The sequence below is a fragment of the Paraburkholderia fungorum genome, from assembly GCF_046027605.1.
Lineage (GTDB): Bacteria > Pseudomonadota > Gammaproteobacteria > Burkholderiales > Burkholderiaceae > Paraburkholderia > Paraburkholderia fungorum_F.
Genome location: NZ_JAQQEF010000036.1, coordinates 1 through 57,671, shown reverse-complemented (window position 1 = coordinate 57,671; position 57,671 = coordinate 1). Strand labels below are relative to the sequence as shown.

The window sequence follows — 57,671 nt, the reverse complement described above, 5'->3', positions numbered from 1 at the left end:
CGCGGAAATCGTCCTCGGTGGTTTGTTCGAACGGCGCGAGGTGGCCGAAGCCCGCGTTGTTGACCACCACATCGAGCCGGCCGAATGCGTCCACAGCGGCTTGCACCGCGTGACGCGCCGCCGCCGGATCCGTGACATCCAGCGCGACCGCCCGAACCTGCTCGCCATAGCGCGTGACCAGCTCCGTCAACTGACGCGGATCGCGCGCCGTAGCCACCACACGCTCGCCGGCGCGCAACGCCACTTCAACAATTTCACGCCCAAGCCCACGGGCACTCCCGGTAACCAACCAGACTTTCGACATAATGCGCTCCTTGCATTTAAATGAGCAAGCAATCACTCATTAATTAGACAAAAAATTTAGTTCTGGGCAATCGCGTGCCAGAACGCTTCAAAGCCGGCCTTGCGGTAACGGTCGGCGGCGGCCGGTTCGCGAGCGATGAAATCCATGGTGGTTTCGGCCAGCGCCGCCATGATCGCCGACAGAAAAGCCGGCGGATGATCACGCAACGCGCCGCTCGCCACGCTTGCCTGAATCATTGCGTTGATGTCCGCGAAGGACTCCATGCCCGTCGCGCGCGTGCAGTCAGACAGCCGCTCCGACACGGACAGTTGAGCCATTGCCCGGCGCTTTTGCGGCTGGGCGACACCCCAATCGACAAACTTGTTCCACACGTGCTGGACGCGCTCACGCACGCTGGCTTGCTTCGGATAAGTGGTCATCATCACTTCGCGCAATTCCGCCTTGATATTCAGGTAGAGCTCGTTTAGCAACTCGTCCTTGTTGTCGAAGTAGGTGAATAACGTTCCTTCGGCCACGCCCGCGAGTTTGGCGATGCGCGCGGTGGGCGCGCCCAGGCCCTGCTCCGCAATAATCTCTGCGGCAGCTGCAAGGATGGCGTTGCGTTTGTCTTCGCTTTTCGGACGGGCCATACGACGGTTGCTTTTACGACAGCCAATAAATGAGTGATTGCTCAATCATATCCACGCACGTCCGCTTATTCAAGCTATTTTTGTCGCCGGCCGCCCAGCGATGGTTATTCGCTCGATATCCGCCATGAAGTGAAAAAGAATTCTTTCACCATGTGACTAAATTTATTCAAAACCACAGGAAAAGCGGCGTTCTTCGCGCATCGCACGCAAGCTTGGTAGAGAAATACCCGAGCTTGCTTAAGTACGTGAGCCTTCAGTCCGATAACCGGTAATGGGATACCCATTTGTTGCCCGACGTTCGACGCGCTTTCCGCACTGCGTCTGATAGAAGGCACGAAGGGCAAACCGCGCGGGGGCTGCTGTGATGAACGGCAGCCAGATAGACGCTCCCATGCCCGGACCTGAGAGTCCATTGCGAACGCTTTAACGTTTCGTTATTGGAGAAAAAATCGTGACACTCAAGCATTTCACCATCAAGACCAAACTCATTGCTGGCTTCGGCATGTTGTCTTTCATTGTCGTCGTGGTTTCCTGCCTGTCCTTGAAAGCGCTGAGCGATTCGACCGATGGTTTTTCCAACTTTGTACACGGCATCAACGCGCGCGCCGACATGGCGGTCCAAGTTCGAACCGCTGTGGACCGCAGGGCGATCGCGGCGCGCAATCTCGTGCTCGTGACCAAACCGCAGGATCTAGAAGTAGAGAAAGCTGACGTGACGCTCGCGCATGAAGACGTACAAACCGACCTGAAAAAGCTCAACGACATGATCGCGACCGCGACCGACACGTCGGAGAAAGCGCGCAGTCTCGTCGCCGAAATCAATCGGGTGGAGTCCGCTTATGGGCCGGTTGCGCTCAACATCGTCAATCTGGCGCTCGCCAACAAGCGCGACGAAGCAATCGTCGAGATGGACGATCACTGCCGGCCGCTGCTCGCCGCGCTGATTCGGGCGACCAACGCGTATGCCGACTACACGCATGGGCGTCAAGAACAGATCGTCAATGAATACACGGCTCATTATGAGAGCCAGCGCAATCTGCTGATCGCGATTTGCCTTATTGCGTTAGGGCTCGCCGTCAGTGCGTGCGTGGTGATCACGCGCGCGGTGACCGGACCGCTACGCCTTGCGATCGACGTTGCGCGCACCGTGTCGGAAGGCGATCTGCGCACGCGGATCACCGTCGAAGGCAACGACGAAACCAGCAAGCTGCTGGGCGCCTTACGTGAGATGAACGAACGGCTGACGGCAATCGTCGGACGGGTGCGCGACAGCAGCACCAGCATCGCTGGCGCGGCGCGTCAGATCGCGGCGGGCAATATGGACCTGAGCCAGCGCACGGAGGAGCAGGCGGCGTCGTTGCAGGAAACCGCTTCCAGCATGGAGGAACTCACTTCCACGGTTAAGCAGAACGCCGATAACGCGCAGCAAGGCAGCATGCTGGCCGCCAATGCATCGACAGTGGCGCAAAAGGGGAGCAAGGTCGTCGATCAGGTGGTGAACACGATGCATGACATCAGCGATAGTTCGACCAGGATCGCGGACATCACGGGCATCATCGAAGGCATTGCATTCCAGACGAACATCCTCGCGTTGAACGCGGCCGTCGAAGCCGCGCGGGCAGGCGAACAAGGTCGGGGTTTCGCGGTGGTGGCGAGCGAAGTCAGAAGCCTGGCTCAACGTTCTTCGAGCGCGGCCAAGGAGATCAAGGATCTGATCGCCAACTCTGTCGACAAGATTCGCGACGGCTCCGCGCTTGCCGGTGAGGCGGGCAAGACAATGGCCGAAGTGACTCAGGCGGTCGCGCGAGTGACGGACATCATGTCGGAGATCGCGGCGGCATCGACGGAACAAAGCCGTGGCATCGAGCAGGTCAATCTTGCGATTACCCAAATGGACAACGTCACGCAGCAGAATGCGGCTTTGGTGGAAGAGGCAGCGGCGGCTTCGCGATCGATGGAGGACCAGGGCGAACAATTGAATGAGGCTGTGGCGTTTTTTCAGGTGAAGGATGCTGCGCGTGCGGTAGTGGCCGCGCCTGCCCGGCGTGAGGTGCCGCGGCGCGATGTTGCGGTGGCTGTTCCTGCTCGGCGGGTTGTGCGGGCTACTGCTGTGGCACCGGTTGCTGCGCTTGCTACCGTGGCTGCGGGTGTGGGTGCGGCTGCGGCTGCGGCTGACGGGTGGGATAAGTTCTGAGCGGCGTTTTACTGATGACGTGTCGCCTATGGGCGGCCGACGCCCAGCTTGGCAAGCGAAAGAGACCGCTAAGTCAACGCGTAAAAAAACCGATGCCAGAAATACAAAAACCGGCGCGTAGCCGGTTTTTGTGTTGAAACAGAATCCTCTTGGTGGAGAGGAGGAGGATCGAACTCCCGACCTTCGCATTGCGAATGTAAAAACCTCTCTACACTAGCCAGTATCTCTGGCCCGATCTGCGGTTATTTGCCACAATATTGCCACACTCCCCGAAATAGAGGCGACATCGATGGCAACTCTCCGCAAACGCGGCCCCTATCAGTGGGAAGCGCAAATACGCCGGCGCGGTTATCCCCCGCAAAGCAAAACGTTCGAAACCAAAGCCGAGGCTGAAGCTTGGGCTAACATGATCGAATCGGAAATGTCGCGAGGCGTATGGGTCAGTCGTGGGGAAGCGGAGGCGACGACGCTCTACGAAGCCTTGATCCGATACGAGGCTGAAGTGGTACCGGTCAAGAAAGGCGCTGCGCAGGAGCGATCGGTATTGCGGGCCTGCAAGTCAGAAGAGATAGCCACGCGGCCGCTCGCGGCGATCCGCAGCGCAGATGTGGCACGGTTACGAGATCAGTGGCTAAAGGACTATAAGGCGGCGACTGTATTACGTCGCTTGGCTGTTCTGTCTCACGTGTTCAGCATTGCACGCAAAGAGTGGGGCATGGAGAGCCTCTCTAACCCCGTGGAGCTTGTGCGTAAGCCTCAGCTCGACAACGCTCGGACGAGACGTATTGCCGCGGACACTCCTGTCCCGAATGGGCCCAACGTAGTAGACATCAACTGTCCGGACCATGCCATGCGAGCCGGCGAAATCGAACGGGTAGTTGCGGCCAGCGGCTCGACAATGCTCCCTTCTGTTATATGTTTAGCCGTCGAAACGGCCATGCGCCGGGGTGAAATCATATCGCTACAGTGGGAGCATGTAGACGTCCAACGCCGCGTTGCGCATCTCCCATCGACAAAGAATGGAACAGCGCGCGATGTGCCGTTGTCATCGCGCGCCGTCGCTGCTCTTGAAGCGATGAGAGAAGCTCGGGATAAGGCGATGCACACGGTTCAAAATCGCGAGGATTCAGTCGATTTGGGCCGCGTGTTCAGAATTCGTAGCGATGCCGTTACGCGGGCCTTCGAGCGCGCCGTTGCGCGTGCGCGCAAGCTCTATCTTGAGGAAAGTAGAGAGGCCGGACGACGGGCGGATCCAAAGTTTCTAACAAACCTTCGCTTCCATGACCTTAGGCACGAAGCGACATCGCGCTTGGCATCGATATTCCCAATGCACGAACTAACGAAAATTACGGGCCATAGAGACCCGCGAATGCTGATGCGCTACTACCATCCACACGCGGAAGAACTGGCGAAAAAGTTGGGATGACATAACGTGCGGATTGTAGTTCGGCGTGTGACGCAGTAAATCATTGAAATTTAAGCTGATTTATCTATAACCCAAGTGAAACAGAAAGTTGTTTCGCATCAGTAGTTTAGCGTAATGTCCCCTATGATCGAGAAACTGAGCCCTGAACTGCTGGTGTGCGGAAAACCGTGGGACGGATGGTGTACTTGACCGTGACCAATGCAAAGAATTGCACTACCCGGGGCGTTCGACGCGGTGGAGAGCCTGACAACTCGGAGCCCGGCTTCGGTCAAAGTTGACATTCCTGCAACACCCGAAGCCGTCATTCCAACGGCCGATTCAGCTCCAAAACCCGCCGGATACCCTGTGGACCCATCTCGGGCTCGGCAGAGATGCGCCGCCAGATCGGCGAATCTGTGCGCTCATGCTGAAATCGGACAGGACGCATCCTGAGACGCTCAAATAAACGCGCTGGCCGTGATCGGCCATGCCCCCTGGGAGGTTGACTTTGAATAAAAGCCATCAAAGGGTACGGTGACTTCTCGCTAATCTAGGTGAGGAAAGAGCATAAAAAAGTCCTTTTTCTGAGCGCAGAGGACTTTGTCGCTTTTTTATAGTTCCCGGGCGCATCAGGACAGGCTCGACCGGGATCAATTGGGCTGCAGTCCAATTGCCACATCCCGGAAAGACGCCAACGCAGCTTCCAAATGCTCAATGATTTCATGTTGCAGCACATCCGGCGGCGGCAGGTCATCCAAGTTGTCCAGGCTGTTGTCCCGGAGCCAGAATATATCCAGGTTCGCCTTGTCTCGGGCGATCAACTCGTCATACCGGTAGAACTTGAAACGCTCGGTCTCTTTCCGATCGTGGCGGTTCTCGGGGTGGTAGCAAGTGATGAAGTCCTGCAGATCATCCAGCTTGAGCGTGCGCGTCTTCAGCGTGAAGTGCTTGTTGGTACGCATGTCGTAGAACCACACACCTTTGGTGTGCACGCGGCCATCCTTGGGCGCGTTGTCGAAGAACACCACGTTCGCCTTAACGCCCTGCGCGTAGAAGATGCCGGTGGGCAGACGCAGAATGGTGTGCACATTGCAGGTCTCCAGCAACTTTCGGCGGATCTTTTCGCCGGCGCCGCCTTCGAACAGCACATTGTCGGGCAGCACCACGGCCGCCTTGCCGTCGACCTTGAGCATGCTCACGATGTGTTGCAGAAAGTTGAGCTGCTTGTTCGACGTGGTTTCCCAGAAGTCTTGGCGCTCGTAGGTGAGTGCGTCGCGGTCTTCCTCGCCTTCCTCATTGGTGATTGTCATGCTGCTCTTCCTGCCGAAGGGCGGGTTGGCAAGCACATAGTCCACCTTCACCTTGGGCTCGGTGATTAGTGCGTCTGAACGATCAATCGAAGGCTCTCCGTCCAATTCGCCGATGTTATGCAGGAATAGGTTCATCAGGCACAAGCGGCGCGTGTTGGGCACGATTTCGTTGCCGTGGAAGGTGGCATCGCGTAGGGACTCCTTTTGCCGCTTGTTCAGCTTGGCACCGGGGCGGGTTAGCCAATTGTAAGCGCCCAGGAAGAAGCCGCCTGTGCCGCAGGCCGGGTCGGCAATGGTCTTGCCGGGCGCGGGGCGCAGGCACTCCACCATTGCTTGGATAATGGGACGCGGCGTGAAGTATTGGCCAGCACCGCTTTTGGTGTCTTCCGCATTCTTCTGCAGCAGGCCTTCATAGAGATCGCCCTTGGTGTCGGCGTCCATACCCACCCAGCTTTGCTCGTCGATCATCTGAACCAGCCGCGAAAGCTTGGCCGGGTCTTGAATCTTGTTCTGGGCTTTGAAGAAGATGGCGCCCAGCATGCCTGTCCCCTGTCCCAGCTTGTGCAGCGTGGCAAGGTAGTGCGCTTCCAGCGGCTCGCCGGTCTTGCTGCGCAGGCTAGCCCAATCGTGGCCTTTCGGGATGCGCGTGTTGCGGTTGTAGGGCTCCGCCGCATACTCGTGCGCCATCTTCAGAAACAGCAGGTAAGTGAGCTGCTCCAGATAGTCGCCATAACCTACGCCGTCGTCGCGCAGCGTGTGGCAGAAGTTCCAAACTTTTTGGATGAGGGTTGATGTGTTCATAGAAGTGCCTCCACCCAAGCCTTGTCACGATGTGTGCCGATGGCAGATCGGAAAAAGCTTGAGTATTCGTGGTCCGTAGACAAGTGTTCTTGCAAATGCGCGACGACTGCAGGCTGATGTCCAGCAAGTCGAATCAGATCATCCAGCAGACGCCAAGAGTTCTTTTTTGTCTCCGGCGTGTTCCAGTCATTGAAGCCAAGCCGGTCAATCGTGTACCGCGCGCGTTCGTTATCCCAAGTGCCAGTTGAGGCGAGAGGTTTGACCTCTCCATCAATACCGTGTGCTAACAACTGACAGTCGGCTGGGTCGCACGGGTCTAGGAGCCTTGGCTCCTCGGCCGTCAGAAGTGCTGCCGGCAGTGTGCATCGATGTGCTTCATCTCGAATCGGAAACTCGTTCGCCTTGCCGTGCAAGACGTCGGCTTCATCCTTTTCGGGTCGATTGCACCTTTGGCAGGAAAGGCGGAAATTCCACCACTCATAAGCCAACCAATAATATCCATCGAGTCCTGCGAGCTCAACGCCGTCGACCGTGATTCCCAACTTAGGCCGAAAGTGATCAACGTCAAACGGCGCTCGATCACTTTTTGCTTCACAGTACCAGCACTTGTAACGACTGACCTGGCAAAGCCACCTTTTCAGCCGTCCCCAACTGGTGTGCTTCTTGATATAGGTCGACCGAAGATCATGTGTAGGACATGCGCCGACGCCCGCGATCCTAGTGGCAGAAATTGTGAGCCACCGTTTTGGCAGTTGGGACGGCAGCGGAAGCTGGATGAATCTCAATTTTGGCCCCCCTGCAATCCGCGGAGCAGGCTTTGCACCAAAGCGTCGAGAGCTTTCTGCTTGTTCTCGGGAGTGACGATGGCGCCCCCAATCGCACCATCCGCAGCCAGATCAAATCTGGCGCGTAAATACTCTTGCTCCAGCCGATCTCGCGAGGCGAAGTTGAAGTCCAAACCTTCGAGACGCTGTCGGATTTCGACCAGTCTGTCGCGATCAACCGGGCTGAGAGGCTGCGGCTGCGTGGAGAGTTGATGCAAGGCGATCAAGTCTTCGTTCGTGGCCTTGTCCAAGCTAGAACCCAAGCCGAACATCTCGCTGGTCACGATGCCGGCGAAGCCCATGCCCTTAGGGTCCACAGCTGGGTTCTCGGCACGCACTGTATGGGTACCTGCTTGCCGATACAAGATCTGCACCTGCTCCTTCACCAGCTCCGCAATGGCCAAGGGGTTGTGGGTCGTCAGAACGATGTGGCTGTTGTCCTGGGCATCACTGTTCTGTCCGACAAATGATTTGAGGTAGTTCAAGTACTTCACACACCATCGTGGGTTTAAGTGCGTGTCAGGTTCATCTAACAAGAACAAGCTTTCTTCCTCGGCAGTAAAGCGCAGCAGTCCCAACACAGTGAGGAGTTGCTGTTCGCCCTCGCTGAGTTCACGGAAGATCACGCTGCCATCGTTTTTCTTCAAACGCACGCGGATGCGGATTTCTTCGATCAGCTCGGAGACGTAGGTACTTTCCAAGTCGCGAAAAAATTCGTTTGCAGGTTGGCTGCCTACAAATGTCCTGAGCGACTCTACATCCTTGACGTACAAATACTTGTACTCATGCGCCGATTGATTCTTGTTCCAGATTGACGTCTTCAACCTTCTCCTGATCGTGATCGGCGCCAGCGACGCCGTCATGAGACGATCTAGGAATCGCTGAACCAGACCTCTCGCGTACCAGAATCTGGGGTCCCCATCTTTCGAGTTCCAAGGCGGCTCTCGCAGGACAAAGAGAACAGACTCGATTCCACTATCAGGGTCAATGCCCAGCTCTTGTTCCAGGAACTCCTTTACCTTTTGGTCTGTTTGAATCAAAAACGCCAGAAGTACGAACTGACTGTGAACCGGCAATGCATAGAAGAGTCGCTTTGGCGCTGGGTCAACCATCGACGTCACAAGGTTCTGGTAGTAGTCCTTTAGGTAGGGCTCGAATACCTCTTGCATGCGCGGGCTCTCCCCTGAGTAGTAGCTGAACACATAGCGCGGCAGATACTCGGTCTCGCCATTTAGGAAGGCCGTGAGCCTGATCGGCTCGCCCTGCGGTTTCTTGTGCGCGTCGTCGCCAAAGTTCAGAACTCTATGGAGCCGGTCGTTTTGCGCGATTTGCTCGGCATCAGCGACGTAGATGAGAAACACTTCCTTTTCACGATCTGGATCGGCGTCGATGTGGATGCGGCGCAAGTTTTCTCCCGCGCCCATGCGGTACGAAAGCTTGAATGCGAATTGAGGGATCCCCTTTCGTTTCTCCGCCGACATATCTTTGTAGGTAATCAGGTCGCGGAAGATGATGGCCAGCGCCTCCAGCACATTGGACTTACCGGTGCCGTTCCAGCCGATGATCACCGTGACCCAATGGTCTTGATCGAAGTCGACGGTGACGTTCTTCAGGTTCTTGAACTGGTGAGTCGGGCTGTTCTTGGCGCTGCCGATGGTGAGCTTCTCCAGACGCATGCTCAATCCGCCAGCAGTTTTAGCTTGTCGTAGAGCTTTCGGCCTTGCGCATCGGTCACGGCCTCGACGGCCAAGCGGCCAGCCTTGTCCAGCGCGCGCAACTCGGTATAGAGCGCTTCGATCTGCTTGGTTAGCGCACCGTCGGCCACGCCACAGCGGCGAAACGCTTCTTGCGCCGACACCCAGTCGCCCGCTTCTGCGAGCACGTCGATCAGTTGACTCGCCACGGCGGCGATCTCCTTTTTTTGTTTGGTCTTGCGGGCCTTGGGCTGTTTGGAGCGTTCTGCCCTGTCGGCCCGGATGCGTTCCAGCAGCACACTGGCCGGCTCGTCATTCGGGTCTTGCGGCACCAGCTGGCCGGAGAAAGCGGCACGCAGGATGTTTTGGCGCTGGGCAACGGATTGCCTGAGGGAAAGGTCGATTGCGGAGAGTTGCTCTTCAATCGAAAGCTGAGCTTTCTGAAGTGTCGTCTCAATCGCAACTTGCTCGTCACTGGGTGCCAATGCTATTGGAACTGCGCGGACATGACCCAGATTGATGCGAGGACGACCGATGCCCTTTACAAACTTCATCACGGCATCACGAACCGGTTTCGAGTTGAGCTGAGCCACAACAATGGCCGGACGTATCAATTGAGGATTCAACCGAACGCGGGCGCAGTCAGCTTTCACAATGGCGGGGGCGACGCCATCTGGAATGCCGCATGCGCGGGGTAACACTTCGCCAAGCATGGCTACAACCACATCACCTGTCTCGACGGCGTGCTTAGACAGATTGGCAAAGTGCGCTTCTGAGATGTGTGCATACGCATCGACAAAAATCCCATCGCCGATGTTTTGCAATCGTATAACACGTGGGCCGCTGTCTTGGTAATGCTCAGACTTCAGATTTGAACCAAATGGGCCGTCAGTGATCGCGTTCTCATCAAACGAACATTGATCAACACTGGCCCACGCCCACCCCTCCGGCAAACCAGGCAAGTTGGTGATATCCGGTTGAACCGGCTCGGGGTATTTCTTTTGCCAGTCTGTTGGGGGAGCTTTGCCCTGCTTCTTGAATTTGGCGAGTTGCTTGGCTTCCCAGCGGGCGCAACGCTCGGTGAGGATGCGTTGCAGCAGCTGAGCGCCTGTCTCGGCGGGGGGGGCGAGCTTGTACTGCGCTTCGCGCCAGGGGGCAGTCAGCGCGCCTTCGACGGCGGCCTTGAGCAGCGACTGGCGGCATTGCTGGAGCTTCTTCTGCGCGGCGTTCAGCTCCGCCACTCCAGCGTTGAGATCAGACAGCAGTTCTTCGAGTTTGGCGACAACGTGAGCTTGTTGTGTTGGTGTCTCGAACGCAAAGGTGTATGCAGCAATGTCTTTCGGCCGTACAGCGGGATACAACGCACCTTGCACGAGGGCAGACATCGCGTCGACAAAACGTTGCGACCGGACCAGGCCAAGCAAAAACTCAGGGCGCAGCCATCGGGATCGTAGAACATGAAATCCGGTCGAGCCAATCGCACCATCCAGATGCTCGGGAACCAATGCCACAGCATTCAGGTTCGGTCGTGTCATGGAGACCAAAACATCGCCAGCTCTCAAAACTTGCTTAGCGCGACTCGGTGCCTCCGATAGAGGCAATACCTTCGGATTGACGATCCTCTTTGTCTCTCGGTCAATGCTGCCGATATCAACATAGATAAAATCACCTGTTGGCCCTGACTGCTCGACCGGTTCGTCCGCAAGCTCTCCCAACACAGCAAACGACTGCGGAATATACGCTCTCACGCCACCAGCTCCTCATTCATCTCATTCATCAGCGTATCCAGCTCCTTGCCGAACAAACCCCAAGCCTTCTGCAGACCACCTTTGTCAGCGAGTTCGGCGAAATCAAAATCCTCGCGCGCGATAGAGCAGGAGCTCGCGATGTGGTCCTTCATCAGTCGCAACCACTCGGTCTGCTCCGATGTGAACGACGTGCCACGTTGCGCGTTGTGGCGGAAGATCCAGGTCTGGAAGCGGCGGTCCACCTCGTCGGCAAAGGGTTTGAGTTCCGCGCCATCGCCATCGAGCCCCAGCGCGAAACGCAGCAGGCTGACCAGGTCGGTGAGCTGACGGCGGCTCGTCGTGCCTTTCACCTGACTCGCTTGCACACGGGCATAGGCGCTCCACACGCGCTCGGTGGTGAGCATCAGGGGCGGTCGGCTCAGATGCTCGTGCAGCTCTTCCATCATCTCGAAGGTGAGCGCGCGGCGCTGGTAGGGCTGCTGGTAGAAAAAGCCTAAAGCCGCGATCTCGTCCTTGTGTTGACGGATGTAGTTCGCAAAGGACTGGATTACAGCCTTGGCTTGAGCTTCGGCTTGTTCGGAGAAGCCCGCGAAGGTGACCTGATCGAGATTGATGTGGTCGATGAGCTGCTCGCGATCGCGGCGGGCACTTTCGATTTCATCGCGCAGCTCGGCTTTGTCGAATGGCGCGCAGGCGGCGGCCACGCGGCTGGCGCGGGCGGCTTCGATTTCTTCCGGCAGCAGCGTGTCCTCGCTGCGAGTGATGCCGTTGGCCTTAGTGATGGCGAGGGCAGTTTGCACGATGGCGTCCGGATCCAGCGCGGCGATGAGCGTCTTACCCAACTCGCCGACGGGGATGCCGCCGCTGAGCTTTTCGATGCGCGCTTTCGCCTTGTCGTCGAGCTGCTTGTTCAGGCGCACGAGGCGGTTTGCCAGAGAGAGCACGGTGTCGTCGTCGTGGCTTCCCATAGCCACGCCTTGCAGCAGGTCCTTGAGCGCGATGCCAGGCTTTTTTTCCAGAGGACGGCTTTCGGTCTTGCAGGATTTTTCAACGCCCACGGCATCGATAAGCACAAAGCGCGTCTTCGCGCCTTCGGCGCTCTTGCTCACCCGCTTGAGGCTGTCGGCATCGAGGCTGCGCACGCCGCGGCCTTTCATCTGCTCATAGTAGCCCTTACTGCGGACGTCGCGCATGAAGAGTAACACCTCCAGAGGCTTTACGTCGGTGCCAGTGGCGATCATGTCCACCGTGACGGCAATGCGGGGGTTGTAGTCGTTGCGGAAGCTGCTGAGGATGCTGTCGGCGTCTTCCACGGCGCGGTAGGTGACCTTCTTGCAGAAGGCGTTGCCTTGACCGTAGACCTCACGGACGATGTTGATGATGTCGTCGGCGTGGCTGTCCGTCTTGGCAAAGATCAGGGTCTTGGGCGTTTCCTTGCGCGCAGGGAAGATCTGCGTCTCCACCGCCGTTTTCATGGCTTGAATGACTTGGCGGATCTGGCTGGTGTTGACCACTGAGCGGTCCAGCTCCTTGCCGGTGTAAAAGCTGTCTTCTTCCGTTTCGCCCCAGCGTTTTTTGCGCGTCTGGCGATCGCGGTGGTCCACCCACTCTTGAGCCTTGAGTTCAGCGCCTTTCTGTGTGATTTCGGTGACGATCTCGAACACATCATAGCCAACGTTGACACCGTCGGCCACCGAGTTTTCATAGCTATACTCGGCGACAATGTTTTCATTGAAGAAGCCGAAGGTGCGCTTGTCGGGTGTGGCGGTGAGGCCAATCAGAGACGCGTCGAAGTAGTCCAGAACCTGCTTCCACAGGTTGTAGATGCTGCGGTGGCACTCGTCGATGATGATGAAGTCGAACTCCTCGACCGGGATGGCCGCGTTGTAGCGGACGAGCTTCTCCTGTTTGGCAGTTTGCTGAACTTCGTTGAGCGAGACGTCTTCGGCGGACTCATCGATGGGCACACCGGACAAGACAGAGTACATGCGTTGGATGGTGCTGATACACACCTGCGCATGTGGGTCAATGCTGGCGGAAGCCAGCCGCTGCACGTTGTACAGCTCGGTGAACTTTCGGCCGTCGTCGGGCGGCGTGTAGGCCATGAATTCCTGGTGCGCCTGCTTGCCGAGGTTGCGCGTGTCAACGAGGAAGAGGATGCGCTTGGCACCTCCGAACTTGAGCAGACGGTAGACAGCGGTAATGGCGGTGAAAGTCTTGCCTGCTCCCGTGGCCATGTGGATCAGAGCGCGCGGCTTGTTTTGCGCCAGCGACTTCTCCAGGCCGGTGACAGCGCCGATCTGGCAGTCGCGCAAATTGTGCTCGGACAGCACCGGCATACTGTCGACAAGGCGGCGGCGCAGGGTGTCAGACTGCGCAAGCCATCCGGCGAGCTGCTCGGGCCTGAAGAAGTGGAAGAGCTCGCGCGAGCGCGGTACGGGATCTACGTTATCGGTGAACCGGATGATCTGGCCAGTGGCTTCAAAAAGGAAGCGCAGCGGGGTGTTGCCCTTGCGCCATTTGAGGTCGGCAGTGGCGTAGCGTTCGCTTTGTGTCTCTGTAACGGTGAGGTTTTTACCGGCATTATCCTCTTTCGCTTCGATCACTCCGCAGGCGGTGCGGTTGATGAACAGCACGTAGTCGGCTGGACCAGTATCGGTGGGGAATTCGCGCACGGCTACGCCGACACCCGCCGACAAGTCGAGCTGCTTCATGTCTTGAATGACCCAGCCGGCTTGTTCGAGCTTTTGGTCGATCTGTTGACGAGCCTTGGTTTCCGGCGTCATGACTATCCCCTTGTTCTAAATGCTCAGGTTGGCCAGTGACTTGCCAGATCGAACGAAAGCTGTCGGTGGTGGCGGATCGAGAGCAGATACACCGCGCCTTTAATCTGCGCATACACAAGCAGGTAGTGCGTCATCCCGTATTCGCACAGTTCGCTGCCGTCGGCAATGGCGTTCAATTGTTCGGTCAGACGAGCAATGCCGTTGCTCGTTTCCACAGAGCGGGTAGGGCGTTCGAGGAAAGACCGACCCATAGCCGAAAAGCGCTCCAAATTGGGGATAACGGTATCGGTCAGCTCGTCCAGCAGCACATTGAAGGACCACGAGGCTTCGGCATCTCGCAGGAACGCTTCCATCTCATCGAGATTGCGTTCGAAGTTGGCAGTAAGCTTGACGGTGTGGCGGGCTGTCACGGCGCAAATCGGCCCTTCATCCGGATGTTTTGGTGCCGCGGCGCAGCTTGAGGGCTGAGAGGGTACTACGGGCCTCTTTGACCTTGCCGGCAGCCACATCAGCCAAACCATTGCCGGCATCTGCCATCAACAGTAAGTGGATACGTTCCCGCTCCAGCTGATGATAGTAATCCAGCCGCTGCGCATCGATGATGGCAACGTAACTTTCGCCGTTCTTTGTGATGATCTTTTCGGCCCCGGCCTTTACCTGATCGGCCAATTCGGACAGATTGGCTCTAGCTTGGGACAGTGGGATCACATCGCTGGCTGAGATGGACATGGTTTATTCTCTAGGCTGCCAATTTGTACAGAATTGCGTACATGATACCGTAATTCGTCCGGTGCCGCGATGGTCATGGCGACGTCCGAACCGGGAGCGCATGGAGGGGGCCAACATGTATAGGCTAGATGAGGTGCTTGCAGGTAATTCAGCCGTCCGCAATATCCAATCTATGGCCCGTTCCGATCTCTCGCATGGCGACGGGCCGATGTGCGCGCCGCATGTGCGGATTGCGAATCGCCGACGCGTAGAATTCGAGAAAGCGCAGATCTGTGGGCAGAAATCAGCGTTAAGGCACCAATGTCCGACGCGGAACCAGTATCCAGCTCGCGGATTAAGGCCATGTCGCGCTTTACCAAGCATCTCTTTCAGCAGACAGAGCGGGCTACATATGCAAGATCTTGCCGACCGTCTCATTAAATTCGCGGGTAGCGTTCTCGACAACCCTGTCGCCCTCGTCGCCCTGATTGTCTGAGTTCGCTTCGAAAACTCGTTGAAGCGTCAGGTACGCTGAAATGATCCTATCTTGCTCTTGGGCTGCAGCAGCGGCATAAACGGCCTCCCCCAGTGCTTCCATGAAATAGCTCCGTTGTCCGCCGACCAAACGATCAGCGTCGTCTTCAAGGTCTTCCGCCTTGAACACTTCAATATCTGCCATGCTTTTCCTCCGAAAGGTCTATGGAGCGTCGTTGAATGTTACGCGCGAACCCCGGCTAACGGAGTGTCGTGACTGTTCCTGTTAGCCAACTCTCCAAACGGAGCCCGTCTGCCGTGAACATGCGCCAAGCGAGTGAGATCAGTCATGCTTTCCGCGGGCGTCCACGCGGAGAGTTTATTGAGCCGAACTGCGCTCTCCGTATTTTGCGGTCCAGTCTCCTTACCTGTTTCTCTAGCGCTTCAATCTTTTCAAGATAGGGATATAGCTCATCCATTACGCGGTCCTCCCGCTCCTGAAGTTGCGTGACCACAAACGTGTATTCCCGTTCGTATCTTTGTCTAGCAACCCGCGCGTCAGACCACGCACGGTTAAGCGGCTCGCTTTCCTTTCGAAGCTTGCGCAACTCGCGTATAGCGGCCTTCAGTTCTGCCTCGGCAGTCAATTCGGCATTCATCATAGGCGTCCGGGCGCAGTGCCCGGTTATTTGGTGGAGGGAGAACCGCCCCTTGAGACAGGTGCTTTGACGCCGCGCCCTCGGAACGAGCGCGGCCTCAGTTATTCATCGTTTCATCAATCATGGTGTCACACAATCGCTGCCTGCCCCGCTACACTGAGCGCTGTACGCCAGACCGTCACAGGCACGCCATGAGCACCAAAGCGACTCTCGCACATCATCATTCCGAGACTGGTGAACCATCCTGGCACTTCTATGAAGAAGTGTTCGAAGCGGGCGTGGTGTATCTGGAACTGCAGGGTGTCAGCGTTGAACTCCGCACGCGGGAGCAAGGTGGCGCTGATGTCGTGCTGCGCCTGCCCGTCGCAACGGCGAAGCAGCTCGGGCTGCATACCAGGGTGTCACACGACCGGTGGGCGAGCGCATGCGACGACAAGTGATAGAGGCGCCCATGATCGAGCGCAAGGTGATCCACCTGGCGACCGCCATGGGGGCGGCCTTGTGGCTCGTGCGCATCGTCTTTTCAAGATCGGAACGCCGCAAGCTCGATGCGGCAATGCAAGCGCTTGACAGCGTGACGGCTTCCCGATGACACACAGAAAAATCGAACAGGACGACGTGTTCGCGCAAGGCGATCCGACCGTGCCCTCTGCCGGCGAAGGGTGCCCCGCTGTGCAACCGCTCGGGCCGGAATCCGACGCTCCCGCGAGTCCTGCTGACAGGCCACTCGAGAAACTGCGTAGTTCGGTCCTTCGTTACGACAACCCGACCGACCCCGTCTGGCCCATTGAGACGGAATCTGACTGAACGCGAAGTGCGGGAACAATCTCGTCCAGCGTCCGGATGGTCGCGGCGAGCTTGGGGCGCGCCTCTCCCCGTCGATCTAGATGCAGTGCGTTTAGGCCACTTGCCAATGCGCCGGCATAGTCATCGGCGAACGTGTCCCCCACCATCAACGCTTCATGCGGAGCAAGATTGAGACGTTCACAGGCCCACGCGAAAATGCGAGGATCCGGCTTCAGGTGACCGACCTCAAAGGACCACGCTCGGGCATCCGGCTCGAACTGCAGCAAGCGTAACAGGGGTTCGGCATACGGTGCGGCCAGATTCGATACTATGCCGATCCTGAACCCCTGCCCGCGCAAAGTTTCAAGCACCTCGGGCACCTCCGGGTACAGGCGGATACTGGCCAGCTCAGTGGCAAGCTCCTCCTCTAGCACGGCCAGATCAACGTCCTGCACCTGCAGTTCGCGCGCAGCATCGCGCAGCGAGAGCGCCCGGGTCATGATCAATTCGCGCGCGCGTCGACGATCGGGATGAAACCGGGCCAGCTGCGCAAACGGCCGACGTTTGATGCCGATGTCGCAGAGGGTGCCGAAGGCATCGAAGAAAACGGCGTTGACTGTCATGGTATGCAGACCCCATCAATGGCCCTGCCGACTGACCCGGCCTGCCGACTACCGCGGCGGGCCGGTCGCGCATTATGCGTCGTTTCCGTCCTCGCCTGCCAGCGCATCGTCGACTTGTCCAGCAAACACTGCCCGGCGCTTCCGGCCCACAAATTCCTTCGCGAACGATTCAAGGAATCCCGTATACCGGCGTGAGCCAACGATGGCCGCCGCTTCTTTGTCAAAGATCTCAGGGGTAGCCTGAAACATGAAGCGGATAAGTTGATCGACCTGGGCGATCACCAGCTGGACATCATCGCCGACGTGAGTCGTTTCCTTCAGCGTACGAATCATCGTGGCGGCCAGACGTTCTTCCATTTCGCGTAGCTCTTCAATGATCGACTCATCGGCTAGGTATCGCTCGATCGCTAACGCCATCACGGCCGAGATCGATGTTGATCTTGCAGCTGCGGCCGCTTTCAGACGCGCCTTCAGCTCCGTATCAAGACGCGCAGTCAGGTGTTCTTTCATGCGTTCCCCCTGTGTCACGAAAATCACGAATAGCGTGTAAATGTAACACATCAAAACCACCGCTGCTCTTGCTTTCACGAGAGATAACTGCGCACTATGTAACACACTCTTTATGTTCCACTAGCCTTTGCTTTTCGGGTTTAAGTGAGGGTTCCGGGTACACAACGGGTACAAAACGAGTACAAAACGAGCACTGCGCCGGCGAACGAGTACAAAACGTGTACATGCCGAGGACAAAAAGGGGACGATATTGCGAAAAAGTCTGCCGACCAAGCTATTGCCACATCGAAGTTGGACGGCACGAGGGCACGCCGTGTGCGTTTCGAGGGCAGAACGTGTGCATACCGAATGACCGTGTGCAATCGGTGTGCGCTGCGTGCGGCTGGCGTGTGCACGCGGTGTGCAAGTGCTGAATCACACAAAAATGTCGAACAACGAATACGGACGTCGAAAGACCCCCGTTTGGCGTCCGAGCAACTCTTCTATCAGAGCAGTTCGATAGCGAGCAAAGCAGTCCAGAAGCCGCGCTTGGGGACGCGTTGGATCGGCTGACGTTTGCGCATCAGCGATAGCGGCGACCAGAAGCGCGGGGCCCGCGCAAATTTCCCCGTCCCGCCCCCACTCCTCGTCATACATGGCGTTCAAGAGACTTCCAACGAGGATGCCCAACCATTCGTCCGATAGATTTCGAGGCAGCGCCGCTTCGGGGCCTTGCGACAGGACTTCGCGCTCTAGGGCATCGAGAAGTGCATCGGTATCCGCAGGTGGCGCAGACGGAGGGTGCTGTGGTGCGAAAAGGGATGCATAGAGATCGATCCTGACGGCTGTGGTCGTGCTTGCATGCTATCGCGCCCATACGGTCATGCAAAGGATGTCGGATGCAGTCGTTGGAACCGGCGATCCGGTTGCTTCGGACGGGCAACTCGGATGCCCCAAAAAGGAATTGCCCATCCCAGCGCTAAGAATTGCTGTATGCATTCAGCCCACGTCTATCGAAGTCACATCGATAGAATGGAGTCCGGCCACAGCGACCGTCGACCTCACCGACTGACGCCTGTCTGTGGTATGCACCGCGCTCTGACGTCATGGCGGCAACTTTGCGCTTAGATAGAGGCTGCGGGGCGTGTTCGCGGTGAGCTTCCTTGCGTTTGACGGGTGTAGATGACCGACTGCTGCCGGACGGGGTAAACTTTTTGACAAACAAGTTCGGCTTTAACAACTACGGGGCAGCCTCCTCACATGCCAATTGATATTCGGAAATCTTCGACGGAAGAGAAGCGGCGGGACTGTATCAGGACAGTCGTTCTGATGCATGAGCTTATGAGAAGGACAGGCTCGGCAAATCCGAATCAGTTCGCACAGTGGTTTGATGATGCAACTGCGTCATGGACATGCGAGGACTCGCAAGGACGCAGGCCGAACCAAAAGATCAAACAGGTCACAGCAACAAAGGATCAAAAAAAATGGTATCGAATCGCAAGAGGACAGCAAGCGCTTTCTGAAAGAGCACTAGGGCAGTTGGCAAGGCTGTTTCCTGACGCGCGACAATATTTCCTCGAAGGACCGGACCAATTGTGGGAAGCACTCTGGGGGCCTGTTCATCGTCTTTGGGACGTCTGCGCCTGTGTTGCTTACGATACCCCTTTCGTGCCAAATTCGGAGAGCGAGGACGGTGTGACGGTGATCGGGACGACATACGCCGGCCCCGATTTGAAGCTCGACGAGTCTTTATATGACTTCGAATGCGGCTTACTTCAGTGGAAAGATCATCCCCACGATCGAGAGTTTCGACTGGTTGATTTATCTAATTCGATCGCGTTCTACAGACTACATCAAGCGGTCAACGCGTTAGCCCAGACCGACGGTGTCGGCGCATATAGGTGTGTTCGCATGTGCATGGACGGACCGGAACTATGGGATCAGTTTGTCGCCTTCAACACCTACAGCTCGTTTTGCGTGTATGCGGCAATCAACGGCGAACTCACTGAGATAGAAATTCGCCGCCTGAAGAATGAGCCTTCGTATCGCAAATCAGTCGGCATCGACATAGATGACATTGAAGAGTATGCGAAGTGGCCGAGCACCTTTTGCACCAACCAACAGAGAATGGAGAACTTGCGAATCGCCCCGTGGTCACCGTTTCACCCATTGCAAACCTGAAGGATCACGCCGCGAAATCTGTCATCCAGCGCTCCGAGATTCACACGGCTGCCGGGAAGTTTCCATCAGACGACGCCGGATCGGCGATTCGATTGTTCACACCCTGTGAAGCCTTGACGCGTTAAAGATTATAAAAGTTAAAAAAACGCGCGCGCGCGTTACAGGCCAGCACATTGCCCTGAACACCCCGCGCAGCGGCAGTCAGTGACACTGACCGGTGGGCGAAAACACGAAACCCCGGTGGGCGAAAACACGTGCCTATCCACGGAAAAACGTGTGTGATAACACGTCTCTTGGTAGGACTCATCCCAACTTAGTGGGTGAAACCACGATAGTCGGAACCCCCACATGCGTCGGAACGGCACGGGTTAATTTCCGGTGATCCTTCGTGTACATCGTGACTGTGTCGTTTTGGCCTAACAACAGCCGGTATTCCGGCAACGAGTCAGCAACCATCACATTACGAACCATCCGCCTAAACTCCTTCAGGGTCGCCTTGCTACCGGTTTTCTGCCGAAGCAGATCCAAGCCGATCAGTGCGGTCGGCTGACGCCCGCAATGCTTTCGCGCGAGTTCGTATAGGCGGCGCTCGACGGGCCTTCTCAGGCGAAAGTAGTCCTTGTGCAGCGTGAACACCTCAAACGAGCGGATAGCGTTGAACAGCCAGACCGACAACGTGATCTCCACGGCTGTCATCATTCCTGGCCGCTCCTGACTGGCTATAGTCCTCCAACCATCGATGAGGCCGAATCCCTCGTCGATCTGAACTCCCCCGGTTGAGATGTTGGTTGTTATGGCGGTGCCCTGCAACCGCCTCAACGACTGCTTGAGCGCCCTGTACTCGGCACCGCTGGTCCCACGGCCAGTACTCTTGAAAAAATCGTATGCCATGAAACGAACTGTCCGATATTTCGCGTCTGGCAGCCTAAGGTCCGCTGCCGCGATAAGCTTCGAAGTCACGTAGATGAGGACATCTTTGTCAAATTGCGTCGCGCGCCCAAGTACACTCGGCGTGACCGTTACTTGACGCTTGCCGTCTTGACTGGTCCACCGTTCTATTGAGAGGTCCGGGCGTGTAGATAACGAGAAAATCGGAACTTCCATGCTTGTCGCGTCGGCTTTTAGCGCAAATCCAAGCAGATCGGCATGAAAGAAGTCACCATGGCAGCGAGGCCTCGTTAGCCGATCGCTGCGATCGACTTCGTCTTGGGGTTTGCCCAAACTTTAGGCCCTCGCTGCGGGCTGCGAATCAGTCGGCTTCGCCTCGGAAAGCCGCTTCTTTCTTGCGAGTTCCTCTGCCTTGGTGGGGCGACCGCGCCGCGCAGCCTCAACCGGCGGCTGCGCCTTATGCGATGCGCCGTCGACTATGACATGACTCGCCAGCCACTGCTCGACATCTTCGACTCGCCATAAAAGCCGCTTCGTTCCTGGAATTCGGCATATTGGAGGGAGTGCCGCTGGATTGCGGGTTGCATCGCTACGAATGCTGGCAACACTTTTTCGCAGGTATTCAGATAGCTGATCGACGGTTAGAAGGGCTTGCATGTTGGCCGGGGTGGGCCAAGGTGAATCATGCACTTGGCCGCAATGGGTTGCGAATGCATGCAAGGTTCGTCGGTTCGACCGTTGCGATCACGGTGTTTTCAGAACAAATTTTTTCCACCTCGTCCTCGCGTCGTGCAGAACGATGTGGCCGCCACAAATTTGCCACACCAAGTGTGCAAAAACCTGCGCCAGAATGCAAAACAACGCACTACATCGCAAGATGTAGTGCGTTGTTTCTAAAGAAAAACTTGGTGGAGAGGAGGAGGATCGAACTCCCGACCTTCGCATTGCGAACGCGACGCTCTCCCAGCTGAGCTACCCCCCCAACGTGCGAACAATTCTAGCACAAGCATTTTCTGTTTTGCCAAGCCACGCGGCGGCAAAACCCAACGTCAAAACATCACCTGGACGGCGCACCAGCCAGCACCCAATCGACCACCGTGCGGATGTCCGCGTCGCTCATCGATTGATGCGCCGGCATCGGAATCATGCCCCACACGCCGGAGCCGCCGTCCTTCACCTTGCGCGCCAATTTTGCCGGCGCTTGCGCATCGCCCTTGTATCTGGCGGCAATCTGCTGAAACGACGGACCGACCAGTTTGCGGTCCACCGCATGACATCCCATGCAGGCATTCGAGCTAGCAACGATCTGACCGCGCGGCGCATCGGCCGCACGCGCGGAAGATGCAAACACACCCGCCCACGCGCCGACCGTCAACATCGCGGCAACGAAAGCAACGCCCCGCTTCATGGCGCCGTCGCCTTCGGATTACCCGGATGCACCGAGTTCGAATTGGTCACCGGCGCCGGCGGCTGCTGTTCGAGCGGACGCGAACTCACCGACGAATCGGGAATCGCACCGACGGTCGGCGCGCTCGCGTCCGGCTGCGAAGCGGCAACCGGTGGGGTCGCGGCGGCCGCGGCAGCCGCCGCCGCTTCCTGCGGCTGGATGTACTGGAACACCTTCACGACTTGCACCACACCCGGCACACGGCTCGCGACGTCGGCGCCGCGATTGCCTTCGTCCATCGTGACGAGGCCCATCAGATACACCGAGCCACGCTCGGCCACGACCTTGAAGTTGTTCGCCGAAATGTTCTTCTCGGCGATCAACGCGGTCTTCACGCGCGTCTCGAGGTAAGTGTCATTCGTGCGCGACGAGAACGAGCTGGCCGGCATGATCGCCAGTTCGTTGACGATCGTGTTGACGTTGTTCAAACCACGCACGATGCTCTCCGCGCGCTGCTTCGACACGTCACCCGCCACTTCGCCGGTCAACAGCACGCGGCGATTGAACACCGCGACGTTGACGTGCGCGTTGTCGGGCAAGTTCTGGCTGATCTGCGACAACGCCTTAACCTGCAACTCGCGATCCTCGGTCTGCGCGCCGAGCGTGCGCCGGTCGGTCGCCACCAGCGCGCCGCCGCCCGCCGCGCCGGCAACGGCGAGAAAGCAACCCTGCAATGTCGCGGACAGTCCCGCCGCGAACCCGACCACCAGCACGGTTCTCACCAGTGTCTTCTTGACGCGGAATACGCTCATCAACTAGCTCTCCTTCGGAATCAGTCTCAGTCTTCGCCCAGCAACATGGCATCGATGCCGTCGCACAGACAATGGATGGTCAGCAAATGCACTTCCTGAATACGCGCAGTACGGTCGGACGGCACGCAAATGTGGATATCGGTATCGCTCAGTACGTCCTGCATGCGGCCGCCGCCCTTGCCGCTCAGCGCGACCACGATCATTTCGCGCTCATGCGCGGCTTCGACCGCGGCCAGCACATTGGCGGAGTTGCCCGACGTGGTGATGGCGAGCAGCACATCGCCCGGCTGACCGAGGGCCCACACCTGCTTTGAAAATATCTGCTCGAACGAGTAGTCGTTGGCGATGGCGGTGAGCACGGACGTGTCGGTGGTCAGCGCGATCGCCGGCAAACCCGGGCGCTCACGCTCGAAGCGGCCGATCAGTTCGGCCGCGAAATGTTGCGCGTCGCCTGCTGAGCCGCCATTGCCACACGCCAGAATGCGACTGCCGTTGGCGAGCGCAGCGAACATCGTGTCGATCGCGGCGGCGATCGGCATCGACAGGGTTTCGAGGGCTTCGAGTTTGACTGCCGCGCTGTCGCGGAAGTGTTGTTGAATGCGTTCGACTGACATCGAGTCTCTATTTTCTACCGCGAATGAACCGCAGTGCGCGGCCGTGTTGTGAAGACGTATTGCAAGGTCGTGCCGCTCCGATGAACCCTGCCGGCAACGCAGTGCGAGCGCGCAAAATACATCGCGAAATGCGCTGCTTGCTTACTGCATCCTGTATGCCGGCGTGGTTCACGAGGCCCGCACGCGAGCGCAAGTTTATCGCACTCATGCCTGTTCTCCGCGCATCGCCTCAGACTTCGTCGGCGCGAAATGCATCACGCAGCCACACCAGTCGGCCCGCTTCGAACGCGATCACGTCGAAACGGCACGCAGGCTCATCATGCGACTGCCTGCTGCGGGTTGCCAGATAATGCCGCGCGGCCCGCACGATGCGCTGCTTCTTCTGCCAGCCGATGCTCGCTGCCGCGCCGCCATAACACTTGTGTGCACGCGCCCGCACTTCCACGAACACCAGCGCGCCGTCGCGCTCGCGCATCACCAGATCGATCTCACCGCCCCGGCACAGCACATTGCGCGCGACGAAGCGCAAACGCTGCCGCTGCAAAAACTCCATCGCACGCGCCTCGAAAGCCGCGCCGACGAGTTTGGACCCGGTTGCTCCTGAAAAGTTGTGCGGCAGGGCGGGCGACCGCATCCCACCCGGTTCGCGTGGCACTGCGTGGCACAATGGCGGCCTCGTTCTGTCTGTCTGCGTCTTCTGCCTCATGACTCCTCTCTCCGAACTCGCGCAAGGGCAGCAGTACCCTGCCGCCGCGCTGTATGTGGTAGCCACGCCAATCGGCAACATCGCCGACGTGACGCTGCGCGCGTTGCATGTGCTCGGACTGGTGGACCGGATCGCCGCCGAAGACACGCGCAACACAGGTCAATTGCTCGCGCGCTATGGCATCTCGAAGCCGCTCGTCGCAGTGCATCAACACAACGAGCGGGCTGCGGCGCTGCGTCTGATCGAACATCTGCAGGCGGGCGAACGCGTGGCCTACGTCTCCGATGCGGGCACGCCCGGCATCTCGGACCCCGGCGCGAAACTCGTCGACGCGGTACGCGAGGCCGGTTTTCCGGTCATTCCACTGCCCGGTGCCAGCGCGCTCGTGACAGCGTTGAGCGCAGCCGGCGACTGGGTCGCGACGTTCTCGTTCCTCGGCTTCCTGCCGCCGAAGGCAAAAGCACGCGCCGCGGCATTGCAGCCGCTCGCGAGCCATCCGCACGCGATGGTGTTCTACGAAGCGCCACACCGGATCGTCGAAACGGTGCAGGCATTGGCCGACGCATTCGGCGGCGAGCGCAAACTGCTGATCGCACGCGAATTGACGAAGTTACATGAAGCATTGCACCGCGGCACCCTGGCCGAAGGGCCAACGTGGCTCGCCGCCGATCCGAACCGGCAACGCGGTGAATTCGTACTGGTGGTGGAAGGCGCCCAGCCGGCGGCTGTCGGCGAACACGATCACGACGCGTTGCTGGGCATCCTGCTGGAAGAGTTGACGGTGAGCAGCGCGGCAAAAGTTGCGGCCACTCTCACGGGCGCTTCGCGCAACGCGTTGTATACGCGCGCTTTGGCGCTCAAAAAAGACGAGGAATGAAGCGGTCGGCGGTAAAGGCTGCGTCCAACCGCCGCGGATGAGCAAAAGAAAAGGGCCGCGCCATGAAAAACACCCCGAGGGCTGGATCGATATCCAGCTTTTGGGGTGCAGTTCACGACACGGCCCTTCATCGTTCAGCGGACACGGTATACGTTGCCTCCGTGCAGCCCGGCGTCACGTACGCACCTGAAGCGCGCCCGTGGCCGTTACATTACTTCTCTGCGGTCGAACCTGAGTTCGATGCAAGCGTTTCGTTAAGCTCCGCGCGCGCTTCCTGCGGCGACAATCCTTCGATTGTCACGCGTGCAGTACCGGCATGGCGCATGTCGAGCGCGCTTGCAGCGGCCATGGAGAGGTCGATCACGCGGCCGCGCGCATACGGGCCACGGTCGTTGATGCGCACGATAACCGAGCGCGACGTGGCCGGATTGGTCACGCGCACATACGAGCCGAGCGGCAACGTACGATGCGCCGCTGTCAGCGCGTGCATGTCGTAGCGCTCGCCATTGGCGGTGCGGCGGCCATGGAAACCGCGGCCGTACCATGAGGCGCGGCCGGTCTGCTGAAAGTCCGAAATGCCCGAACCTTCGTCAGTGAGCGGCTTGGCGTCGGCCAGCGGCGTACTTGTGGCGGCTGCGTCGGAGGCCGGCGCGCTACCAAAAGCTTGTGGGCCGAAGGAGCCTGCCTGCGCATTTTTCGTGCTCAGTGGCACGTCGCTCGCGGAGGTGTTACCAGCCCCCGGAGGCGTGGCGCAACCGGCCAGCATAAAAAAGGCAAAAAGAGTCCCCAGACCACGGGATAACCGAGTTTTCATAAGACGTGCAATCAAATTGTCGAGCCGCATCACGCGAAAAGTTGAGCGTGTTGCCTGCGACTCCGGCGGCAATGGACGACAACGCGCCACGCAGACGAGCGCAGTACGTCAAAGCCCGGACGCGGCTCACCCAGCCGCTACCGCACGGTTAATTTTCACGTCTGGCGCAACCTGTCCCCGGCAGCCTGACCAGACCCCACATGCCGCCATCGAACGTGGCAAACACGTTCTTGCGCGCGAAACTCAGCGCACAGGAACAGCGGCGTAGGCCCCACCCAGCGTCACGGCATTTAAGTCCGTTGCAGGCGCGCGGCGCCTGGCTGGGTAAGACGTGTGCATCGAATGCATCGATACCTGATGGCCGCCCACAACTGCGACAGCCCATACTTGAGTGGCGATCCGCGTGCCCATTTTTGATGGGGACGCACCGCCGTGTGGCATGCACAATTCCTTGTGCATGGAGTGCATTATACCCAAAAGAAATTTTTGGGATGACAAGCGACTGAAAACCTTGATGAATTTTCACGCCTGCTGCAAAAATGGGCGGCTGAAAGCTCGCTGGGGCGGGGGTTCAGCGCCCTCAACGAGGGTCGACGAGACGCCGGTACAATCAACGTTTTTCCAGCGGCGCCCTCAGCCATGAAAGTCACCTTGATCCCCGTCACGCCGTTCAAGCAAAACAGCTCGCTGCTTGTTTGCGAGGCCACTGGACGCGCGGCCGTCGTCGATCCGGGCGGCGACCTGGATGTGATCCAGGGCGAAATCGCGCGCCAGAACGTGACGGTCGAAAAAGTGTTCCTCACGCATGGCCACGTCGATCACTGTGCCGGCGCAAAGACGCTCGCCACGCATTACGGCGTGCCGATCGAAGGTCCGCATACCGAGGAGCGCTTCTGGCTTGACAAGCTGCCGGACCAAAGCACCCGCTTCGGCTTTCCTGCCGCCGAGGCGTTTGAACCGGACCGCTGGCTGCAAGACGGCGAGACCGTGAAGTTCGGCGACGAAACGCTCGAGGTCTATCACTGCCCCGGCCATACGCCGGGTCATGTGGTGTTCTTCAGCCGCGCGCATCGGCTGGCACTGGTGGGCGACGTGCTGTTCGCCGGCTCGATTGGACGCACGGATTTTCCGCGCGGCAATCACGCCGACCTCGTACGCGCGATTCGCGAAAAACTCTGGCCGCTCGGCGACGACGTCACCTTCGTTCCCGGTCACGGTCCCACCTCGACGTTCGGTGCCGAACGTCGCACCAATCCGTATGTCGCCGATGGGGTAGAAGCATGAGCAGCGAAATCTATGTGAGCACCGATGTCGAAGCAGACGGTCCGATTCCCGGTCCGCATTCGATGCTCAGTTTCGCCTCCGCCGCCTACACGGAAGACAAGCAGCTGATCGCCACCTTCTCCGCGAATCTCGAATTGCTCGACGGTGCCAGGCCGCATCCCGTGCAGGAAGCGTGGTGGAAGACGCAGCCGGAAGCATGGGAAGCCTGCCGCAAGGACTTGCAGGATCCGCAAGCCGCGTTGACAGCCTATGTCGAATGGGTCGAGGCATTGCCTGGCAAGCCGGTGTTCGTGGCGATGCCGGCGGGTTTCGACTTCACCTATATGTTCTGGTACATGATGCGGTTTGTCGGCCGCTGCCCGTTTTCGTGGTCAGCGCTCGATATCAAGACGCTGGCCTTCGCACTGACCGGCCTGCCGTACCGCAAGAACATCAAGCCACGCTTCCCGAAGCACTGGTTCGACGAACATCCGCATACGCATGTCGCGCTGGACGACGCGATCGAACAGGGCGCGCTTTTCTGCAACATGCTCAAGGACCTGCGCGCCGTGCAGGCGGCCACGCTGGCGGCCGGTAAAGATGGGGACGGCTCAGGACAAAACACCACTGAGGAACCGGCAAATTAGGTAATCTCCCTCCTCGGAGCCGTTTTACATTGCGTTTCGTTTTCGCGCCCTCTACCATGCGTTGATAAGGCGACGCCAACGGAGGCGCAGTTGACACTCGATACGTTCTCTCAAAAAATCCTGCGCCTGCTGCAGCTGGACGCACGCCGGTCCGTGCAAGAGATTTCCGACCAGGTCGGCCTGTCGAGCACCCCATGTTGGCGCCGCATCAAAGATATGGAGCAATCCGGGGTAATCCAGCGCTACACGGCATTGCTGGATCGCGAAAAGCTGGGGCTGCATGTCTGCGCGCTCGCGCATATCCACCTCACGCGCCATACCGAGGGCGGAGTCGAACAGTTCGAGCGGGAGATCGCCACCTGCCCGGAGGTCACCGAGTGCTACAGCACGACCGGCGAATCCGACTACATCCTCAAGATCGTCGCACCGGACATCAAGGCGTACGACAGCTTTCTGCACGAACGCATCTTCAAGATTCCCGCCGTCGCACAAGTGCGCACGAGCGTGGTGCTGCGCGAAATCAAGTTCGACACGCAATTGCCGCTGTGAGGCTGTGAGGCCGCGGGCATTGAAGTCGGGGGCTTTAATGCCGGGATGGATTGCCTTGACGCCGGGACGCGGCGACACCGGGAAGCAGTGACGCCCCCGGTGCAATGATGTCGAGACTTCGCGATAGGTCAACGGACGCCTGTTGCGGGTTCGCGGCGCAGGAGGGTCGGTCAACCAGCGCTCTGCCGTCCCAACCGAACACTCAGCCCATGCGCACCACAACATACCGACACCAACCACAATCAGCAGCGCCCTTAAAATAATGAAGCAACTGTTTCATAGTGGCTACGTCCGCAATTATGATCCGCATCGGGCTTGGCGCCGCTATGCCGATTAGCGATTAGCACGACAAAATCGGAAATCAGATCGGCTAACGAATGGATACCGCCGGCGATCAACACCTGCGAATGGGCAAACATGCCGATGAAGATTTGGAGTGCCATCAGCACCGTATTGAGCGCAATACTGACAAAGGTACTTTTGCGCCGCGACGCGATGTTTCTCGGCGAACTGGACGGCAGCGGCGGAAGGCACCGCTGAGAAAACGAAGTGAATAGTTCAATGCTTGCATTCTACCCATTGCATCTTGATATACGCTGAGCAGGTCACAAAAAATCCTTTTAAATCATCCCCTTATCTAAACAAAGCATTCGCGTTCCAGTTTCATGGAGCGCGTGCGACAAAGCGTCACTGCAATTTGCATAGACAATAAAAAACCGCGCCCTGGAAGGTACGCGGCTTTTTCTGGCACCAGCGGGCGCTATCAGCGCCCCTGATTGGCCCTATTGGTATTACTTCTGGATCAGAAACTTCTCGCGATCCAGACCTGCAATCCAGCGCGGCGGCTTGCCGCGGCCCGACCACGTGCTGCCACTATCCGGGTCACGATACTTCGGCGCGACGCCTGCACGCGGACGACCGGCCTTAGCAGCCTTGGCGCCACGGCCACCGCCGAGTTCAGTCAGCGAAATGCCGTAATCGGCCATTTTCTGCTTGATCTCATTCAACACTTCTGCGTATTCGCGCGACTTTGCTTCTTCGATCTGCTTTTCGAGCTTCTCGCGCTGAGCGAGTAGTTCCTTGTAGGACGACATAGGTTCCCTTTGTGGTTTAGATAAATGACTGCCAGTCTTAAGCCAGCTTGCCCTTTGAAGGTGTTCATGCCTCGGAATTTGATGGCGAGATTAACACAAAATAGAAAGACTACAAAAGCGCTCTCGTAAAATTAATCTCAATTCGTTTCAGAAAATTTCAGGCAGGCACGATGTTACGTCGAACCCCTTTCAACGAATAATTTCGTATTTTGCTGAAAAACGTGGTCGTGGATCGGTAATTGCAAGATTAACTATCAAAAAATGAAAATTAAGATAGAAAGCCGGCTCCAACATTTCATCCCATGAAAGCTTCAAGATGAAACCTCGGAACATATTAGGACACCCGCTCTCACTGTTATTGCGGCATGAGTGTTTTCCCGAAACAGCAATCCAAACTCAATTAGCGTGACGCTGGATGCAATCCTCGAGCGCCGCGCGCAAGGTTTCGGTATTGAGTTGGGCGTCATCGAAGGCGAAACGGGTGCGCGCGCCGTCCACCTTCAGGTCGGCACCATATCGATCGACGCCGAGCAGTTCCAGTCCTCCGGTGCCGGAGGAAGATGCGGCGAAGTGTCCAAGCAACGCGTTTTCTTCTTCGACGCCGAGTGACGGCAGTGGATCGAGTTCGGCGCCGGTAAGCCAGCCCATCGCGCCGAAGCCGCCGATGTAACGCAACCGCTCGAGTCTCATCGTCCAGAAGGTGAAATCGCCGAGCACCAGGTATCGTTCCGCGTCCGGGTGATAGCGCAGATAGCGTTGCACGACGTCGGGACTCGAGTCGACCGGTTCGAACGTGCCGAGCAAGGTAGCGCGCTGGCCGCTCAATACATCGCCATCCGGTGCGTCGACTACCAGAAAGCCGGCGCGTGGGTCGGCGTGCAGATTGTGCGTGTGCTCGGCGAGCCGGCTTACGAGGATCGTCGGGCTATGCTGCGGGTCCGGTGCAAACGGCAGCACCGAAGGATAAGGAAAACCTTCTGGCTGACGCGCGTGGGTTGCGAGCGTACCGATAGCGGCACTATGAAGCAGATGCAGCGGAGCGTGAGCGGGAATATTCAAGTGCGCGTTCCTCGATGAATGAGCGGCGGATGCCGGGCTGCAATTGGCAATGCAAACATCTAAGGCAAGACAGGCCACAAACCCGCGGCTGAATCAGCCACGCCGCGGCGACTGCGCGGCACACGGCCGCCGAGCCGCCCAGCCTCTTTCACGTGCAGCCGAACAATCGTAGGCGTTGGACCCATTCGCGCCAAGCATAAGACAGCGCGCTTCGTTAGAATCGGAAATTCCGCTTTCAACGCGCTTTCTCCCGCGTTCTCTCTCCCACGAGATCTCCGTGTCCGACCGTTCCCCCGAATTCGCCACCCTTCCTGCGGCTCATCGCGATCTCTCCGACACCGCACGGCAGCGGGCCCGCATCGCCACGATGGCGGTGTTCTTCATCGCCGGCATGATGTACGCGTCGTGGGGAGTGCATGTGCCGACCGTGCGCGACCGCTTTCACCTGAATGCTGCGCTGCTGTCGTTCGCGCTGCTGGCCGTGGCGGGTGGCTCGATCGGCGCCATGGCGGCGAATGCTTCGTGGATTGCGCGGGTCGGCACGCGCCGCGCCTGTCTGACAGGCGGTCTGGTCATGACAGTGTGTGCGGCGCTGATCCTGATCGTGCCGGCTTACTGGATGCTGCTGATCGTACTGGCCGTCTTCGGCGCGGGCATGGCTACGCTCGACGTCGCGATGAACGCGGAAGCCAGCGCTGTCGAGAAGGCGCTCGGCAAACCGATCATGTCGTCACTGCACGGCATGTTCAGCGTCGGCGGCATGTTCGGCGCGGCGGTGGGCGGCGCTTTGCTGGCGCGCGGCATGGCGCCGGCGCTGCATCTCGCATTGGCTGCGGCAGTCAGCGCGCTGGTGCTGATCGCGGCCTGTCCTGCCGTGCTGCCTCACGTGCCGCATGCCGATCATCCCGACGCGGCCACGCCCCGCGCCAACCGCTGGCGATCGCCTGCCTTGTGGGCGCTCGGCGCAATGGCACTTGTCGCGCTGATCGCCGAAGGCGCGATGTACGACTGGGCCACCGTCTATATGCGCGACGTCGTGCTGTCCACACCTGCCCTCGCGAGCGCGGCCTACGCGGCGTTTTCGGGCGGCATGGCGGCGGCACGTTTTGCCGGCGACGCCGTGCGTGCCCGCTTCGGCGCACCGCAACTGGTGATGGCAAGCGCGTCGCTTGCCTGCGCGGGAATGGTCGGCGCACTGTTGCTGCCGCATCCCGTCACCGCGTTGATCGGCTTCACGCTCATGGGTCTCGGGCTCGCGAACATGATGCCGGTGCTGTTCGCGGCAGCGGCGAGCGTCAAGGGTATTCACGCAGCCGAAGGGCTCGCGCATGTCGCCGGGCTGGCGTACTTCGGGCTGCTGCTTGGGCCGGTGATCATCGGCGCGGTGACGCAGGTGACCAGTTTGCCGATCGGCTTGTCCGTGGTGGCCGTGTGCGCGGCAGCGATCGCGATCGCGGGTCCGAAGGTGCTGAGGCGTTTGAAGATCTGACGCAGACGCACAGTGCCGCTGTATCGGCGGGCGCCCTGCCATACGAAAAACCCGCAACCTTACGTTACGTTACGCGAGGTCTGCACGCTGGTGTGTTCCTCGCCACATCGGCGGGATCAATCCTTGCACCGCATCGGGATATGCCCATAAACCATTGATTAATAACTATTTATTCGGCGTTTTTCCATGCAAACACACATGGCATAGGCCTTGCAATTAGCTCCCCAGCAATTTCTAAATTACGGGGGAGCGGACCATGAAGCGCAATTTCAAACTGTCGGCGATCGCCATGTGCGTGTCGTCGATGATCTTACTGACCGGGTGCGGAAGCACGTTGACGAGACCTGGTCTCGGTAGCGGCGGAGGTGGCGGCACGCCAACGCCAACGCCAACGCCAACGCCTACCCCAACACCGACTCCTAGTCCGACACCCACGCCGACGCCTACTCCAACACCCACGCCGACACCGACGCCCACGCCGACCAGCGCTAATCCGATCGGTGTGGTCGTCCAGAACACCGGCAATGTGATCACCGCAGCCGGCCAAACGGTCTCCGCGGTCGGCAGCCAGATCGGTCTCACGCCGATTCCCGGCGCGAACCCGGCCACCACCACCGCGCTCGGCAACGTCGTCTCGAATCTCGGTGCAGGCGTCACGGCAATCGGTACAGGTGCGGCGAACGGCCTCGGCCAGCTCGGCAATTCCAAAGATCCACTCGGCACGACGCTGGCGAGCAGCGGCAACCTGGTTTCTGACGCAGGTCAGGCAGTCAACAGCGCCAGCCAACTGGTGACGAGTCTCGGCAGCGGCCCGACCGCGCCGCTCAGTCCGCTGACCACGCCGCTCGGCAGCGCAGTCGCGACGGTCGGCAATGCAGTCAGCGGCCTTGGCACGCAACTAAGCTCGCAACTGACGAACGGCCCCATCCAGCAAGTCACGCAAACTGTCAGCACCGCGATCACGCCGATCACAAGCACGCTCGCCCAAACGACCCAAACCGTCGGCGACACGACTGGTCTCGGTGCACCGCTAAATGGTCTGCTGTCGACCATCGGTCATGGCCTCGACAGCGCGGGCAGCAAGGTCGGCAGCGCGACCGGCAATCCAATCGGCCAGAACCTCGGTAATGTCGTGACCAGGCTCGGCGACACCGTCACCTCCGCCGGCGGCCTGCTGACTGCGGGTGGTTCGAGCAGCGGCAACCCGCTCGGCGGCCTCACGGGCATTCTGAATCCGGGCGGCAGCGGCTCGGGCAGTCCGCTTGCACCGCTGACAGGCGTCCTCAGCACGGTGACCGGCGGCTTGGGTGGTATCGGGGGCGGTAGCAGTTCGGGCAACCCGCTTGCACCATTCACTGGCGTCCTCAGCACGGTGACCGGCAGTCTCGGTGGTATCGCCGGTAGTGGCGGCTCGGGCAACCCGCTTGCACCACTCACCGGCGTCCTCAGCACGGTGACCGGCAGTCTCGGTGGTATCGCCGGCAGTGGCGGCTCGGGCAACCCGCTTGCACCACTCACCGGCGTCCTCAGCACGGTGACCGGCAGTCTCGGCGGTATCGCCGGCAGTGGCGGCTCGGGCAACCCGCTTGCACCGCTGACGTCGGCGGTATCGTCGCTGACAGGCGCGCTCGGGTCGGCTACCGGTTCGGGTGGCACCAGCGGTGCCAGCAGCCCGCTTGCGCCGATCACCGGCCTGCTGGGCACCGTCACCGGCGCATTGACGAGTACGGCGAGCTCCGCAGGCGGCTCGACAGGCGGCGGCCTGCTCGGCGGTCTGGGCGGTCTGGCGGCGAAAAAGTGACGAAGACGAATAACGACAGCAAATAACGGCGCTGCAAACAAGCGCCGAAGGGGGTGGCGAGCCGGGTCAACCGGCTCGCCGTTTTTTGATCGCCGCAACGAGAGACGGGATTGAAAACGCCCGCGCATCGATCGGCTTATTAAAGCTCGTGATACGTGACGTAATTGCGCGAGAAGTCGTTGCGCTGAAGAAAATTGGTGTGCGTCATCGTCACCGATGCATCGAGTCCTTCCACGTAGTGCCACCAGCCGATCGGCAGAAACAGCAATTCACCGGGTGCGAGCGTGCATTCGATCAAATGCGCATCGCGCATCGACGGGAAACGTTCGTAGTCGATCGCACTGCCGTCCACCTGCGAAAAGCAATGCAGATAGTTCGCCATATGAGGCGTATCGAACAATGGCACCATCTTGATCTGCTTGCGGCCGATGACCTGCGCCATGAAGTTATTGGTCAGATCATGGTGAAACGGCGTCTTCGTTCCGGCAGGCCCCATCCAGAAAAAGCCGGTGTCGGGCGATCGCGCGTCGAGATATTCGCCGATAGTCGGCACATCGGGCCATAGCGCGGCGAGTGCCGCGCGGTTGTGCGAGGTGTTATTAGCGGTCATGTAGAAATCGTTTGTCGGGCCGCTGCGCTCGACGAGATCGACATAATCGGCAAAGCGCATCATCCGTTTGAGCTTCGGTTGATTGATTTCATAATTCGCATCCGACTCGCGGCCGAACTGCACCTCCACTTCGCAGTCGCCGCAACGCTCGCGAAAGTAGTCGAAACGCCACTGCGTGCGCGCCGGCCAGAAATCGAACGCACCGGTGATGATGACCGGCCGGTTCTGAAAGTAGTACTGCTCAAAGAACTCGTCACGCGAAAGACGCCCGCGCCTTTCGATCGCGCCGCTTTGCGCACGCATGTGATTGAGCGTGCCGTACACCGACAATATCCATTCACGCTTGCGCAAACGATTGCGCAAGCGCGCTGCACCCTCAAAGTAAGGACTCGCGAGCGCCGCCTCGATTTCGCGCACGGCCTCGGCAGGGTCGAAACCATGGCCGACCAGCGCACCATGCACTGCGGGCGGCGGTGCGTCGAGCAGCAGATTCTCGGCAATCCAGCGGCGCCAACCGTTATCGATCGAACGGATCTCAGTGGTCACGGCGTTCTCCAGACGAAGTTCTCAAACCCGCAAGCCTCGCACGCAAATGCGCAAAAAAAAAGGCACGCGAGCCTTGCGGCGCGCGTGCCTTTTAACTGCTTGATCGAAGACAAACAAAGCTGTCTTCGGTCATGCGGTTTTTACATCTTCACTACGTCGAGCAGCGTCTTCTTGCCGCCCTTGTAGTTGTACAGCGAGATCACGCCATGCTGAAGGTCGCCCTTCGAGTCGAACGTGGTTTCGCCGATCACACCCTTGTAGTCGGTCGCCGGCATGGCTGCCAGGATCTTCGCCGGGTCGGTCGAGTTCGAACGCTTCATAGCGTCGACGATGATGTACACAGCGTCATACGTGAACGGAGCGTAGATCTGGATCGGCTGACCGAAACGCTTCTGATACTTGGCGAGGAACGCCGGGCCGCCAGCCATCTTCTCGAGCGCCATACCGGCTTCCGAGCAGACGATGTTGTCGGTTGCGTCGCCTGCCAGATCCGACAGCTTATCCGTACACACGCCGTCGCCAGCCAGCACCTTCGCGCGCAGGCCGAGTTGCTTGGCTTGCTTGGCGAACGGGCCGCCGGTGGCGTCCATGCCGCCGTACATGATCGCGTCCGGGTTTTCGCCCTTGATCTTCGTCAGAATCGCGCGGAAGTCGACAGCCTTGTCGTTCGTCGCGTCATGCGACATCACGTTCAGGCCCAGCGACTTGGCGGTCTTTTCGAATTCGTTGGCAAGGCCCTGACCGTATGCAGTCGAGTCGTCGACGATCGCGACGCTCTTCATCTTCATGGTCTTGGCTGCGTAGTTAGCCAGTGCCGGACCTTGTTGCGCATCGGTCGCCACGACGCGGTACGTCGTCTTGAAACCTTGTTGCGTGTACGCCGGGTTCGTTGCTGACGGCGAAATCTGCACGATGCCAGCATCGCTATAGATCTTCGAAGCCGGAATCGAGGTGCCCGAGTTCAAGTGGCCGACTACGGCGACAACCTTGTCGTCGACCAGCTTTTGCGCGACTTGAGTTGCCGTGCGCGGGTCAGCTGCATCGTCTTGTGCGTCGAGTTGCAGCGTGACTTTCTGGCCGCCGATCGTCAGGCCCTTGGCGTTGATTTCCTCAACTGCCAGACGCGCGCCGTTTTCGTTGTCTTTACCCAGGTGAGCAATGCCGCCAGTCAGCGGTGCAACGTGACCGATCTTGACGACCGTATCGGCCGCAGCCGATGTTGCCAACGTTGCGAACAGCATCGCCGCAGCGCTGATCGGCAACAGCTTTTGAATCTTGATGTTCATGTAAGTCTCCAGTTTCGGTCCCAAAAACAACGTAATCGCCCTGTGCCCCCGCTTCCCTACACGTGTCGCTCAGTCCCGTGGACGACCACGCCGGTTGCATCGTTCATGCACTTGGCCAGCACGTTCGCCAACCTGTTTGTGGCAGGCGGCAAACCGTACTTGCGCGCAAGTGTAGGCCATCAAATTAAATTGTGGGACTTTTTTGAGGAAGTGGGATGAACACCAATAGCGTTTATCCAACAGCGGCCGATTCCGGCGCGATAGAGAGGCTGGAAAACGCCATCCCATGCGGGTTTCCGCTAGGTAGGGGTTTCATCTGACAGCACTGGCCTAAAGCTTTTAGCGTGTTAAACCGTTAATGGTTCGAATAGGCTTTGGATTAAAAAAACAGGCGCGTCCCGGATCGCTGCGAGGCGCGCCTGAGCCGCGCTGATTCAAGTTTTGATCGCGGCGATCCGAGCAGCCACAGCATGCCATTCCTGCTCGAGCTTTTCGACCAGTTCCGCCGCGCCGAGGCCTTCGCGACGCCCGCGGCCAAGCGGGGCGCCCTGGCCGGACCAAAGGGAGAGATAGTCGCCGTTATTCGCGCGGCTCGCGGTTTGCCGCAGTTCCTGAGTCAACGCGTTTTGCACCGGATAAGGCGCGACCTTGTGCGGCGACTCGCTCAAATGCTGCATCAACGGATTGCGTATGCCGCGTGCATGACGGCCGGTGATCGCGCGTGTTACGGATGTCGATGTGTCGGACATCGCACGTACGCGGGTTTTCCATGCCTGCGGTATCGCACTCTCGAAACAGGTGAGAAACGCGGTGCCTATCACGGCGGCTTGCGCGCCGAGCGCGAGCGCGGCGACGATGCCACGCCCGTCCATGATGCCGCCGGCGGCCAGCACCGGCAGACCGGTCGCATCGACGAGTTGCGGCACGAGCGCCACGGTGCCGACCAGCGCCTCCTCGAATGCGCCGATAAAGGTGCCGCGATGCGCGCCGGCCTCCGCGCCTTGCGCGGTGATTGCGTCGGCGCCCGCATCGCGCCACGCGACACCCTCGGCGACATGCGTCGCGGTGCCTATTACATAGAGGCCGTTTGCATGGAGACGGGCGATGTCTTCGACAGCGAGCAGTCCGAACGTGAAGCTCGCCACCGGCACGCGTAATTCGATCAGCGTTTCCAGTTGCGCGCGAAAATCCGGCGCGTAGCGTTCGAGCGGCTGTCCCGGCGGCAAACCGAGGTCCGCGCGCAATGGATCGATTGCTTCGAGTGCGTGGCGCACGGTGGCTTCGTCCGGCGCGGCCGGATCGAGTACAAACAGGTTCACGCCGAAGGGGCGATCCGTCAGCGCGCGAATCGCCGCGACTTCACTCGCGATCTTCTCGGGCGCTAGCGCGGCGGCTGCGAGAAAGCCGAGACCGCCGGCGTTCGATACCGCGGCGACCATCGCCGGCGTCGTCGCGCCGCCGGCCATCGGCGCCTGCACGACCGGCACCCGCAACTCGAAGCGCGCCGCGAACGGCGTCACAAAACTGCCTTCACTCATGATTGATTCTCCTTCCGACAATGCGCCCGCGACATCGGCGAGCCAGGACTCTGGACTGTATCGAGCCCGGCGCGCGCGGAGAAATGAATTATCGAGAATGTTTCAATCGCCTTACGAGATCGGTGCTACGCGACGAGGTCCGTCAGGCCTCGCGTGACCCCGCTGCAAGGCGTTTCTTTTGATGGCACACTGACCGCCCGCTTCAGGCATTCAGCCCTCCGGCAATCATTCAGACCGACCCCCGCGTATCAACTCACTTGTAAATGGAGAGCAACATGAGCACGACTTCCCGCTGGATCGACATTCCCGCCGGCAACGACAGCTTCGGCGGCTATCTGGCGCTGCCCAAAGGCGGCAAGGGACCGGCCGTCATCATCATTCAGGAAATCTTCGGCGTGAACAGCCATATCCGTTCGGTCGCGGATCAGTACGCACAAGACGGCTACGTCGCGCTCGCACCGGACGTGTTCTGGCGCGTGCAGCCGCGCGTCGAATTGACGTATGACGGCGCGGATCGCGAAAAGGGCATCGAGTTGATGCAGAAAACCAATGTCGACCAGGCGGTGGCCGATATCGGCGCTGCCGCCGCGGCGTTGCGCGCGTTGCCGGAAGTGACCGGCAAGGTTGCGGCGATCGGCTTTTGCTTCGGCGGCCGACTCGCTTATCTGGCTGCCGCGCAAGGCACGCTCGACGGCGCGGTTGCCTATTACGGCGGCGGCATTCAGAACCAGCTCGATGAGGCCGCGAAGATCAAAGTGCCGATGCAATTCCACTACGGCGAACTCGACGCTCACATTCCGCTGTCGGCTGTCGGCCAGATTCAGGAACGTTTCGCCGGCCGCACCGACGCGGAGTTCAACATCTATCCGAACGCCGATCACGGCTTCAACTGCTCGGACCGTGCGTCGTATAACCAGCGCGCCTCGGCGCTCGCGCATGGCCGCACGCTGACCTTCCTCGGTGAACGGCTGTAACGTGTGGTTGCGATAGGCGGTTGCAACCTGCGGCTGCAACGCGCGGGTGTAACTCACAGTTGCAGCGCGCGGTTGTAGCTCGCAACTTCAACCGACGCCTGTCACTCGCGCCTGGAGTTCACACTTCAATCGGCGCCTGTAACTCGCACCCTTGCTGGGTTACTCTCTCAAAGACGATGCGCCATCGGCGCGTCGTCTTCTTCCATGCTTATCGATGATCCGGGGACCACGGGACGTCCGGCAAAACCGTTCATCATTCACATGGGCAACCTGCAAATCCAACACTCGATAGAGAGGGCCCCTCCGTCGTGCAATCAGACTATCTCGCCCATGACGCCATCGGCCTCGCCGAACTGGTCCGAAGCCGCGAAGCAAGCGCGCGCGAGTTGCTGGATATCGCGATCTCCCGCGCCGAGGCCGTCAATCCCGCCATCAACGCAATCGTCCTGAAGGACTATGACGCCGCGCGTCAGCGTGCCTCGCTCGACGATGCGAACAGAGCGAATGGCGCGATCCATGCGGACGGTGGAAGCGCGCAAGCCGCACTCGCGGGCGTGCCCTATCTGATCAAGGATCTGGGTGCAGCGGTTGCCGGGCTGCGCATGTCGATGGGCAGCCGCCACTATCGTCATTTCATTCCTACCCAGGACGCACCGGTTGTAGCACTCGCGAAAGCGGCGGGCCTCAACATCTTCGCCAAGACCAGTACCTCGGAACTTGGTCAGATGCCTTATACGGAGCCCGAACTGTTCGGCGCGTGCCGTAATCCGTGGAATCTCGACCACACGCCTGGCGGTTCAAGCGGCGGCGCGGCGGCCGCGGTCGCCGCGGGTATCGTGCCACTCGCCCATGCATCGGATGGCGGCGGCTCGATCCGCATTCCCGCGTCATGTTGCGGGTTGTTTGGCCTCAAGCCTTCTCGCGGACGTGTGCCGCGCGCGACGCCGACCGCCGCGGCCGGTGAACTCGGCATCGATCACGCAGTATCGCGCAGCGTGCGTGACAGCGCGCTGCTGCTCGATCTGTTGGCTGGCAATGCGGACAGACCGCTCGGGGCGCCGGGCACCTTCCTCGGTGCGAGCCGCGAGCCATGCAAGCCGCTGAACATTGCCTATGTCACCGATTCGATGCTGGCGCCGTCGCTCTCCGCCGACTCACGCGCCGCGCTCGAAGACGCTGCGCAACTCGCCAGCTCGCTAGGCCATAACATCGAACCGGTGTCGCTCGGCATCGATTTCGCGGCAGTCCGCCATGCGTTCCTGATGCTGTGGTCGGTGACGGCTGAAGAAATGGTGCTGAACGCTGATCGCATCACCGGCCGCAAGCCGCTGCGCGACGAATTCGAAATTTCCACGTGGGCCATGGCGCATGTCGGCCGCAAACTTGGCGAGCGTGGACTACCAGGCGCGTTCGAAGAACAGCGACGCATCACCGAACGCCTCACCGATTTGCTGAGCCGCTACGACGTGCTCCTGTGCGCGACGCTCGCCGGCGCCCCGATCAAGATCGGCGAAATGCAGCCGACCTCCGCCGAGCGCATGCAAATGCGCGCCGTTACCGCCATGCCGCTCGAACCCTTGCTGAAGAAGCTGCTGACCGAAGCGTCGAACAAGGCGTTCGCGTGGGCAGGATGCACCGAGTTGTTCAATTTGAGCGGACAACCGGCGATGTCGGTGCCGCTTTACTGGAACGCGCGCGGGCTGCCTGTTGGCGTGCAGTTCGCCGCGCGTAACGGCGGTGAAACCACGCTGTTGCGACTGGCCGCGCAGCTCGAAGCGGCGCGGCCGTGGTTCGACAAACGGCCGCCGTTGATGCAGGCGCGCAGCTAGAGGAAAGTGCGCCGCGGCGTTGCGGCGCATTTGCCGCGCCACTGCGCTTGCGTGCGGCCCAAACGTGATCAGGCCTTCTTGTTATATGCGCTGCACCAACCCGTGCTTGCGACCTGCTTGCCCGCAAACATCGGGCAGCCGGCGTAGGGGTCCGTCGCCTTACCCTGATAGAAGCTGCAATTGCCGCAGTCCTGGCCTGCCGCGTATTTCGCGAACTTCGCCTTGTCGACCTTGCTCGCGTCGGCCTTGTAGCCGAGTGCTTGCGCGGTCGGATCGGTCTCGGCGACTTTCGGTGCGTCGGCGAAAGCCTGGCGCGACAGCGCGAAGGTGGATGCCACACCAATGCTGGTGATCAAAAACGTACGACGGGAAGACTTCATGGGGATTAACTCCATTGTATTGAGCTGATCGCCGTTCTAGTGACAGCGCTTTCCAAGGATAGCAATGAAGCCGTCGCGCGTGAGGCCCCAAATGATAGAGATAACCGAATTTGTACTACCCCGCGCCCGAAAGTCGGGCGCGGAAGGCGGGTTGTTCACATGAAACGCGAACGCGACATGAGAGCCCGGGGAGGTGGCGGCTAAGCGCGCCCACGAAGTGTGGCCGCGAAAGTGTGCCCGTTAAGCGCGCCCGCTCAATTCGCAGACGCGCTGCGCGATCGCGAGCGACGCCGTCAATCCCGGCGACTCGATCCCGAACAGATTGACGAGCCCCCGCACGCCATGCGCGGCCGGACCTTGAATCACAAAGTCGGCGGCGGCCTCGCCCGGGCCGGAAAGCTTCGGACGAATCCCCGCATAGGCGGGCTGCAGGGCATCGTCCGGAAGCGCGGGCCAGTACGCGCGAATCGCCGCGTAAAAGGAATCGGCACGACGCGGATCGACGTCGTAATTGATCGCATCGACCCATTCGACGTCCGGACCGAAACGCGCCTGGCCGCCGAGATCGATCGTCAGATGCACGCCGAGACCGGCTTCGTTCGGCATCGGATAGATCAGGCGGCTGAACGGCGCGCGCCCCGAAATGCTGAAGTAATTGCCGCGCGCGAGATAAAGCGGCGGCACATGGCGCGCGTCCAGACCGCGAATCTTGCGTGCGAGCGCATTGGCCTGCAAACCGGCACTGTTGATCACGCAAGCCGCGCTGATCGTGGTTGGCGTGCTGCCGCCCACTTTGATGATGAAGCGGCCGTTGCTCGCTTCGATCGCCTCGACCGGCGCATGGAACGCACACACCGCGCCGTCACGCTCGGCGTCACCCTGAATCGCCAGCATCAACTGATGACTGTCGACGATACCCGTCTGCGGTGAGAACACCGCCTCTACGCATTCGAGCGCGGGCTCGAGCGCCTGAGCCTGGTCGCCGTCGATCCGCATCAGATCGAGCACGCCGTTGTCGCGGCCCTTCGCCATGATGCTTTCGAGCTGAGGAATCTGATTGCGCGAGGTGGCCACCAGCAGTTTGCCGCAACGCGAATGCGGCACGTTGTGCTCGACGCAGTAGTCATAGAGCAACTCGCGGCCGCGCACACAGAGCGCCGCTTTCAGCGAACCGCGCGGATAGTAGATTCCCGCGTGTATCACTTCGCTATTGCGCGAGCTGGTGCCCACGCCGATCGCTTCGGCCGCTTCCAGCACGATCACTTCGCGCCCGCGCGCCGCCAGTGCGCGTGCCACGGCGAGACCGACCACGCCTGCGCCGATCACTACACATTCGATTTGATCCATGTCCCTTGACGCGGCTGAACTCGCCGCGCGCTACCTCGTTCAGCCGATATCGATAAAGACAGGATGCGGCTATCGAAGACCGCACACCGCTCGCTGTCGAACGCACCCTGCCCTGATGGAACCGCTTTGCAAAATTCTACGACGCTGCACAGACAGAAATGCCCGCAGTCGAACGACTGCGGGCATTTCTGTCTTGAGCCAGTCTTGAACGTCTGGGCCTGAGAGAGCCAGTGTACGCCGTCGAAGGTCGCCGCGCTCGATTCTTCATGCGAGCGGGACAGCGCGTCGCGTGATTCGGTGACACGCAGCCGCACCTCGTGATTAGCAACAGTTGCCGAAGCATTCATCCTATTTTCGGTATAGACGCCCGATTTCATGCTAGAAAAAAGCCGTCCAGAAGGCAATTTCTGGCCAAAATCAGCCGAAAAACCTTAAAAACCGATCGGTTTTCGACGATTTCCGTAATCCAGCCGAATGTCAGCGCCGTCGATCTGATCGCGGCCGGCAATTCGCGCCGCGCCGAATCCATTCAGAATCGCGCGCCGCATTTCACGCGGCGATGCCCGCTTCAGCGCGTCGAGCGCCGCGTCGCCGAGCGTTTCGGGAAAGCGCAGACCCCAGTTATGCGCTGAGCGAATCTCGCCGTAGATCGATTGAGCGATACGTCGTGCGCCGTCATGATCCGGCGGCGGAATCTCGTAGACGTTCATCCGGTTCAGGATCGGCTCGGGAATCGAGCGCTCGTCGTTCGCGGTCGCGATCCAGATCACGTGGCCGGCATTGATCGGAATCTCGGCGAATTCGTCGGTGAAGGTTTGCGCAGTGTCGTGCTCGAGCAGCGCGTAAAGCGCGCCAAGCGGATCGTATTGCGAATCGCCACTGGCCTTGTCGATTTCGTCGACCGTGATCACGGGGTTCGCGTAGCTGCCGTTCACGAGCGCATCGAACACCTTGCCCGGCTTCGCGTTCTTCCATTGCGACGAGGCGCCCGAAAGAATCCACCCCGCCGTCAGCGAACTCATCGCCACGTATTGATAGGCGGTGCCGAGCAGGCGCGCCAACTGCTTGGCAAAGTGCGTCTTGCCGATGCCGGGGTCGCCGAGCAGCAGCATCGGCATCAGTTCGAGCCGGTCTTCGGTCTCGAGACACAGGGCGACCTGCTTGCGGATGTCGTCGAGCGGCGCTGAAAAATTGGGCAGCGCGTCGATCAGATCGTCGATCGACGGCATTCGGTTCGGCTTGACGCAGAATCGCAGATTGCCGGTTTTCAGCATCTTTTCGTAGGTGGTACGCAGCGCTTCGTTCGCGCCTTCGCCGAGATCGTTCAGCGCGGTCTCGACCTGATCGAGGTCGTACACTCGGCTGAAAGACGCCACGGCGATTTCCTGTTTGACCATTGCTGTTGTCATCGCTCACCCCGTCTGACTGGTCTTGCTGCGGCGGCGCCTCGCGGGCGCCGTTTCAAGTCCAGTGTAACGAGGCCATATTCGTGTGCAAGCCAGCAGTCGTGCGGCTCTGCTGCTAACAACGGCGTGTTGCCGGCGACGCCCGGAAGAAGTGCCCCTGAAGCATTCCTTGCCCCATCTGAAACGCTGTATTGCTGAACCCGGCCCCGTTTGACGTGTCAGAAAAGCGTTCCGCCCATCAGGCGTAAGATGGCCCTCTGACAACTCGGCCGGACGCAGTGACCGGAGAATCCTTTTATGTGGAAAACCAGTATCGTTGCCGTGCTAGCCACCGCGCTGTCCGGCACTTCGCTGCTCGCGAACGCGCAACAAGGGTCGACGCAGCAGGTCGTGCAATGGCAATTGCAGGTGATGCGCGACGGCCAGCAGATTGATTCGTTCGACGGCACCACCACCGTCGGCCAGGCGCGTACGGACACGCATCACAAGATGGTGCAGCATAACGTCGGCTGTAAAGACCAGCCTGGCGGCAGCATCGATCTGGCGCGCACGCTGACCGTCTCGCCGCTGCAGGCTGATGCAAACGCGGTCACGCTGTCGATCGAAGCTCAGGAAACCTTCGAGGAGGACACCGCGCGGCAAACCGATACCGGCTGCAAGCTGCCGCCGCAACCGCGTCAGGTCAGCGCGAGCCATCCGGGTCTGAGGGTGCCGGCCGGGCAGTGGGCCAGCTGGACGATCGTCGACAAGGACCCGAACCTGGTCTATCGCGTGCATGCGAGTCTTGCGAACAGCGCGAATTAACATCAACCCGCGCAAACCCGCGCGGATGGATGCGAATTGCGCAGGCAGCTCGAACCGAAGCGAAGAACCGAAGCCCCCAACAGAACACGTGGACAACGCGGCATGCGAAACCCAGAAGAATTGATCCGCGAGAGCGCAGCGCCCAAGGATTTCATTGCGGTGAGCTGGAACCTGCATAAGGGCCGCACACCGCTCGGCTTTCAGGCTTGGCAGGCCATGCAACGCTGGGTTCAGTCGACCCACGCGGACGCGTATTTTTTGCAGGAAGCGATGGCCCGGCGCATGCCCTCGCCGATCCTGGCAAGCAGTTTCGGCTCACCGCTCGCCGATCCGCTGAGCGATGTCTGGCATTGCCAGGCCACTGAAATCGCACGCGCGGCCGAACTCGAAATCGCGCTTGGGCCGAACGTGTTCAAACCGTCGTGGCGGCATGGCAATGCGATTTTGTCGCCGCATCCGCTCGATCTCGGCGGGCGCTGGGACATCTCCGCGCATCGTTTCGAAAAGCGCGGACTGCTGGTGGCGCGGGCGACCTTCGGCGGTCATTCGGTCACGTTGCTGTGCGCGCATCTCGCCCTCACGCGCTCGGCGCGCTTACGGCAGATGAACTGGATCGCGAACTGGATCGCGAAGGAAGCGCCGGAGGGTCCGCTGGTGCTGGCCGGCGACTTCAACGACTGGCGCAACGACTCCGTTCCGCTCTTCGCCGAGCACGGTCTGCAGGAAGTGGCGACACTGCTCGGCGAAGCGGGCCGCACGTTCCCGGCTTTCTCGCCGGCGCTCGCGCTCGACAAGATGTTCGTACGCGGCATGGAGCCGGTCGAATGGATCCAGCCGACGCAGGAGACTGCGTGGCTGTCGGATCATTTGCCGTATATGGCGCGGTTACGAGTCGAGTGAACTAGTCTCGACTCGGCGTCCACGTCAGCGCCGCGGCGATCTCCTCGCCCGGCTGCAACACGCAACCGCCTACGTGCTCCAGCATATCGACCGTGTTGAAGCAATCGGTGGTGTTCGTCACCGGTTCCACGCAGAGTTGTGCGTCGTTGGCGGGCGCAAATACCACCATGTGATCGAAGGGCGCATCGGCGGTCATCTTCAGCTGACGGTGTTCATCCGGCCATGCGATCGTCGCCTCGCGCGACCAGTTGGCGAAATTATTGTCGAGATCGAACGCGTCGGGCGACATGCCGTGACGCAGCGCCTCGACGGCGGGATGCGGGCCAAGATGCGTGGGCAGCACGTCGGCGTCGGCATGCCACATGCCTTGCACGTCGGCGTAAATGCGGGTCTGTGCGGTGCGTGGATAGTACGGGTGATGGCCCATGCCGAAGGGCATCGGCCGCTCGCTTAGATTCTGCGCGGACATCACGATACGCAGTGCGCCGTCGATCAACTCGATGCGTTGCTGCGCGCGATAACGAAACGGCCAGTCGCCGGGCTGCCGCGCATCCGGTTCGTGTTCGAAGTGCAATTCCACCGCGCTTTCCGTGCGCACTCCGACCTTCCATGGATGCCGCCACGCATTGCCATGTAGCGCGTGCGCAAAGTGCTGGTCATTGCCGCTCAGATCGACCGTGTCGCCGTCGAACTGGAAGCGTGCGTCGCGAATCCGGTTGCAGTAAGGAAAGAGCGGAAAGCTCGCCATGCGCAGCGGATCGCGTTCTTCGAATGCCGCCTGGGTGGCCGGCCGCAGCCAGTGCAGCGGGCCCGCGGACGTGATCTCGTAGTACGCGGCCAGTGCGCCGCCAATTTCAGGCGCGATCACGACTCGCATGGCGCCTGCCGTCAGCGTGACAAGCGTCCGTGCGATCACGGCGTCGTCGAGCCACGAGCGTTCGGTCGCGAGCGGCCGGAGCGAGTTCAGGGAAACGTCGCGCATGGTCAGAAAAGGCGGCGCCTCTGACGGAGGGCGGCAGCAACGCGCATCAATGTCTCCTATGACGTGCCGCGCACAGCACGCGGCTGGCGAACCGTCTGGGTCCGCGCGACCGAGAATCGCACGACAAAGCGCATCGGTCAATATTATTAGTAATAAATTTTGCCGAAGCTGGCCAGACTATGCGTCATCAGAACTCCCAAATGGCGGGTTAGCGCGCGTTGCCGCGCGCATATTATTAGTGGTACCGTCAGGACCACCCATGCCGCCGGCATGCTCCTGCTTTCGCGCCGCCGCGGCGCGGCCCGCACAATGAAAAAATCGACTCAACGCCGTCCCACCATGACCGACATCGCCAAGCTCACCGGCGTGTCGCAATCGACTGTCTCGCTGGTGCTGAACAACGCGACCGGCGCGAAATTCTCCGAGAGCACCCGCAACAAGGTGCTGAAGGCCGCGCACGATCTCGGCTACCGGCTTTCGCTGCGCGAACCGGTGTCCGCTTCGAACGATGAACGCAACCTGATCGTCTATCTGGCCGACGAAATCTCGACCAGTCCGCATCCGGTCGTCAACATCGACGGCGCGCGCGACGCCGCCTATGCGAGCGGCAAGATGCTCGCCGTCTATTCGACCCACGGCAATGCCGACATTGAAAAGCAGGTGCTCGACGCGACGCTGTCGAACCCGCATGTATTCGGCGTGGTCTACGCGACCGTCTACACCCGCAAGGTCACGCTGCCAGCGGCGCTCTCGCAGGTGCCGACCGTGCTGCTGAACTGCTACACGAGCGAGGGCGGGCTTTCATCGGTGGTGCCCGCCGAAGTCGCGGGCGGCCATCTGGCGACCGACTATCTGCTGCAGTCGGGGCATCGGCGAATTGGGTATATCAACGGCGAACCCTGGCAGGACGCCTCGAAAGACCGCCTCAAGGGCTACCGCACCGCGCTCGCCACCGCCGATCTGCCGTTCGCGCCGGAACTGGTGCGCGACGGCGACTGGAGCTCCGGTCTCGGCTTCGAACTGACGCTTTCGCTGATGCGCGAAGGCAATCCGCCCACCGCGATTTTTTGCGCCAACGACCTGACCGCCATCGGCGCGATCGAGGCGCTGAAACAGCTCGGTCATCGCGTCCCCGAAGACGTGTCGGTGCTCGGTTACGACGACCAGGAAATCGCCCGCCATACGCATCCGCCGCTCTCGACCGTGGTTTTGCCGAACTACGAATTGGGACGCTGGGCCGTCGAAACCCTGCTGCAAGAGGAGCAAAACCGCGCCGCCGGCGCGCCGGTGCGGCATCGTATGGTCAAGCTCGATGGTCCGCTTGTCGAACGCGCGTCGGTCAGGGTAATTACCGAGGCAAAAAAGCCAATAATTAATATTATTAGTGATTGACCGATAATAATTCTGAGTGGAATAATCGGCACGTCCGGTCATGGCGAAACAGCGCCGGCCGGCAGGAGAAACACTAAAAGCAAATACACCTACCTCACCAGGTACTGGAGGAAGACAATGGCGTCGCTCAACACGCAGTCGCGCAGGCACGTGCGCAAGCAGCAGATTCGTCCGCTGGCAGGTTCGCTGCTGGCTCTGGCCATCGGTTTCGGCGTCGCCACGGCGCACGCTGACGACGCGCTGCCGAAGCTGTCCACCAAGACTCCGCTGAAGGTCGGCTTCGCGCAGACTGAAAGCAACAACCCGTGGCGTCTCGCGGAAACCAAAAGCTTCAAGGACATCGCCGCGAAGTGCGGCTGGCAGTTGGTCATGACCGACGCCAACAGTTCGAACTCCAAGCAGGTCTCGGACATCCAGAACATGATCGCGCAGCACGTCGATCTGCTGGTGTTCCCGCCGCGCGAAGAAAAACCGCTTGCGCCGATCGTGCTGCAAGCTAAAAAGGCCGGCATTCCGGTAATCCTGGTCGACCGCGACGTCGATCAGTCGGTGGCTAAGGCGGGCCGCGACTACATCACCTTCATCGGCTCGGACTTCATCGATCAGGGCCATCGCGCCGCTGACTGGCTCGTCAAGGCGACCGGCGGCAAGGCGAAGATCATCGAACTCGAAGGCACCACCGGCGCTTCCGCGGCGAACGATCGCAAGAAAGGCTTCGACGAAATCATCGCGAAAAATCCGGGCATGACGATCATCGCTTCGCAAAGCGGCGACTTCGCACGCGACAAGGGTCGTCAGGTGATGGAAACGCTGTTGCAGGCGCATCCGGACGTGACCGCCGTTTACGCGCATAACGACGAAATGGCACTCGGCGCGATTGCCGCGATCAAGGCAGCCGGCAAGCAGCCGGGCAAGGACATCCAGATCGTCACGATCGACGGCACCAAGGGCGGCATGGACGCGATCGCCGCCGGCGAACTTGGCGCGAGCGTGCAGTCGAGCCCGTTCTTCGGCCCGCTCGCCTGCGACGTCGCACAGCGTTACGCGAAGGGCGAAAAGATCCCGACGTGGGTCAAGGTGTCCGACCGCTTCTACGACAAGAGCAACGTGCAGCAGAACATGCAGTACGGCTATTGATAGCGAAACGATAGCGCAACACCGCAGCCTCGCAGGACGTCCCCGCTCCAAATCAGTCTCCTCGGGGGGTGGGCGACGGGAAGGGTTCGGAGCGACGCGTTCGTGGCAGCACGGGCCGTCGCTTCGCTTTTATGCGGCGTAACATGGGTCGGCATGATTCGACGATGCGCCTCTGCATGGAAGCCCGAACCAATCGCCATAGCAGCTCGCACGTGCCACGCATGCAGCACATGAAGCAGCACACGCATCAGGAGGACACCCGTGACGGAATCCGCCAAAGAAACGCCACACTCTCCCCTCACCCGTTCGCCGCTGCTGGAGATGCAGGACATCGGCATCAGCTTCGGCGGCGTACCCGCGTTGCGCAGCGCCAATCTGAGCGTCGCGGCCGGCGAAGTGCATGCGCTGATCGGCCAGAACGGCGCCGGCAAATCGACCATGATCAAGATCCTGACCGGCGCGTATCGGCGCGGCTCGGGCACGGTGCGCTTCGAGGGCCAGGAAATCGATTTCCGCACGCCTAAACAGGCGCGCGAAGCCGGCATCAGCACGATCTATCAGGAGATCAATCTGGTGCCGTTCCGCTCGGTGGCGGAGAACATTTTCCTCGGCCGCGAACCGCGCCGTTTCGGCCTGATCGACTGGCGCGCGGTGCAGCAGCGCGCCGCCGCCCTGCTCGAATCGTTCGGCTTGCAGATCGATGTGAAGAAACCGGTCAGCCGCTATTCGACCGCGATCCAGCAGATGGTGGCGCTGGCACGCGCCGTGTCGTCGGATGCGAAGATGGTCATCATGGACGAGTCCACCTCGTCGCTCGATGAACGCGAAGTGGAATTGCTCTTCACCGTGGTGCGCAAACTGCGCGACGACGGCCGCGCGGTGATCTTCGTCTCGCACCGGCTCGACGAACTGTATGCGCTATGCGACCGCGTCACCGTGATGCGCGACGGCCAGACAGTCGCGCAAAGCACGATGGCGGACATGGACAAGCTGCAACTCGTCACCACCATGCTCGGCCGCACGCTTGCCGCCGTCGTGCACGACGACACCGCCGCACGCGAAGCGAATCTGGCGCGGCGCGGCAAGCTGGCGATCGCGGCGAGCCACCTCAGCACGCACCCGAAGGTGAGCGACGTCTCGCTCGAAGTCCATGCGGGCGAAGCGGTGGGTCTCGCCGGCCTGCTCGGCTCGGGCCGCACCGAAACCATGCGCCTGATGTTCGGCGCCGATCCTCTCGAACAAGGTTCCTTGTCGATCGGCGGCGAGACGGTGGCGCTGAAGTCGCCGCAGGATGCGATCGCGCGTGGCCTCGCTTACCTGACCGAGGACCGCAAAGCCGAAGGCATCGTCCCCGAGCTCTCGGTGCGCGATAACCTCACGCTGGTCTGCTTGCGCACGTTGGCGAAACACGGCGTGGTCGACGTGAAGAAACAGCAGGCGATCGTCGACCGGTTCATTGCGTCGCTCGGCATTAAGCTGCGCTCGCCGGATCAGCCGATTCGCGAACTCTCCGGCGGCAATCAGCAGAAGGTTTTACTGGCGCGTTGGCTCGCCGCCGAACCGTCGCTGCTGCTGCTCGACGAACCGACGCGGGGCATCGACGTCGGCGCCAAAGCCGACGTGGCGAAAATCGTGCGTGAATTGCGCGACGCGGGTCTCGCCGTGCTGTTGTCCGCATCGGAACTCGAAGAACTGACGGCGGTGGCCGACCGCGCGGTGGTGATTCGCGACGGCCGCACTGTCGCCGAACTGAATGGCGCCGACATGAGCGAGACCGCGATCATGGACGCCATCGCCTACGGCAGCGAAGGCCAGTCGCAATTGGCCGAAGCCGCCCAGTCCGCCCATATCGAAGACGCGTTGGAGGGCGACCGTCATGGCGCTTAAGTTGCACACCGAGTCGCTGCACCACGAAACCGCAGCGCCGCTGCCGGCCACCGTCGCGCCGCGCGCCACGGCCGCGTCGACGGTGAAGAAATGGCGGCACCTGGCCATGCAACGCGAAGTGATCGTGCTGCTCGCGATGGTGCTCTTCAACCTGATCTTCACCCCGCACTTCTGGTCGCTGCAAACCTTCAACGTCAACATGACGCAGGTGGTGACGATCGTGATCGTCGGCATCGGCATGACGCTGGTGGTGGCGACGGGCGGCATCGACCTGTCGGTGGGCGCGTCGATGGCGATCTCGGGCGCGCTGGCGCCCATGCTGTTCCTGAACATTCCGGGGCCGGGCGGCATTGCGCTCGCGTTCGTGCTGCCGGTGCTGGCGGCGGCCCTGTGCGGCGTCTTCAACGGTTTGCTGGTGACGAGGCTATCCGTCCAGCCGATTGTCGCGACGCTGGTGCTGTTCATCGCCGGGCGCGGTATCGCCCAGGTCGTCACGGATGGCAGCTTGCAGGCGTTCAACACGCCCGCGTTTCAGTGGATCGCATTGGGCAAGGTCGCCGGCGTGCCGTTCCAGGTGCTGCTGATGCTTGCGCTGGTCGTGCTGTTCGCGTGGATCGTGCGCAAGACCCTGTTTGGCCAGTACCTGTTGATCACCGGCGGCAACGAAAAGGCCGCCTATCTGTGCGGTGTGCCGACGGCCACTGTGAAGCTGATCGCCTACACGCTCTGCGCCGCGCTCGCGGGCCTGGCGGGTCTGATCTCGATCTCGGTGAATTCGTCGTCCGATGCGAACGTGGTGGGGCTCGGCGTCGAACTCGACGCGATCGCCGCGGTGGCGGTCGGCGGCACGGCGCTGACGGGCGGCAAGGCGTATATCGGCGGCACGCTGATCGGCGCGCTGATCATCCAGTTGCTGCGCTATACGCTGCTCGCGCACGGCATTCCCGATGCGGCGGCGTTGGTGGTGAAGGCCGGCATCATCGTCGCCGCAGTGTATGTGCAGCGACGCTCGCGCTAACCCTCACGCTTCAGGGACCCTCCCGGATTCGATGCGATGAAAAAGAACCTTCCTATCCTGCTTGCTCTCGTCGCGCTGATCGTGCTCGGCCTCGTGCGCTACGACCATTTCGGCTCGGCCTACAACATCACATCCTTCTGGCGCTACAACTCGATGTTCGCGCTGATCTCGATCGGCATGGCCTTTGTGATCATCACGGGCGGCATCGATCTCTCGGTGGGCACCGTGGCCGCGCTGGCGAGCGTCGTCGCCGCGTTGACCAGCGTCTATGGCGGCTGGGTTGCCGTCTTAGCCGGTTGCGCGGCAGGCATGGCTGTCGGCGTGCTCAACGGTCTGATCATCACGCGGCTGAAAATCCTGCCCTTCATCGTGACGCTCGCGACCAGCCTCGGCGCGCACGGCGTCGCGCTGCTGCTCGGCAAGAACGACGCGGTGTCGATTGCCGCCGATTCGAACTTCGGCAACTTTGGTCAAGGCGATCTGTTCGGACTGCCGATCCCGGGGATCGTGGCAGTGGTCGCCGCTATGGCCGGCTGGCTCGCGCTGCGCAGCACGCGCTTCGGGCGGCATTCGCTGGCAATTGGCGGCAGCGAGGAAGCGGCGCGGCTGATGGGCCTGAACGTCGACCGGACGCTAGTTATGGCTTATGCGGTAAGCGGCCTGCTCGCCGGCATGGCGGGCGTGATCCTCGCCGCGCAGTTCGGCGCCGGTCAGCCGAACGAAGGCGTCGGCTGGGAGCTGTTCGCGATTTCGGCGGTGGTGCTCGGCGGCACCTTGCTCACCGGCGGCGAAGGCTCGATTGCGATGACGATTGCCGGCGTGCTTCTGCTCGGTCTCGTGTTCAACCTGCTGAATTTCGAAAATGGGCTTGGGTTTATCAGCTTGTCGGCGTACTGGCAGTCGGTGATTCGCGGTGTGTTCCTGCTGCTGGTGATCGTGCTGCAAGCGCGAGTGTTGAAACAGCGTGGGAAGAAGCGCGAGACGGCCCCGGCGTGATCAAAGCATAAAACGCGGCAAACCCTATACCGCAGCGACTCCCGGCGATTTTAGCGGCCACCCCGCCACCTTTGTGTACCAACACCGCACGGTGCGACAGCGCGAGCAAAAGTGAATCCGCCTGCTCGGCGCGTCGCGCCTCGACGGTCCAGTTTCCGCACCTTCCGCTCCAATTTCCTGTGCTTTTGCCAGTTTTATCAGCAGGGTCAATGCTGCGGCGCACGGCGGGTTTCGGTATCATCCTGAAAATGTTGCCCGCGCGGCGCGCCTATCCGGCGCATGCCGGACAGCCGATGGCAGCCGCCCTGCGCGGCTTTCGCCCATCGCCGAACCCTTGTTGAAGCGTGGCTGCAGGCCCGCCAATGTACTTCGCGGCGCCGCTCGTACCAACACCGGCGCCAACGCTTCCAGGTCCGGTACCCCGCTTCACCACGCTCAACCGCCGTGCCGCAGCCCTCGGGCAGCGGGCGCGGTAAAATAGCGGATTGCGCGTGATTCCCGACCTCGGGTTAGCGCAGCATTGCCCTTGCCGTGCCGGCCGGCTAAAACGACTGGCCGCCTTTGTTTTCGCACTATCCAAGAAGCCATGAGCAACCTGAATTCACAAACCGTCCTGAGCGTCCACCACTGGACCGATACGCTTTTCAGCTTCACCTGCACGCGCGATCCGTCGTTCCGTTTCGAAAACGGCCAGTTCACGATGGTGGGCCTCGAAGTCGACGGCAAGCCGCTGATTCGCGCCTACAGTCTCGCGAGTGCGAACTACGAAGAGCACCTCGAATTCCTGAGCATCAAGGTGCAGGACGGCCCGCTCACGTCGCGCTTGCAGCATCTGAAGGTCGGCGACGAAGTCCTGATCGGCAAGAAGCCGGTCGGCACGCTGATGGCCGACAACCTGTTGCCCGGCAAGACGCTGTGGCTGCTGTCCACCGGTACGGGTCTCGCACCGTTCATGTCCATCATCAAGGATCCGGACATTTACGACCGCTACGAGCGCGTGGTCCTGACGCACACCTGCCGTTTCGTCGACGAGCTGGCGTACAAGGAATACATCACGGATCACCTGCCGGCGCACGAGCATCTAGGCGAGCTGGTTCAGGAAAAGCTGCTGTATTACCCGACCGTGACGCGTGAAGCGTTCCAGAACCGCGGCCGCATCACCGAACTGATCGAAACCGAAAAGCTGTTCGCCGACCTCGGCGTGCCGGGCTTCTCGCTAGAAGACGACCGGGTGATGCTGTGCGGCAGCCCGCACATGCTGCGCGACACGCGCAAGCTACTCGACGACCTGGGCTTCCAGGAAGGCAGCAACAACGCGCCGGGCCACTATGTGGTCGAAAAGGCCTTCGTGGGCTAAGCGCGCGTTCCAGATTGAGCGGCTCGCGCCGCCTGATAGCAGAAAAGGAGCCTTCGGGCTCCTTTTTTATTGTCAGTTACAAATCAGCGCCATTGTTCTAACATTTAATGTCGGCATTCTTCCTACAAATAGGCCGCTGGCCGACATCAACCATTGCATGAAATATAGACGCTAACCCTTGGTGCGCCTGCATTTATTCTTTTTATGAGATATCATCGCGGCGCACGAACAGGTGTTTGACATCTCGGTCGTGGGGTGACCGTTTTGTTACCGAATGTAAATTTCGTTACACCACGCTGTAGCGATTTGTCCTTCGCGCGCACAACGCGCCAAGGACATCACTCGAGGCCAGAGACTCGCATGCGTTCTTTTGTCTTCGCGTCGCCGATGCGCAACCGTTTCGCCGTCCACACCGCTTCCTGAGAGGGAAAGTCATGGAAACGTCGACTGTCGTCCCGTTCAGCACCCACAATGCGTCTGCTCCCGCCTACACGGCGCCGCAATCCGCTGCTGAGCGGGAACTCGCGCTACTGCGCGCTCGCGTGCGCGAACTGTCTGCCGAACTCGTTCAGGCGCAGGAAGCTGCCTGCCGTCATGTGGCGCGCGAGTTGCACGACGGCGTGGGTGCCGAACTGACGGCAACGCGCTTCGCGCTTGCCGGCGTCGAAACCTGGCTGCCCGCCAATGCGCCGTCGCAGTGCGCCGCCGCGCTCGCCGTCGCGAATCGTTCGCTCGACGCCGTGTACGCCGCGAGCCGCCAGGCCGTCGCGGAATTGCATGCGCCGTCGCTCGAAGCGGGGATCGTCGGGGCGCTGGCGCAATGGACCGGCGATTTCGCCGCGCGCACGAACCTGCGCACGAGTTTCGTTTGCGCCGCCGATGTGCGCCTGACCCGCTTGCCCACCGACGCGGCGCTGGCCGTGTTCCGGGTCGCCCAGGAAGCGCTGAACAATATTGCCAAGCACGCCCGCGCCGAATCCGCCGACATGCGGATCGAAGCCGGCCGCCGTCACCTGACGCTGATCGTCGGCGACGACGGCATCGGCGTAACGCGCAACGCCCGCAGCCGTCGCGGCCATTTCGGCCTGAGCGGGATGCAGGCGCGCTGCGCCGCCTTCGATGGCACGTTGCGGATCAGCGCCCGGCGAGGCGCCTCATCCCGTGGCGACAGCGGCAAAGCGCCGCGCGGCACGATCGTGCGGGCACGCTTTGCATGGGATGCGATGCTGGCCCTCGCGCCGGGCGCCGAACGTCGCGTGCTGCAATCGTGAGCACGCCATCATGAGCTTGCGCATCCTGCTCGTCGACGACCACGCGGTGGTTCGCCAGGGCGTCCGCCAATTGCTGCTCGACCGCGGCGTGGCGCGCGAAGTGACCGAGGCGCAAAGCGGCGCCGAAGCGCTCGAGGCTGTCGCCCACGACAGTTACGACGTGGTGCTGCTCGACATTTCGCTGCCCGACATGAATGGCGTCGAAGTGCTCAAGCGCCTGAAGCGCAAAGCGCCGCGCGTGGCCGTGCTGATGTTCTCGATGTACCGCGAGGATCAGTACGCCGTACGCGCGCTGAAGGCCGGCGCCGTCGGCTACCTGTCGAAAACCGTCGACGCCGCCCAGATGATCGGCGCGATCCAGCAGGTTGCGGCGGGCCGCAAATACGTCAGCCCGGCTATGGCCGAAGCGCTGGCGGACTATGTCTCTTTCGATGGCGAACAATTGCCGCACGAAAAGCTCTCCGACCGCGAATACCAGACGCTATGCATGCTCGCATCCGGTAAGCGACTGACGGATATCGCCATGGCGCTATCGCTATCGGTGAAGACGGTCAGCGTGTACCGCACGCGACTGCTCGAGAAAATGAAGCTACGCAATAACGCCGAACTGACGTTCTATGTGATGAGCAACCGTCTCGTCGATCTGAATCCGGCGATGGCCGGCTGACCGTCACTTACCGTGATGGTTGAATAGCGCGCTTGCCTGCAACCTGACTGCACGGGAGCGAGTTCCTCGATTTGGGACGTGCAGCGGGCGGGCGAAAGCGTTTCGGCCGCTTTTCCTGCTCAGACAAAACGCCGTATCCAAGGGGCTTCAGCCACGCATGTTCCGGCTTCCCCTGCGACGATGAAAACACCGTCCCAAAATGGTGCAGCGGCGTGCTTCCGTTAAAATCCAGGGTTTCCCCGACATTCGGCGCGCAAGATGCGTGCACTACTGGAGACCCACCGCCAATGTCCCTGTTCCGCAAAAAGAGCGTCGAGCACATGATTGCCGCGAGCGCTCAGAACGCCGGCCTGAAGAAAGCGCTCGGCGCGCTCGATCTGACTTTCCTCGGCGTCGGCGCCATTATCGGCACCGGCATTTTCGTGCTGACCGGCACGGGCGCCGTTCAGGCCGGTCCGGCGCTGATGGTCTCGTTCCTGATCGCGGCGGTTGCCTGCGGGTTCGCGGCGCTCGCCTATGCCGAGTTCGCGTCGACCATTCCGGTCGCCGGATCCATCTACACGTATTCGTATGCGACGCTCGGGGAACTGGCTGCGTGGATCATCGGCTGGGATTTGATGCTCGAGTATGGGCTGGCAACTTCGGCGGTATCGGTCGGCTGGTCGGGCTATCTGCAATCGCTGCTGTCAGGCTTCGGGGTGAGCTTGCCGGTTGCGCTGACGGCGGCTCCGGGCGCCTTGCCGGGGCATGAGACCTGGTTCAACCTGCCTGCTTTCCTGGTGATGATGGCGATTACGGCATTGTTGTCGCTCGGCGTGCGTGAGTCCGCGCGGATCAACAACATCATGGTGGCGATCAAGGTGATCGTGGTGCTGCTGGTGATCGGCGTGGGTGTGTTCCACGTGACCCCGGCGAACTGGCATCCGTTCATGCCGAACGGCTGGAACGGCGTGTTCGGCGCGGCGGCGGTGATGTTCTTCGCGTTTATCGGTTTCGATTCGGTGTCTTCCGCGGCGGAAGAGGTGAAGGACCCTAAGCGCGATTTGCCGATTGGGATCATTGCGTCGTTGGGGGTGTGTGCGGTGTTGTACGTAGCCGTGGCGGCTGTGGTTACCGGTATTGTGCCGTCGGCGCAGTTCGCGAATATTTCGCATCCGGTGTCGTATGCATTGCAGGTGGCGGGTCAGAAGTGGGTCGCGGGCTTTATCGACCTGGGCGCGGTGCTGGGCATGCTGACGGTGATTCTGGTGATGGCGTACGGTCAGACGCGTGTGATCTTCGCGATGTCGCGGGATGGGTTGTTGCCTGCGCGGCTTTCCCGTGTGCATCCGAAGTTTGCTACGCCGTTCTTCACGACGTGGCTGGTGGGGATTTTCTTCGGATTGATTGGCGCGCTGGTGCCGTTGAATGTGCTGGCTGAGTTGATCAATATCGGCACATTGGCTGCGTTTTCGATGGTGTCGATTGCGGTTCTTGTTTTGCGGAAGACGCATCCTGAGTTGCCGCGGGCGTTTCGGTGCCCTGGCGTGCCGGTGGTGCCGGTGTTGGCTGTCGCCTCTTGTCTGTTTTTGATGGCTAACCTTCAGGCGGTGACGTGGGTGGCGTTTGTGGTTTGGCTGCTCATTGGGATGGTTATTTATTTTGGGTATTCGCGGCGTCATTCGAAGTTGGCGAAATAAATTAAAAGGGTGGGTTTTTGCCTGCGCGGCGCTTGTTTCTGTTTGCCTAC

General features: G+C 60.4%; 50 protein-coding genes, 1 tRNA gene and 1 pseudogene (1 of these 52 running past the window's edge). 24 read left to right on the top strand and 28 right to left on the bottom strand.

The genetic code is table 11. The features are described from left to right. Together PQR53_RS35260 and PQR53_RS35255 are read right to left on the bottom strand one after the other, a co-directional pair. Positions 1-304, bottom strand: the 5' end (the start) of a protein-coding gene (locus PQR53_RS35260; protein ID WP_408464650.1) for an SDR family NAD(P)-dependent oxidoreductase. It extends 572 nt beyond the left edge of the window; 304 of the gene's 876 nt are visible here — the first part of the coding sequence; the start codon lies at positions 302-304; the stop codon falls past the left edge of the window. A 56-nt stretch (positions 305-360) separates the two neighbouring features. After that, a complete protein-coding gene (locus PQR53_RS35255; RefSeq protein ID WP_408464648.1) occupies positions 361-933 on the bottom strand; it encodes a TetR/AcrR family transcriptional regulator in 573 nt (190 codons plus the stop codon). Between the two features lie 451 nt (positions 934-1,384). Here PQR53_RS35255 and PQR53_RS35250 point away from each other — a divergent pair, with 451 nt between their 5' ends. Next, on the top strand, positions 1,385-3,127 hold the full coding sequence (locus PQR53_RS35250; RefSeq protein WP_408464646.1) for a methyl-accepting chemotaxis protein: 1,743 nt from the start codon (positions 1,385-1,387) through the stop codon (positions 3,125-3,127). 289 nt (positions 3,128-3,416) lie between these two features. Next, positions 3,417-4,553, top strand: coding sequence for a tyrosine-type recombinase/integrase (locus PQR53_RS35245; protein WP_408464644.1), 1,137 nt, complete (start codon positions 3,417-3,419; stop codon positions 4,551-4,553). Between the two features lie 629 nt (positions 4,554-5,182). Here the strand turns inward: PQR53_RS35245 and PQR53_RS35240 are convergent. The 7 genes from PQR53_RS35240 to PQR53_RS35210 form a co-directional block, all read right to left on the bottom strand. Then, positions 5,183-6,643 (bottom strand): class I SAM-dependent DNA methyltransferase, encoded by a 1,461-nt coding sequence (locus tag PQR53_RS35240; protein WP_408464642.1) that lies wholly within the window; start codon positions 6,641-6,643, stop codon positions 5,183-5,185. A gap of 781 nt (positions 6,644-7,424) precedes the next feature. Next, the gene (locus PQR53_RS35235) at positions 7,425-9,143 is read right to left on the bottom strand and encodes an AAA family ATPase (protein WP_408464641.1); all 1,719 of its coding nucleotides are present in this window, start codon (positions 9,141-9,143) and stop codon (positions 7,425-7,427) included. Positions 9,144-9,145: 2 nt separating this feature from the next. After that, positions 9,146-10,909, bottom strand: a complete 1,764-nt coding sequence (locus tag PQR53_RS35230) for a restriction endonuclease subunit S (protein ID WP_408464640.1) — start codon at positions 10,907-10,909, stop codon at positions 9,146-9,148. After that, positions 10,906-13,695, bottom strand: a complete 2,790-nt coding sequence (locus PQR53_RS35225; protein ID WP_408464639.1) for a type I restriction endonuclease subunit R — start codon at positions 13,693-13,695, stop codon at positions 10,906-10,908. The genes PQR53_RS35230 and PQR53_RS35225 overlap by 4 nt, the downstream gene beginning before the upstream one ends. Positions 13,696-13,718: 23 nt before the next feature. After that, complete coding sequence (locus PQR53_RS35220; RefSeq protein ID WP_408464637.1) at positions 13,719-14,105, bottom strand: type II toxin-antitoxin system RelE/ParE family toxin; 387 nt, start codon at positions 14,103-14,105, stop codon at positions 13,719-13,721. Positions 14,106-14,121: 16 nt separating this feature from the next. Further along, positions 14,122-14,424 (bottom strand): type II toxin-antitoxin system Phd/YefM family antitoxin, encoded by a 303-nt coding sequence (locus PQR53_RS35215; RefSeq protein ID WP_408464635.1) that lies wholly within the window; start codon positions 14,422-14,424, stop codon positions 14,122-14,124. Between the two features lie 385 nt (positions 14,425-14,809). Next, the gene (locus PQR53_RS35210; protein WP_408464633.1) at positions 14,810-15,082 is read right to left on the bottom strand and encodes a hypothetical protein; all 273 of its coding nucleotides are present in this window, start codon (positions 15,080-15,082) and stop codon (positions 14,810-14,812) included. A gap of 645 nt (positions 15,083-15,727) precedes the next feature. Between PQR53_RS35210 and PQR53_RS35205 the strand changes: the two genes are divergently transcribed. Together PQR53_RS35205 and PQR53_RS35200 are read left to right on the top strand one after the other, a co-directional pair. After that, positions 15,728-15,976: a hypothetical protein gene (locus PQR53_RS35205; RefSeq protein WP_408464631.1), complete on the top strand. Its 249-nt coding sequence runs from the start codon at positions 15,728-15,730 to the stop codon at positions 15,974-15,976. Between the two features lie 11 nt (positions 15,977-15,987). After that, entirely contained in the window at positions 15,988-16,128 is a 141-nt protein-coding gene (locus PQR53_RS35200; RefSeq protein ID WP_408464629.1) for a hypothetical protein, read from the top strand. Between the two features lie 163 nt (positions 16,129-16,291). On the opposite strand, the gene PQR53_RS35195 is transcribed toward PQR53_RS35200, so the two are convergent. Both PQR53_RS35195 and PQR53_RS35190 read right to left on the bottom strand, forming a co-directional pair. Further along, positions 16,292-16,945 carry an HAD family hydrolase gene (locus PQR53_RS35195; RefSeq protein ID WP_408464627.1) on the bottom strand — a complete coding sequence of 218 codons (654 nt, stop codon included), beginning with the start codon at positions 16,943-16,945 and terminating at the stop codon, positions 16,292-16,294. Between the two features lie 72 nt (positions 16,946-17,017). Further along, on the bottom strand, positions 17,018-17,455 hold the full coding sequence (locus tag PQR53_RS35190; RefSeq protein WP_408464625.1) for a hypothetical protein: 438 nt from the start codon (positions 17,453-17,455) through the stop codon (positions 17,018-17,020). Positions 17,456-18,694: 1,239 nt separating this feature from the next. Between PQR53_RS35190 and PQR53_RS35185 the strand changes: the two genes are divergently transcribed. Next, a complete protein-coding gene (locus PQR53_RS35185) occupies positions 18,695-19,615 on the top strand; it encodes a hypothetical protein (protein ID WP_408464623.1) in 921 nt (306 codons plus the stop codon). 303 nt (positions 19,616-19,918) lie between these two features. Here PQR53_RS35185 and PQR53_RS35180 read toward each other — a convergent pair whose 3' ends face one another. From PQR53_RS35180 to PQR53_RS35155, 6 genes are all read right to left on the bottom strand, one after another. Further along, positions 19,919-20,836, bottom strand: a complete 918-nt coding sequence (locus PQR53_RS35180) for a replication initiator protein A (RefSeq protein WP_408464621.1) — start codon at positions 20,834-20,836, stop codon at positions 19,919-19,921. A gap of 573 nt (positions 20,837-21,409) precedes the next feature. Next, positions 21,410-21,485, bottom strand: a tRNA-Ala gene (locus tag PQR53_RS35175). A 75-nt stretch (positions 21,486-21,560) separates the two neighbouring features. Continuing rightward, the gene (locus PQR53_RS35170; protein ID WP_408464619.1) at positions 21,561-21,911 is read right to left on the bottom strand and encodes a c-type cytochrome; all 351 of its coding nucleotides are present in this window, start codon (positions 21,909-21,911) and stop codon (positions 21,561-21,563) included. Then, positions 21,908-22,702: a BON domain-containing protein gene (locus PQR53_RS35165; RefSeq protein WP_323046498.1), complete on the bottom strand. Its 795-nt coding sequence runs from the start codon at positions 22,700-22,702 to the stop codon at positions 21,908-21,910. The genes PQR53_RS35170 and PQR53_RS35165 overlap by 4 nt, the downstream gene beginning before the upstream one ends. A gap of 26 nt (positions 22,703-22,728) precedes the next feature. Continuing rightward, complete coding sequence (locus PQR53_RS35160; protein ID WP_408464617.1) at positions 22,729-23,316, bottom strand: phosphoheptose isomerase; 588 nt, start codon at positions 23,314-23,316, stop codon at positions 22,729-22,731. Positions 23,317-23,545: 229 nt separating this feature from the next. Continuing rightward, complete coding sequence (locus tag PQR53_RS35155) at positions 23,546-23,983, bottom strand: YraN family protein (RefSeq protein WP_408464666.1); 438 nt, start codon at positions 23,981-23,983, stop codon at positions 23,546-23,548. Positions 23,984-24,020: 37 nt separating this feature from the next. Between PQR53_RS35155 and rsmI the strand changes: the two genes are divergently transcribed. Then, entirely contained in the window at positions 24,021-24,899 is an 879-nt protein-coding gene (gene rsmI / locus PQR53_RS35150) for a 16S rRNA (cytidine(1402)-2'-O)-methyltransferase (RefSeq protein WP_408464615.1), read from the top strand. Positions 24,900-25,110: 211 nt separating this feature from the next. On the opposite strand, the gene PQR53_RS35145 is transcribed toward rsmI, so the two are convergent. Continuing rightward, positions 25,111-25,713, bottom strand: coding sequence for a septal ring lytic transglycosylase RlpA family protein (locus PQR53_RS35145; RefSeq protein ID WP_408464664.1), 603 nt, complete (start codon positions 25,711-25,713; stop codon positions 25,111-25,113). 639 nt (positions 25,714-26,352) lie between these two features. On the opposite strand from PQR53_RS35145, the gene PQR53_RS35140 reads away from it, so the two are divergent. From PQR53_RS35140 to PQR53_RS35130, 3 genes are all read left to right on the top strand, one after another. Then, positions 26,353-26,997, top strand: a complete 645-nt coding sequence (locus tag PQR53_RS35140) for an MBL fold metallo-hydrolase (protein ID WP_408464613.1) — start codon at positions 26,353-26,355, stop codon at positions 26,995-26,997. Further along, entirely contained in the window at positions 26,994-27,623 is a 630-nt protein-coding gene (locus tag PQR53_RS35135; protein ID WP_408464611.1) for a 3'-5' exonuclease family protein, read from the top strand. Before PQR53_RS35140 ends, PQR53_RS35135 begins: the two co-directional genes overlap by 4 nt. A 90-nt stretch (positions 27,624-27,713) precedes the next feature. Next, on the top strand, positions 27,714-28,172 hold the full coding sequence (locus PQR53_RS35130) for an Lrp/AsnC family transcriptional regulator (RefSeq protein ID WP_012431468.1): 459 nt from the start codon (positions 27,714-27,716) through the stop codon (positions 28,170-28,172). A gap of 210 nt (positions 28,173-28,382) precedes the next feature. Here PQR53_RS35130 and PQR53_RS35125 read toward each other — a convergent pair. The 3 genes and pseudogenes from PQR53_RS35125 to PQR53_RS35115 form a co-directional block, all read right to left on the bottom strand. Further along, positions 28,383-28,706, bottom strand: a pseudogene (locus tag PQR53_RS35125) (cation efflux transmembrane domain-containing protein); the annotation flags it as partial. Between the two features lie 257 nt (positions 28,707-28,963). Continuing rightward, positions 28,964-29,266 carry an H-NS histone family protein gene (locus PQR53_RS35120; RefSeq protein ID WP_054037926.1) on the bottom strand — a complete coding sequence of 101 codons (303 nt, stop codon included), beginning with the start codon at positions 29,264-29,266 and terminating at the stop codon, positions 28,964-28,966. A gap of 396 nt (positions 29,267-29,662) precedes the next feature. Beyond that, entirely contained in the window at positions 29,663-30,325 is a 663-nt protein-coding gene (locus tag PQR53_RS35115) for a HugZ family pyridoxamine 5'-phosphate oxidase (RefSeq protein ID WP_408464609.1), read from the bottom strand. 277 nt (positions 30,326-30,602) lie between these two features. Here PQR53_RS35115 and PQR53_RS35110 point away from each other — a divergent pair, with 277 nt between their 5' ends. Further along, positions 30,603-31,814, top strand: coding sequence for an MFS transporter (locus PQR53_RS35110; protein WP_408464607.1), 1,212 nt, complete (start codon positions 30,603-30,605; stop codon positions 31,812-31,814). Positions 31,815-32,070: 256 nt separating this feature from the next. Further along, positions 32,071-33,615, top strand: a complete 1,545-nt coding sequence (locus PQR53_RS35105; RefSeq protein ID WP_408464605.1) for a collagen-like triple helix repeat-containing protein — start codon at positions 32,071-32,073, stop codon at positions 33,613-33,615. A 139-nt stretch (positions 33,616-33,754) separates the two neighbouring features. Here the strand turns inward: PQR53_RS35105 and PQR53_RS35100 are convergent, their stop codons facing one another. The 3 genes from PQR53_RS35100 to PQR53_RS35090 all read right to left on the bottom strand — a co-directional run bounded on the left by PQR53_RS35100 (position 33,755) and on the right by PQR53_RS35090 (position 37,595). After that, on the bottom strand, positions 33,755-34,771 hold the full coding sequence (locus PQR53_RS35100) for a cupin-like domain-containing protein (RefSeq protein WP_408464603.1): 1,017 nt from the start codon (positions 34,769-34,771) through the stop codon (positions 33,755-33,757). A gap of 140 nt (positions 34,772-34,911) precedes the next feature. Continuing rightward, positions 34,912-36,057 (bottom strand): branched-chain amino acid ABC transporter substrate-binding protein, encoded by a 1,146-nt coding sequence (locus PQR53_RS35095; protein ID WP_408464601.1) that lies wholly within the window; start codon positions 36,055-36,057, stop codon positions 34,912-34,914. A gap of 434 nt (positions 36,058-36,491) precedes the next feature. Continuing rightward, on the bottom strand, positions 36,492-37,595 hold the full coding sequence (locus tag PQR53_RS35090) for an NAD(P)H-dependent flavin oxidoreductase (RefSeq protein WP_408464599.1): 1,104 nt from the start codon (positions 37,593-37,595) through the stop codon (positions 36,492-36,494). 275 nt (positions 37,596-37,870) lie between these two features. Between PQR53_RS35090 and PQR53_RS35085 the strand changes: the two genes are divergently transcribed. Then, positions 37,871-38,569, top strand: a complete 699-nt coding sequence (locus tag PQR53_RS35085) for a dienelactone hydrolase family protein (RefSeq protein ID WP_408464597.1) — start codon at positions 37,871-37,873, stop codon at positions 38,567-38,569. 308 nt (positions 38,570-38,877) lie between these two features. Beyond that, entirely contained in the window at positions 38,878-40,398 is a 1,521-nt protein-coding gene (locus PQR53_RS35080; RefSeq protein ID WP_408464595.1) for an amidase, read from the top strand. 68 nt (positions 40,399-40,466) lie between these two features. On the opposite strand, the gene PQR53_RS35075 is transcribed toward PQR53_RS35080, so the two are convergent. The 3 genes from PQR53_RS35075 to PQR53_RS35065 form a co-directional block, all read right to left on the bottom strand. Beyond that, positions 40,467-40,778: a high-potential iron-sulfur protein gene (locus PQR53_RS35075; protein ID WP_408194241.1), complete on the bottom strand. Its 312-nt coding sequence runs from the start codon at positions 40,776-40,778 to the stop codon at positions 40,467-40,469. 240 nt (positions 40,779-41,018) lie between these two features. Continuing rightward, a complete protein-coding gene (locus PQR53_RS35070) occupies positions 41,019-42,125 on the bottom strand; it encodes an NAD(P)/FAD-dependent oxidoreductase (protein WP_408464593.1) in 1,107 nt (368 codons plus the stop codon). Between the two features lie 431 nt (positions 42,126-42,556). After that, the gene (locus PQR53_RS35065; RefSeq protein WP_408464591.1) at positions 42,557-43,534 is read right to left on the bottom strand and encodes an AAA family ATPase; all 978 of its coding nucleotides are present in this window, start codon (positions 43,532-43,534) and stop codon (positions 42,557-42,559) included. Positions 43,535-43,828: 294 nt separating this feature from the next. Here PQR53_RS35065 and PQR53_RS35060 point away from each other — a divergent pair, with 294 nt between their 5' ends. Then, positions 43,829-44,335 carry a hypothetical protein gene (locus PQR53_RS35060; protein WP_408464589.1) on the top strand — a complete coding sequence of 169 codons (507 nt, stop codon included), beginning with the start codon at positions 43,829-43,831 and terminating at the stop codon, positions 44,333-44,335. 102 nt (positions 44,336-44,437) lie between these two features. Next, positions 44,438-45,235: an endonuclease/exonuclease/phosphatase family protein gene (locus PQR53_RS35055; RefSeq protein ID WP_408464587.1), complete on the top strand. Its 798-nt coding sequence runs from the start codon at positions 44,438-44,440 to the stop codon at positions 45,233-45,235. Position 45,236: 1 nt separating this feature from the next. Here the strand turns inward: PQR53_RS35055 and PQR53_RS35050 are convergent, their stop codons facing one another. After that, entirely contained in the window at positions 45,237-46,217 is a 981-nt protein-coding gene (locus tag PQR53_RS35050; RefSeq protein ID WP_408464585.1) for an aldose 1-epimerase, read from the bottom strand. A 339-nt stretch (positions 46,218-46,556) separates the two neighbouring features. Between PQR53_RS35050 and PQR53_RS35045 the strand changes: the two genes are divergently transcribed. The 9 genes from PQR53_RS35045 to bcaP all read left to right on the top strand — a co-directional run bounded on the left by PQR53_RS35045 (position 46,557) and on the right by bcaP (position 57,621). Continuing rightward, positions 46,557-47,609, top strand: a complete 1,053-nt coding sequence (locus PQR53_RS35045) for a LacI family DNA-binding transcriptional regulator (RefSeq protein WP_408464662.1) — start codon at positions 46,557-46,559, stop codon at positions 47,607-47,609. A gap of 117 nt (positions 47,610-47,726) precedes the next feature. Beyond that, positions 47,727-48,746: an ABC transporter substrate-binding protein gene (locus PQR53_RS35040; protein WP_408464583.1), complete on the top strand. Its 1,020-nt coding sequence runs from the start codon at positions 47,727-47,729 to the stop codon at positions 48,744-48,746. Positions 48,747-49,067: 321 nt separating this feature from the next. Beyond that, positions 49,068-50,633, top strand: a complete 1,566-nt coding sequence (locus PQR53_RS35035; protein ID WP_408464660.1) for a sugar ABC transporter ATP-binding protein — start codon at positions 49,068-49,070, stop codon at positions 50,631-50,633. Further along, positions 50,623-51,651, top strand: a complete 1,029-nt coding sequence (locus tag PQR53_RS35030) for an ABC transporter permease (RefSeq protein WP_408464581.1) — start codon at positions 50,623-50,625, stop codon at positions 51,649-51,651. The genes PQR53_RS35035 and PQR53_RS35030 overlap by 11 nt, the downstream gene beginning before the upstream one ends. Positions 51,652-51,687: 36 nt before the next feature. Continuing rightward, on the top strand, positions 51,688-52,647 hold the full coding sequence (locus tag PQR53_RS35025) for an ABC transporter permease (protein WP_408464579.1): 960 nt from the start codon (positions 51,688-51,690) through the stop codon (positions 52,645-52,647). Positions 52,648-53,233: 586 nt separating this feature from the next. Continuing rightward, positions 53,234-54,004: a ferredoxin--NADP reductase gene (locus PQR53_RS35020; protein WP_074285705.1), complete on the top strand. Its 771-nt coding sequence runs from the start codon at positions 53,234-53,236 to the stop codon at positions 54,002-54,004. 434 nt (positions 54,005-54,438) lie between these two features. Continuing rightward, positions 54,439-55,275 carry a sensor histidine kinase gene (locus PQR53_RS35015; protein ID WP_408464577.1) on the top strand — a complete coding sequence of 279 codons (837 nt, stop codon included), beginning with the start codon at positions 54,439-54,441 and terminating at the stop codon, positions 55,273-55,275. Positions 55,276-55,285: 10 nt separating this feature from the next. Then, on the top strand, positions 55,286-55,942 hold the full coding sequence (gene rqpR, locus PQR53_RS35010) for a response regulator transcription factor RqpR (RefSeq protein ID WP_408464575.1): 657 nt from the start codon (positions 55,286-55,288) through the stop codon (positions 55,940-55,942). Between the two features lie 287 nt (positions 55,943-56,229). After that, positions 56,230-57,621, top strand: coding sequence for a branched-chain amino acid transporter BcaP (gene bcaP / locus PQR53_RS35005; protein WP_408464573.1), 1,392 nt, complete (start codon positions 56,230-56,232; stop codon positions 57,619-57,621). The last annotated feature ends 50 nt before the right edge of the window (positions 57,622-57,671 follow it).

What these genes read in the sequence shown, in the direction of transcription:
- PQR53_RS35050 (WP_408464585.1), bottom strand. Translation starts at nt 46,217, where the DNA reads ATGCGCGACGTTTCCCTGAACTCGCTCCGGCCGCTCGCGACCGAACGC.
- PQR53_RS35060 (WP_408464589.1), top strand. Translation starts at nt 43,829, where the DNA reads ATGTGGAAAACCAGTATCGTTGCCGTGCTAGCCACCGCGCTGTCCGGC.
- PQR53_RS35025 (WP_408464579.1), top strand. Translation starts at nt 51,688, where the DNA reads ATGAAAAAGAACCTTCCTATCCTGCTTGCTCTCGTCGCGCTGATCGTG.
- PQR53_RS35215 (WP_408464635.1), bottom strand. Translation starts at nt 14,424, where the DNA reads ATGTCCATCTCAGCCAGCGATGTGATCCCACTGTCCCAAGCTAGAGCC.
- PQR53_RS35255 (WP_408464648.1), bottom strand. Translation starts at nt 933, where the DNA reads ATGGCCCGTCCGAAAAGCGAAGACAAACGCAACGCCATCCTTGCAGCT.
- PQR53_RS35035 (WP_408464660.1), top strand. Translation starts at nt 49,068, where the DNA reads ATGCAGGACATCGGCATCAGCTTCGGCGGCGTACCCGCGTTGCGCAGC.
- PQR53_RS35240 (WP_408464642.1), bottom strand. Translation starts at nt 6,643, where the DNA reads ATGAACACATCAACCCTCATCCAAAAAGTTTGGAACTTCTGCCACACG.
- PQR53_RS35205 (WP_408464631.1), top strand. Translation starts at nt 15,728, where the DNA reads ATGAGCACCAAAGCGACTCTCGCACATCATCATTCCGAGACTGGTGAA.
- PQR53_RS35020 (WP_074285705.1), top strand. Translation starts at nt 53,234, where the DNA reads ATGAGCAACCTGAATTCACAAACCGTCCTGAGCGTCCACCACTGGACC.
- PQR53_RS35070 (WP_408464593.1), bottom strand. Translation starts at nt 42,125, where the DNA reads ATGGATCAAATCGAATGTGTAGTGATCGGCGCAGGCGTGGTCGGTCTC.
- PQR53_RS35120 (WP_054037926.1), bottom strand. Translation starts at nt 29,266, where the DNA reads ATGTCGTCCTACAAGGAACTACTCGCTCAGCGCGAGAAGCTCGAAAAG.
- PQR53_RS35135 (WP_408464611.1), top strand. Translation starts at nt 26,994, where the DNA reads ATGAGCAGCGAAATCTATGTGAGCACCGATGTCGAAGCAGACGGTCCG.
- PQR53_RS35015 (WP_408464577.1), top strand. Translation starts at nt 54,439, where the DNA reads ATGGAAACGTCGACTGTCGTCCCGTTCAGCACCCACAATGCGTCTGCT.
- PQR53_RS35090 (WP_408464599.1), bottom strand. Translation starts at nt 37,595, where the DNA reads ATGAGTGAAGGCAGTTTTGTGACGCCGTTCGCGGCGCGCTTCGAGTTG.
- PQR53_RS35170 (WP_408464619.1), bottom strand. Translation starts at nt 21,911, where the DNA reads ATGAAGCGGGGCGTTGCTTTCGTTGCCGCGATGTTGACGGTCGGCGCG.
- PQR53_RS35145 (WP_408464664.1), bottom strand. Translation starts at nt 25,713, where the DNA reads ATGAAAACTCGGTTATCCCGTGGTCTGGGGACTCTTTTTGCCTTTTTT.
- PQR53_RS35040 (WP_408464583.1), top strand. Translation starts at nt 47,727, where the DNA reads ATGGCGTCGCTCAACACGCAGTCGCGCAGGCACGTGCGCAAGCAGCAG.
- PQR53_RS35195 (WP_408464627.1), bottom strand. Translation starts at nt 16,945, where the DNA reads ATGACAGTCAACGCCGTTTTCTTCGATGCCTTCGGCACCCTCTGCGAC.
- PQR53_RS35045 (WP_408464662.1), top strand. Translation starts at nt 46,557, where the DNA reads ATGACCGACATCGCCAAGCTCACCGGCGTGTCGCAATCGACTGTCTCG.
- rsmI (WP_408464615.1), top strand. Translation starts at nt 24,021, where the DNA reads ATGACTCCTCTCTCCGAACTCGCGCAAGGGCAGCAGTACCCTGCCGCC.
- PQR53_RS35055 (WP_408464587.1), top strand. Translation starts at nt 44,438, where the DNA reads ATGCGAAACCCAGAAGAATTGATCCGCGAGAGCGCAGCGCCCAAGGAT.
- PQR53_RS35200 (WP_408464629.1), top strand. Translation starts at nt 15,988, where the DNA reads ATGATCGAGCGCAAGGTGATCCACCTGGCGACCGCCATGGGGGCGGCC.
- bcaP (WP_408464573.1), top strand. Translation starts at nt 56,230, where the DNA reads ATGTCCCTGTTCCGCAAAAAGAGCGTCGAGCACATGATTGCCGCGAGC.
- PQR53_RS35235 (WP_408464641.1), bottom strand. Translation starts at nt 9,143, where the DNA reads ATGCGTCTGGAGAAGCTCACCATCGGCAGCGCCAAGAACAGCCCGACT.
- PQR53_RS35165 (WP_323046498.1), bottom strand. Translation starts at nt 22,702, where the DNA reads ATGAGCGTATTCCGCGTCAAGAAGACACTGGTGAGAACCGTGCTGGTG.
- PQR53_RS35190 (WP_408464625.1), bottom strand. Translation starts at nt 17,455, where the DNA reads ATGAAAGAACACCTGACTGCGCGTCTTGATACGGAGCTGAAGGCGCGT.
- PQR53_RS35185 (WP_408464623.1), top strand. Translation starts at nt 18,695, where the DNA reads ATGCCAATTGATATTCGGAAATCTTCGACGGAAGAGAAGCGGCGGGAC.
- PQR53_RS35075 (WP_408194241.1), bottom strand. Translation starts at nt 40,778, where the DNA reads ATGAAGTCTTCCCGTCGTACGTTTTTGATCACCAGCATTGGTGTGGCA.
- PQR53_RS35105 (WP_408464605.1), top strand. Translation starts at nt 32,071, where the DNA reads ATGAAGCGCAATTTCAAACTGTCGGCGATCGCCATGTGCGTGTCGTCG.
- PQR53_RS35160 (WP_408464617.1), bottom strand. Translation starts at nt 23,316, where the DNA reads ATGTCAGTCGAACGCATTCAACAACACTTCCGCGACAGCGCGGCAGTC.
- PQR53_RS35065 (WP_408464591.1), bottom strand. Translation starts at nt 43,534, where the DNA reads ATGACAACAGCAATGGTCAAACAGGAAATCGCCGTGGCGTCTTTCAGC.
- PQR53_RS35210 (WP_408464633.1), bottom strand. Translation starts at nt 15,082, where the DNA reads ATGGCAGATATTGAAGTGTTCAAGGCGGAAGACCTTGAAGACGACGCT.
- PQR53_RS35225 (WP_408464639.1), bottom strand. Translation starts at nt 13,695, where the DNA reads ATGACGCCGGAAACCAAGGCTCGTCAACAGATCGACCAAAAGCTCGAA.
- rqpR (WP_408464575.1), top strand. Translation starts at nt 55,286, where the DNA reads ATGAGCTTGCGCATCCTGCTCGTCGACGACCACGCGGTGGTTCGCCAG.
- PQR53_RS35030 (WP_408464581.1), top strand. Translation starts at nt 50,623, where the DNA reads ATGGCGCTTAAGTTGCACACCGAGTCGCTGCACCACGAAACCGCAGCG.
- PQR53_RS35085 (WP_408464597.1), top strand. Translation starts at nt 37,871, where the DNA reads ATGAGCACGACTTCCCGCTGGATCGACATTCCCGCCGGCAACGACAGC.
- PQR53_RS35140 (WP_408464613.1), top strand. Translation starts at nt 26,353, where the DNA reads ATGAAAGTCACCTTGATCCCCGTCACGCCGTTCAAGCAAAACAGCTCG.
- PQR53_RS35245 (WP_408464644.1), top strand. Translation starts at nt 3,417, where the DNA reads ATGGCAACTCTCCGCAAACGCGGCCCCTATCAGTGGGAAGCGCAAATA.
- PQR53_RS35095 (WP_408464601.1), bottom strand. Translation starts at nt 36,057, where the DNA reads ATGAACATCAAGATTCAAAAGCTGTTGCCGATCAGCGCTGCGGCGATG.